This is a genomic window from uncultured Maribacter sp. (genome assembly GCF_963975365.1).
Taxonomy (GTDB): Bacteria; Bacteroidota; Bacteroidia; order Flavobacteriales; family Flavobacteriaceae; genus Maribacter.
The window spans coordinates 57,672-115,342 of the sequence record NZ_CAXBGF010000006.1 but is presented as its reverse complement, the minus strand read 5'-3'; the positions used below and the strand labels follow the sequence as shown (position 1 = coordinate 115,342).

At 32.9% G+C, this 57,671-nt stretch carries 57 protein-coding genes and 1 other RNA gene (2 of these 58 cut by a window edge); 35 read left to right on the top strand and 23 right to left on the bottom strand.

Going from position 1 to position 57,671, the window contains the following annotated elements; all coding sequences use genetic code 11:
- Together AACZ49_RS09195 and AACZ49_RS09190 are read left to right on the top strand one after the other, a co-directional pair.
- Nucleotides 1-27: the end of a hypothetical protein gene (locus AACZ49_RS09195; RefSeq protein ID WP_339653813.1), read on the top strand. The gene continues 144 nt to the left of window position 1, outside the view; the window shows 27 of its 171 coding nt (coding positions 145-171); its start codon lies off the left edge, out of view; it ends in the stop codon at nt 25-27.
- Nucleotides 28-37: 10 nt separating this feature from the next.
- Nucleotides 38-814 (top strand): TIGR03915 family putative DNA repair protein, encoded by a 777-nt coding sequence (locus AACZ49_RS09190; RefSeq protein ID WP_339653810.1) that lies wholly within the window; start codon nt 38-40, stop codon nt 812-814.
- A gap of 335 nt (nt 815-1,149) precedes the next feature.
- On the opposite strand, the gene AACZ49_RS09185 is transcribed toward AACZ49_RS09190, so the two are convergent.
- Nucleotides 1,150-1,779 (bottom strand): helix-hairpin-helix domain-containing protein, encoded by a 630-nt coding sequence (locus tag AACZ49_RS09185; RefSeq protein WP_339653807.1) that lies wholly within the window; start codon nt 1,777-1,779, stop codon nt 1,150-1,152.
- 199 nt (nt 1,780-1,978) lie between these two features.
- Between AACZ49_RS09185 and AACZ49_RS09180 the strand changes: the two genes are divergently transcribed.
- From AACZ49_RS09180 to AACZ49_RS09170, 3 genes are all read left to right on the top strand, one after another.
- Nucleotides 1,979-2,962, top strand: coding sequence for a phosphotransferase (locus tag AACZ49_RS09180; RefSeq protein ID WP_339653804.1), 984 nt, complete (start codon nt 1,979-1,981; stop codon nt 2,960-2,962).
- 319 nt (nt 2,963-3,281) lie between these two features.
- On the top strand, nt 3,282-3,608 hold the full coding sequence (locus AACZ49_RS09175; protein ID WP_339653803.1) for a hypothetical protein: 327 nt from the start codon (nt 3,282-3,284) through the stop codon (nt 3,606-3,608).
- Complete coding sequence (locus AACZ49_RS09170; RefSeq protein ID WP_339653800.1) at nt 3,609-4,148, top strand: hypothetical protein; 540 nt, start codon at nt 3,609-3,611, stop codon at nt 4,146-4,148.
- A gap of 93 nt (nt 4,149-4,241) precedes the next feature.
- Here AACZ49_RS09170 and AACZ49_RS09165 read toward each other — a convergent pair whose 3' ends face one another.
- On the bottom strand, nt 4,242-4,766 hold the full coding sequence (locus tag AACZ49_RS09165) for a hypothetical protein (protein ID WP_339653798.1): 525 nt from the start codon (nt 4,764-4,766) through the stop codon (nt 4,242-4,244).
- A gap of 175 nt (nt 4,767-4,941) precedes the next feature.
- On the opposite strand from AACZ49_RS09165, the gene AACZ49_RS09160 reads away from it, so the two are divergent.
- Nucleotides 4,942-5,979, top strand: a complete 1,038-nt coding sequence (locus tag AACZ49_RS09160; protein ID WP_339653795.1) for a ThuA domain-containing protein — start codon at nt 4,942-4,944, stop codon at nt 5,977-5,979.
- 13 nt (nt 5,980-5,992) lie between these two features.
- Here AACZ49_RS09160 and AACZ49_RS09155 read toward each other — a convergent pair whose 3' ends face one another.
- On the bottom strand, nt 5,993-6,460 hold the full coding sequence (locus AACZ49_RS09155; protein ID WP_339653792.1) for a nuclear transport factor 2 family protein: 468 nt from the start codon (nt 6,458-6,460) through the stop codon (nt 5,993-5,995).
- A gap of 130 nt (nt 6,461-6,590) precedes the next feature.
- On the opposite strand from AACZ49_RS09155, the gene panB reads away from it, so the two are divergent.
- From panB to AACZ49_RS09135, 4 genes are all read left to right on the top strand, one after another.
- The gene (gene panB, locus AACZ49_RS09150; RefSeq protein WP_339653790.1) at nt 6,591-7,409 is read left to right on the top strand and encodes a 3-methyl-2-oxobutanoate hydroxymethyltransferase; all 819 of its coding nucleotides are present in this window, start codon (nt 6,591-6,593) and stop codon (nt 7,407-7,409) included.
- Nucleotides 7,410-7,420: 11 nt separating this feature from the next.
- Nucleotides 7,421-7,918, top strand: coding sequence for a signal peptidase II (gene lspA, locus AACZ49_RS09145; protein ID WP_339653787.1), 498 nt, complete (start codon nt 7,421-7,423; stop codon nt 7,916-7,918).
- A 42-nt stretch (nt 7,919-7,960) separates the two neighbouring features.
- Nucleotides 7,961-8,659 (top strand): RNA pseudouridine synthase, encoded by a 699-nt coding sequence (locus AACZ49_RS09140; protein WP_339653785.1) that lies wholly within the window; start codon nt 7,961-7,963, stop codon nt 8,657-8,659.
- Between the two features lie 285 nt (nt 8,660-8,944).
- Nucleotides 8,945-9,214 (top strand): DUF4252 domain-containing protein, encoded by a 270-nt coding sequence (locus AACZ49_RS09135; protein ID WP_339653782.1) that lies wholly within the window; start codon nt 8,945-8,947, stop codon nt 9,212-9,214.
- On the opposite strand, the gene AACZ49_RS09130 is transcribed toward AACZ49_RS09135, so the two are convergent.
- Both AACZ49_RS09130 and AACZ49_RS09125 read right to left on the bottom strand, forming a co-directional pair.
- Nucleotides 9,211-10,080, bottom strand: a complete 870-nt coding sequence (locus AACZ49_RS09130; RefSeq protein WP_339653779.1) for a DMT family transporter — start codon at nt 10,078-10,080, stop codon at nt 9,211-9,213. The two genes, AACZ49_RS09135 and AACZ49_RS09130, sit on opposite strands and share 4 nt — an antisense overlap.
- Nucleotides 10,081-10,096: 16 nt before the next feature.
- Nucleotides 10,097-11,641 carry a hypothetical protein gene (locus tag AACZ49_RS09125; RefSeq protein WP_339653776.1) on the bottom strand — a complete coding sequence of 515 codons (1,545 nt, stop codon included), beginning with the start codon at nt 11,639-11,641 and terminating at the stop codon, nt 10,097-10,099.
- 145 nt (nt 11,642-11,786) lie between these two features.
- On the opposite strand from AACZ49_RS09125, the gene AACZ49_RS09120 reads away from it, so the two are divergent.
- Nucleotides 11,787-12,959: a 2-isopropylmalate synthase gene (locus tag AACZ49_RS09120; protein ID WP_339653773.1), complete on the top strand. Its 1,173-nt coding sequence runs from the start codon at nt 11,787-11,789 to the stop codon at nt 12,957-12,959.
- 7 nt (nt 12,960-12,966) lie between these two features.
- Nucleotides 12,967-14,085, top strand: coding sequence for a 3-isopropylmalate dehydrogenase (leuB, locus tag AACZ49_RS09115; protein ID WP_339653771.1), 1,119 nt, complete (start codon nt 12,967-12,969; stop codon nt 14,083-14,085).
- Nucleotides 14,086-14,093: 8 nt separating this feature from the next.
- On the opposite strand, the gene AACZ49_RS09110 is transcribed toward leuB, so the two are convergent.
- Nucleotides 14,094-15,320, bottom strand: a complete 1,227-nt coding sequence (locus tag AACZ49_RS09110) for a TlpA disulfide reductase family protein (RefSeq protein ID WP_339653769.1) — start codon at nt 15,318-15,320, stop codon at nt 14,094-14,096.
- Between the two features lie 126 nt (nt 15,321-15,446).
- Between AACZ49_RS09110 and pheT the strand changes: the two genes are divergently transcribed.
- Nucleotides 15,447-17,876: a phenylalanine--tRNA ligase subunit beta gene (pheT, locus tag AACZ49_RS09105; RefSeq protein ID WP_339653766.1), complete on the top strand. Its 2,430-nt coding sequence runs from the start codon at nt 15,447-15,449 to the stop codon at nt 17,874-17,876.
- On the opposite strand, the gene AACZ49_RS09100 is transcribed toward pheT, so the two are convergent.
- A complete protein-coding gene (locus AACZ49_RS09100) occupies nt 17,877-18,449 on the bottom strand; it encodes a fasciclin domain-containing protein (RefSeq protein ID WP_339653763.1) in 573 nt (190 codons plus the stop codon). It abuts the gene before it with no gap.
- 205 nt (nt 18,450-18,654) lie between these two features.
- Between AACZ49_RS09100 and AACZ49_RS09095 the strand changes: the two genes are divergently transcribed.
- Entirely contained in the window at nt 18,655-19,377 is a 723-nt protein-coding gene (locus AACZ49_RS09095) for a hypothetical protein (RefSeq protein WP_339653760.1), read from the top strand.
- A 126-nt stretch (nt 19,378-19,503) separates the two neighbouring features.
- On the opposite strand, the gene AACZ49_RS09090 is transcribed toward AACZ49_RS09095, so the two are convergent.
- Together AACZ49_RS09090 and AACZ49_RS09085 are read right to left on the bottom strand one after the other, a co-directional pair.
- Nucleotides 19,504-19,866, bottom strand: coding sequence for a hypothetical protein (locus AACZ49_RS09090; RefSeq protein WP_339653757.1), 363 nt, complete (start codon nt 19,864-19,866; stop codon nt 19,504-19,506).
- Between the two features lie 674 nt (nt 19,867-20,540).
- Nucleotides 20,541-22,163 carry an ATP-binding cassette domain-containing protein gene (locus AACZ49_RS09085; protein WP_339653754.1) on the bottom strand — a complete coding sequence of 541 codons (1,623 nt, stop codon included), beginning with the start codon at nt 22,161-22,163 and terminating at the stop codon, nt 20,541-20,543.
- Nucleotides 22,164-22,342: 179 nt separating this feature from the next.
- On the opposite strand from AACZ49_RS09085, the gene AACZ49_RS09080 reads away from it, so the two are divergent.
- Nucleotides 22,343-23,725 (top strand): transaldolase, encoded by a 1,383-nt coding sequence (locus AACZ49_RS09080; RefSeq protein ID WP_339653752.1) that lies wholly within the window; start codon nt 22,343-22,345, stop codon nt 23,723-23,725.
- 36 nt (nt 23,726-23,761) lie between these two features.
- Here the strand turns inward: AACZ49_RS09080 and AACZ49_RS09075 are convergent, their stop codons facing one another.
- A complete protein-coding gene (locus AACZ49_RS09075) occupies nt 23,762-24,568 on the bottom strand; it encodes an SDR family oxidoreductase (protein WP_339653749.1) in 807 nt (268 codons plus the stop codon).
- Between the two features lie 90 nt (nt 24,569-24,658).
- Nucleotides 24,659-24,757: signal recognition particle sRNA small type (ffs, locus tag AACZ49_RS09070), an RNA gene on the bottom strand.
- 133 nt (nt 24,758-24,890) lie between these two features.
- On the opposite strand from ffs, the gene AACZ49_RS09065 reads away from it, so the two are divergent.
- The 8 genes from AACZ49_RS09065 to AACZ49_RS09030 all read left to right on the top strand — a co-directional run bounded on the left by AACZ49_RS09065 (nt 24,891) and on the right by AACZ49_RS09030 (nt 32,767).
- The gene (locus AACZ49_RS09065; protein ID WP_339653746.1) at nt 24,891-25,946 is read left to right on the top strand and encodes a glutaminyl-peptide cyclotransferase; all 1,056 of its coding nucleotides are present in this window, start codon (nt 24,891-24,893) and stop codon (nt 25,944-25,946) included.
- Nucleotide 25,947: 1 nt separating this feature from the next.
- Nucleotides 25,948-26,337, top strand: a complete 390-nt coding sequence (locus tag AACZ49_RS09060) for a thioesterase family protein (RefSeq protein ID WP_339653743.1) — start codon at nt 25,948-25,950, stop codon at nt 26,335-26,337.
- 25 nt (nt 26,338-26,362) lie between these two features.
- Nucleotides 26,363-27,895 (top strand): hypothetical protein, encoded by a 1,533-nt coding sequence (locus AACZ49_RS09055; RefSeq protein WP_339653740.1) that lies wholly within the window; start codon nt 26,363-26,365, stop codon nt 27,893-27,895.
- Between the two features lie 147 nt (nt 27,896-28,042).
- Nucleotides 28,043-28,774: a LytTR family DNA-binding domain-containing protein gene (locus AACZ49_RS09050; RefSeq protein WP_339653737.1), complete on the top strand. Its 732-nt coding sequence runs from the start codon at nt 28,043-28,045 to the stop codon at nt 28,772-28,774.
- Nucleotides 28,775-28,911: 137 nt separating this feature from the next.
- Nucleotides 28,912-29,085, top strand: a complete 174-nt coding sequence (locus AACZ49_RS09045) for a hypothetical protein (protein ID WP_339653734.1) — start codon at nt 28,912-28,914, stop codon at nt 29,083-29,085.
- A gap of 89 nt (nt 29,086-29,174) precedes the next feature.
- Nucleotides 29,175-31,271: an ATP-binding protein gene (locus AACZ49_RS09040; RefSeq protein WP_339653731.1), complete on the top strand. Its 2,097-nt coding sequence runs from the start codon at nt 29,175-29,177 to the stop codon at nt 31,269-31,271.
- Between the two features lie 25 nt (nt 31,272-31,296).
- On the top strand, nt 31,297-31,965 hold the full coding sequence (locus AACZ49_RS09035; RefSeq protein ID WP_339653729.1) for a histidine kinase: 669 nt from the start codon (nt 31,297-31,299) through the stop codon (nt 31,963-31,965).
- A gap of 157 nt (nt 31,966-32,122) precedes the next feature.
- Nucleotides 32,123-32,767, top strand: coding sequence for a hypothetical protein (locus AACZ49_RS09030; RefSeq protein WP_339653726.1), 645 nt, complete (start codon nt 32,123-32,125; stop codon nt 32,765-32,767).
- A 16-nt stretch (nt 32,768-32,783) separates the two neighbouring features.
- Here the strand turns inward: AACZ49_RS09030 and glyA are convergent, their stop codons facing one another.
- Nucleotides 32,784-34,058: a serine hydroxymethyltransferase gene (gene glyA, locus AACZ49_RS09025; RefSeq protein ID WP_339653723.1), complete on the bottom strand. Its 1,275-nt coding sequence runs from the start codon at nt 34,056-34,058 to the stop codon at nt 32,784-32,786.
- A gap of 248 nt (nt 34,059-34,306) precedes the next feature.
- Between glyA and AACZ49_RS09020 the strand changes: the two genes are divergently transcribed.
- On the top strand, nt 34,307-35,491 hold the full coding sequence (locus tag AACZ49_RS09020; RefSeq protein WP_339653720.1) for a hypothetical protein: 1,185 nt from the start codon (nt 34,307-34,309) through the stop codon (nt 35,489-35,491).
- 30 nt (nt 35,492-35,521) lie between these two features.
- Here AACZ49_RS09020 and ytxJ read toward each other — a convergent pair whose 3' ends face one another.
- Complete coding sequence (ytxJ, locus tag AACZ49_RS09015) at nt 35,522-35,917, bottom strand: bacillithiol system redox-active protein YtxJ (RefSeq protein WP_339653717.1); 396 nt, start codon at nt 35,915-35,917, stop codon at nt 35,522-35,524.
- Between the two features lie 158 nt (nt 35,918-36,075).
- Here ytxJ and clpB point away from each other — a divergent pair, with 158 nt between their 5' ends.
- Together clpB and AACZ49_RS09005 are read left to right on the top strand one after the other, a co-directional pair.
- On the top strand, nt 36,076-38,676 hold the full coding sequence (clpB, locus tag AACZ49_RS09010; RefSeq protein WP_339653715.1) for an ATP-dependent chaperone ClpB: 2,601 nt from the start codon (nt 36,076-36,078) through the stop codon (nt 38,674-38,676).
- 110 nt (nt 38,677-38,786) lie between these two features.
- Entirely contained in the window at nt 38,787-39,380 is a 594-nt protein-coding gene (locus AACZ49_RS09005; protein ID WP_339653713.1) for a TetR/AcrR family transcriptional regulator, read from the top strand.
- A gap of 56 nt (nt 39,381-39,436) precedes the next feature.
- On the opposite strand, the gene AACZ49_RS09000 is transcribed toward AACZ49_RS09005, so the two are convergent.
- Nucleotides 39,437-41,113, bottom strand: coding sequence for a PorP/SprF family type IX secretion system membrane protein (locus AACZ49_RS09000; RefSeq protein WP_339653712.1), 1,677 nt, complete (start codon nt 41,111-41,113; stop codon nt 39,437-39,439).
- 84 nt (nt 41,114-41,197) lie between these two features.
- On the opposite strand from AACZ49_RS09000, the gene AACZ49_RS08995 reads away from it, so the two are divergent.
- Together AACZ49_RS08995 and smpB are read left to right on the top strand one after the other, a co-directional pair.
- Nucleotides 41,198-41,740, top strand: a complete 543-nt coding sequence (locus AACZ49_RS08995; protein WP_339653709.1) for a phosphoglycerate mutase family protein — start codon at nt 41,198-41,200, stop codon at nt 41,738-41,740.
- A 90-nt stretch (nt 41,741-41,830) separates the two neighbouring features.
- Entirely contained in the window at nt 41,831-42,292 is a 462-nt protein-coding gene (smpB, locus tag AACZ49_RS08990) for an SsrA-binding protein SmpB (protein ID WP_339653707.1), read from the top strand.
- Here the strand turns inward: smpB and AACZ49_RS08985 are convergent, their stop codons facing one another.
- Nucleotides 42,293-42,934: a protein-L-isoaspartate(D-aspartate) O-methyltransferase gene (locus AACZ49_RS08985; RefSeq protein ID WP_339653704.1), complete on the bottom strand. Its 642-nt coding sequence runs from the start codon at nt 42,932-42,934 to the stop codon at nt 42,293-42,295.
- Between the two features lie 147 nt (nt 42,935-43,081).
- Here AACZ49_RS08985 and AACZ49_RS08980 point away from each other — a divergent pair, with 147 nt between their 5' ends.
- The 7 genes from AACZ49_RS08980 to AACZ49_RS08950 are packed head-to-tail and all read left to right on the top strand — an operon-like array spanning nt 43,082 to nt 49,287.
- Nucleotides 43,082-44,056 carry a Gfo/Idh/MocA family oxidoreductase gene (locus AACZ49_RS08980; RefSeq protein ID WP_339654016.1) on the top strand — a complete coding sequence of 325 codons (975 nt, stop codon included), beginning with the start codon at nt 43,082-43,084 and terminating at the stop codon, nt 44,054-44,056.
- Nucleotides 44,053-44,943: a 3-hydroxyacyl-CoA dehydrogenase NAD-binding domain-containing protein gene (locus tag AACZ49_RS08975; protein WP_339653702.1), complete on the top strand. Its 891-nt coding sequence runs from the start codon at nt 44,053-44,055 to the stop codon at nt 44,941-44,943. The genes AACZ49_RS08980 and AACZ49_RS08975 overlap by 4 nt, the downstream gene beginning before the upstream one ends.
- A gap of 24 nt (nt 44,944-44,967) precedes the next feature.
- Complete coding sequence (locus tag AACZ49_RS08970; RefSeq protein WP_339653699.1) at nt 44,968-45,621, top strand: YggS family pyridoxal phosphate-dependent enzyme; 654 nt, start codon at nt 44,968-44,970, stop codon at nt 45,619-45,621.
- Nucleotides 45,622-45,663: 42 nt separating this feature from the next.
- A complete protein-coding gene (locus tag AACZ49_RS08965) occupies nt 45,664-47,034 on the top strand; it encodes an exonuclease domain-containing protein (RefSeq protein WP_339653696.1) in 1,371 nt (456 codons plus the stop codon).
- 1 nt (nt 47,035) lies between these two features.
- The gene (locus tag AACZ49_RS08960) at nt 47,036-47,893 is read left to right on the top strand and encodes an ion transporter (RefSeq protein WP_339653693.1); all 858 of its coding nucleotides are present in this window, start codon (nt 47,036-47,038) and stop codon (nt 47,891-47,893) included.
- A complete protein-coding gene (gene miaA, locus AACZ49_RS08955; RefSeq protein WP_339653690.1) occupies nt 47,886-48,806 on the top strand; it encodes a tRNA (adenosine(37)-N6)-dimethylallyltransferase MiaA in 921 nt (306 codons plus the stop codon). Before AACZ49_RS08960 ends, miaA begins: the two co-directional genes overlap by 8 nt.
- On the top strand, nt 48,799-49,287 hold the full coding sequence (locus tag AACZ49_RS08950) for a gluconokinase (RefSeq protein WP_339653687.1): 489 nt from the start codon (nt 48,799-48,801) through the stop codon (nt 49,285-49,287). The genes miaA and AACZ49_RS08950 overlap by 8 nt, the downstream gene beginning before the upstream one ends.
- A 53-nt stretch (nt 49,288-49,340) precedes the next feature.
- Here AACZ49_RS08950 and AACZ49_RS08945 read toward each other — a convergent pair whose 3' ends face one another.
- From AACZ49_RS08945 to AACZ49_RS08910, 8 genes are all read right to left on the bottom strand, one after another.
- Complete coding sequence (locus AACZ49_RS08945) at nt 49,341-50,054, bottom strand: response regulator transcription factor (protein ID WP_339653685.1); 714 nt, start codon at nt 50,052-50,054, stop codon at nt 49,341-49,343.
- Between the two features lie 5 nt (nt 50,055-50,059).
- Nucleotides 50,060-51,640: a HAMP domain-containing sensor histidine kinase gene (locus AACZ49_RS08940; protein ID WP_339653683.1), complete on the bottom strand. Its 1,581-nt coding sequence runs from the start codon at nt 51,638-51,640 to the stop codon at nt 50,060-50,062.
- An 83-nt stretch (nt 51,641-51,723) separates the two neighbouring features.
- A complete protein-coding gene (gene coaE, locus AACZ49_RS08935; protein WP_339653680.1) occupies nt 51,724-52,308 on the bottom strand; it encodes a dephospho-CoA kinase in 585 nt (194 codons plus the stop codon).
- A complete protein-coding gene (locus tag AACZ49_RS08930) occupies nt 52,305-53,270 on the bottom strand; it encodes a CdaR family protein (protein ID WP_339653678.1) in 966 nt (321 codons plus the stop codon). Before AACZ49_RS08930 ends, coaE begins: the two co-directional genes overlap by 4 nt.
- Nucleotides 53,270-54,277 (bottom strand): glycosyltransferase, encoded by a 1,008-nt coding sequence (locus tag AACZ49_RS08925; protein WP_339653675.1) that lies wholly within the window; start codon nt 54,275-54,277, stop codon nt 53,270-53,272. The genes AACZ49_RS08930 and AACZ49_RS08925 overlap by 1 nt, the downstream gene beginning before the upstream one ends.
- 55 nt (nt 54,278-54,332) lie before the next feature.
- Nucleotides 54,333-55,139, bottom strand: a complete 807-nt coding sequence (locus tag AACZ49_RS08920; protein WP_339653672.1) for an SDR family oxidoreductase — start codon at nt 55,137-55,139, stop codon at nt 54,333-54,335.
- A 175-nt stretch (nt 55,140-55,314) separates the two neighbouring features.
- Nucleotides 55,315-56,970: a DNA repair protein RecN gene (recN, locus tag AACZ49_RS08915; protein ID WP_339653669.1), complete on the bottom strand. Its 1,656-nt coding sequence runs from the start codon at nt 56,968-56,970 to the stop codon at nt 55,315-55,317.
- 54 nt (nt 56,971-57,024) lie between these two features.
- On the bottom strand, nt 57,025-57,671 hold the 3' portion of the coding sequence (locus AACZ49_RS08910) for a DUF4835 family protein (protein WP_339653666.1). Its footprint extends 247 nt past the window's final position; the window shows 647 of its 894 coding nt (coding positions 248-894); its start codon lies off the right edge, out of view — the gene reads right to left on this strand; its stop codon occupies nt 57,025-57,027.

Here is a 57,671-nt window from a genome sequence, read left to right as displayed (position 1 = left end):
ATCAACGCCTTTTTATTCAACTTCTAAATTTGCTCTAATGAATACTACAAAAACCTTAATTTATGATGGTAGTTTTAATGGTTTTCTAACTGCCGTTTTTATCGGATTCGAACAAAAAATACCTCATGCCGACATTCAACGACAAGGACAAATACAAAGTGGTCTATTTGCCGAAACAGAAATCATCTTCACTAACGTTGAAAAAGCACAACGGGTTTGGAATGGTATACGTAATAAAAGTAATAGCGCTATAAAAAATATTTACTTCGCATTCTTAAGCGAACAAAATAATATAGAAGCCCTCCTCTACCATTATATACAAAAATTAATGGGTAGTAAATATAAAAGCACTAACGATTATAGCGATGATTGTATTTTAAAAATTAATCAACTAGCACATAAAGTAGGAAGAGAAAAACACCGTATGGAGGCTTTTGTACGTTTTCAATTAACCAAAGACGATGTGTACCTCGCCAACATAGAACCTGATTTTGACGTTCTTCCTTTAATATCTAAACATTTTAGAAACCGTTACACAGACCAACAATGGATTATTTATGACGTAAAGCGTACATATGGTTTATTTTATGATTTGCAAAGAGTCGAAATAATATCTCTAGATCTTTCTGATATTCACACTAACCAAATTGGAAAAAGCGCTGTTTTTACTGATACGGAATATGATTACCAAAATCTTTGGAACAATTACTTTCAAAGTACAACCATCAGATCTCGTATTAATACTAAACTACATGTACAACATGTACCAAAAAGATACTGGAAATATCTTTCAGAGAAAAAGGAGGCCGTTTAAAAAGCTATTTTTCAAAATAGTCCTATATCACATTAGCAATTCTAAAATAATGTAAATAGATAATGGGTATACTCTAAGCATTCTATATGGTATTTTACATAATTTTCATGTACTAGTTTCTATTTGGTAAAAAGCTCTCTTCAATAATAATAATGAATGTAGAAAATAGAATCATTAAAAATTTAAACCTGATTTTCACCAGTAAAAACCTACAATAATTCAAATATATTTCCACCAAAAAGCACAAAAAAAACAATTCATTAGGCGGTTAGTCTTTTGAATATTTTAAAATACTTGTTCTTACCCTTTTAGGTAATTATTTACCACCATCTAATTTATCTTGTAGTTTTTTTTAGTTCGTCCCATTTGTCTGCACTCGCCAATTTTGCCTGTTTTGGCCAAGAGTTCGGTTTATGCATTGCATAGCGAGAACCCGCTTCTTTAAGAATACCCTCTAATACTTTAACAGATGCTTTACTTAGTTTTTCAAAAGTTTCTAATCCGTTTTCAGTTAAGATAGTCGCGATTTTAGGTCCAATGCCCTCAATTTTTTTTAAATCATCCTTTTTAGACTTTTTAACCGTTTTTGCTATCGGTTTTGCTGAGGCTTTCTTAATTGTTTTTTTTAACGGCTTCTCTTTTAGAGGTATTTTACTCAAATCAACAACACTGTTTTGAATACCAGTATAAGGTGAAGGTACATAATCATCGGCTGCATGATCATTGAACCAACCTTTGTCATCACTTAAATATCGAAACTCATAACGCTTACCATTTTCAAGCCTTATACTTTTTACATACGTGTTGCCTTTCTTTTCCATTTGAAAAGTACTGTCATTACTTTGCCAATTATTAAAATCACCCAACAACAAAACATTTGATGAGCTAGGAGCCTCGTTTTCACCAATTGAAAAGGTTACTAAAGTATTTGCCCCTTTATCTTTTATTTGTTTTTTCAGTGCCATGTTTATTGATTTTATATAGGTTATAAATGTAAATTAGAATTTACTCATTTTCAATGAGTTTACCTTAAAAAATTAGTTAATTATACACTATTAAGTAATCTCGGACAATCCATTAACCTCTTTAGATTTAGGGTTATTTTTACATTTACCTTTTTAGGTTTCTTTTGACAACAATAATTGATTAAAATTCAAGTCTACTATGAAAGCATTTCCTGTCATAGCTTCTATCCTATCAGCAAAAGAATTGGGTGAGTTTGTAAAAGAAAAATACGGCCTACATGAAAATTACCAGTGTAGCTTAATTAGGACTGGAATGAATCATACCTACTTTCTTTCTAACCATGAAGCAAAATTTGTCTTAAGGGTATACAGCCACAATTGGAGGTCGAAAAATGAAATCAATGAAGAATTAGGACTTCTAAAATTTCTCAAAGAAAATGCATTGAGTGTTTCGGTACCAATTCATGATTGCGAAGAAAATTATATTCAAGAAATAACTGCTCCTGAAGGTATACGTTATGTTGTTCTTTTCTCTTTTTCTAAAGGTGATAAAATAAGATTCATGAATCATGAGACACTATTCAATATTGGCAGCAATATGGGTAAAATGCACCAACTAACTTTTAACAAAAAGATTGAACGTCTTAATTATGCCAAACAATCACTTATAGAACTCCCCTATCAACAATTAACACATTTCTTCTCAGAATCATTACCTGAAATGAAATACTTAAAAGAATTGGGTGAATCTTTTAATGATGAAGACTTTTTCGACAAAAACAATGGTGTTGTTCATATGGATATATGGTATGATAATATGTCTGTTTTAAATGACAATGAAATCACTTTATTCGATTTTGATTTTTGCGGAAACGGTTCACAAATTTTAGATATTGCCTATTTCTGCAAACAATTATTCTTCATTGAAACCGACAAAGAGCAATACCAACTTAAAGTTAAGAGTTTCTTAAACGGATATCAAAAAACTAGAGTATTAACCAACCAAGAAATCAACGTATTACCAATCGCTGGTGCCGCAACTTTTATGTTTTATTTAGGTGTACAAGCAAAAAGATTTGATTGGTCTAATGTATTTTTAACAGAGAACTATCTTAAAATGTTTGTTGGGAGAATTAAGCTTTGGATGGAATATCATAAAAACAAAGAAAAGCTTTACCAATGAAATTCAATGTGGCTTCCAAATTTATTGCTTAAATAACAAGCTATCTATCTTAAATCAATTCCTATTTACATTGTTATGCTTCTGGGTAGTTTGAAGTTTACCAATTATATATTAAGTTATGTAAACAAAGCTTAGCTAGCCCTCTGAATTGAAATAGATAAATATCTATGTAACTCATTCATTCATCGAATTAATTAATAGAATCTATTATAGGCGCATGAAAGTTAACTCTCTTTTTTTATATTTTTTATTTTGATCATGTTTACCTTATTTGGCCAAAGCAATATTTTAAAAGAACATTTTTTGCCTATCGGTGATATTGAACAATGAATTACAATTAAGGTATATTACCAACCCTGTTATTCTTTTTATTCATGGTGGGCCAGACAATACTATGAGTCAGTATAAAGATGATATTTATGACAGTTGGTCTAAAGAGTTTATATGGGACCAAAAGGGAGCTGAAAAAACCTTTGGTAACAACATTCCAAAAGAAATAAATAAAGATTTCTATATGAATAACCCTTTAACTATTGAACAAATGACGAATGATGGTATTGAACTAACCCAATACCTGCTTAAATATCTAAATAAAAGAAAAGTTATTCTTGTTGGCACATCTTGGGGGTCAATTTTGGCAACTTAAATGGTTTTATACCAACCAGATTTATTCCATACTTATATAGGCCATGAACAGTTTGTGAATTTTTCGAACAGTATAAAGAATGCTTATATTGAAGTTTACAAAATGGCAAGTAATGCAAAAAATACAATAGCCATAGAAAACATAGAAACTTTAGGGCCACCACTATATACTAAAGCTAAAAATCATGGACAACTATTACGTATTGTGAAGCAATTTGAGAATGAGAATTCAACTTACGCACCTTCTTCCTGGTGGAAAATAGCCCCGTCTTGTGATAATATTAAAGATAATAATGACAGATATAATGGTGATGATTATTCATTTTTAAATTTGGTAGGCGATAAAAATATCGGAGTTACTTCAATGGTACAGGATATTGACTTTGAGAAAACCGGTATGGTTTTTCATTTGCCAATATTTTTAATACAAGGTTCGAACGACATCTTAGCTTCAAAGAACTTGAACAAGTTTTATTTTGAAAGAATAAAGGCTCCTAGAAAAGGATATTTTTTTTGGTTTCAGATGCTGCTCATAGTTTAAATCAATCCGTTATCAATAAAAAATACGAGGTTATAAAATCACTTCATGTTCAAAAATAACATGACAAGTAGTAGCTTTTTGACTCATTTATCACTAACTCTTCTCCCCCACAAAATGGTCGCTTTTATTCTTAAAAAGCACATTGAATGTTGTTAAACTTCCATAGATTCGAGTTATATATTGTTGTAAATCAACCTTTTCTTGGTCATCTAAATTCTTACTAGAGTTTATTTTCTGTTCCATAACTCGAATACGGTCTCTCACCATCACTATTTTATGAAAAAAGGTGTTAATAGGAATTTCCTTGTTACTTATACCAGCTTCGCCTGGTTCTAAAACAAGATTACCACCTTTCCACTTATCGGCAATTGCAACCCGCTGAGTTACATCGCTCCATTTTTGAAGAATTTCGACCAGGGAACTTTCTACATCAAAAAAACTAACCGTATCAACTTCATTGCTTATCGCTTCTATAACTTCAAAATCGGCATCGATTTCAATCGTTTCCAATCCCTTATCCATGAATGTCACCCAATATTGGTTTGAAGACACATTGGTAACCACCCCTTTACCGAAATCTGCATGTAAAATCCTTGACCCTATTCCTAGTATTTTCATTGTATTCATTTTTAATTAAGTTGCTAATGTATATCCAACTTTAATCATCCACAAAAAGTTTACGATTATTCATTAGAAAAACTGTCGAACGATATTGGTTTTGTTATCTTATATACTTCATGTACATTTAAAGTCAAATAATTATTTTATCCTTTTCAACTATAATATCACTCTCATGAAAAAACTGATGGCACTTTTAATATTTTGTTTAGTACTAATTTCTTGTGGAGAGAAAAAAAAAGAAGTTATAGAACAACCTCCAACAAAGCTTAAAGCATTAATTATCGATGGTCAAAACAATCACTATGTTTGGCCTAAGACCACTATGATGATGAAAGATTATTTAGAAGAGACAAATCTCTTCACAGTTGATATTCATCGAATGGATTCAGTATGGCTGGGTATTAAATATAATCAAACAAGACCAGAAGGGTATAGTTCTTTTATTGAATCACACCCATTAACAGATAAAACCTATAACATATCTGACAGCCCAATAAAAACATCTAATTTCACTCTTAATTTTAATGATTACAATGTTATTATTTCAAATTTGGGAGCAGAATCTCCTCTATGGCCAGAAAACACCAGAAAAGATTTTGAATCTTATATGGCAAATGGCGGTGGTTTTGTTGTTATTCATGCTGCTAATAATGCATGGGGAGAATGGGAAGAATTCAATAAAATGATTGGCTTAGGTGCTTGGGGAGGTCGCGACGAAAAATCAGGCCCTTACGTTTATTATAACGATGCTGGTGAAATTGTAAAAGATTCTACCGAGGGAGTATGTGGTTCTCATGGGCCTGAATATGAATTTCAATTAACTACCAGAGCATTAGAACATCCAATAATGAATGGTTTACCTAGCAATTGGTTACATACGCCAGATGAATTGTACGAACGTATGAGAGGACCTTTTGAGAATGCCATAATTTTAGCAACTGCCTTTGCCGATGTAGAGAAAAATGCACCACCATGGGATCCAACAGTAAAAGGTCTAGGTCAAAATGTTCCACAACTAATGGCCATCAACTATGGTAAAGGCCGTGTATTTCATTCTACTTTAGGTCATTTCGATTATTCAATGGAATGTGTAGGGTTTATAACCACATTGCAACGTGGCACTGAATGGGCAGCCACAGGTACAGTAACCCAAGAAATACCTAAAGATTTTCCAACTGCCGATAGTACCACATCAAGAGCGTGGAAATAATATAAATGAAATTCTATTCTGATAAAACTGAACAATCACTTTTTCTACGGGTATCTATTAAGTAAATTATTTTCCAAGTATTTTCTTCCCTAAAAAGTTGAAAAGAGTTTACTCCGCAATGATGGAATTCACTGTTAATCCAAAATTGGTAGGGTGTCCAGGCATTTGCCATATTTCCATCAATTTGAATAGAATAACTCATTATTCGTTCTTGAAAGTTTGTAGAATCTGGTATACTAGTGATTGATTTCACTAAATCGTCAAAATTTTCAGTTTTCAAAATAGGTTTCCCTTCTTTATCAACTCCAATTGTTTGTAATAGTATTGTTGGGTAAACCGTTTGCTTTATAGCAATTGAATCTTGGGCATGAAATGCATCGAAAAATTCAACGATGGTTTTCTTCACTTGTAATTCCTCTTCAGTCTGAGCAAACACAATCAAATTCATCAAACCAAAAATAAAAATTAAAGGTATTTTCATAGAAATAGTTTTTAATACTTACGTAATTTAATACAATTTGACCATAAACTAGCTTAAACCGTTATGGGTATTTCATCTATATTCTCATTAAAACTCCTTACTTTTATGGCGCTTAAACGAAAAAACAACTATGTCTACTGCTAAAAAAGAATATAAAAGAGTTACAGTGAAATCATTGGTAGATATGAAGAAGAACGGAGAAAAAATCTCTATGCTTACTTCATACGACTACTCTATGGCCAAAATTGTAGATGCCGCCAAAGTAGATGTCATCTTAGTAGGTGATTCTGCAAGTAATGTAATGGCAGGTCATGAAACTACATTGCCAATTACATTAGACCAAATGATATACCATGCCTCCTCTGTCATAAGAGCGGTCGAACGCGCATTGGTCGTGGTTGACTTACCATTTGGGAGCTATCAAAGTGACCCTAAAGAGGCCTTACGCTCTGCAATTCGAATTATGAAAGAAAGTGGTGCACATGCAGTAAAATTAGAAGGTGGCGCAGAAATAAAAGAATCGGTTAAAAGAATTTTAGCTGCTGGTATTCCAGTGATGGGTCATTTAGGATTAACCCCACAGTCTATTTATAAATTTGGAACTTATACAGTAAGGGCAAAAGAAGATGAAGAAGCCAGACAATTGATGGAAGATGCCCTATTACTTGAAAAATTAGGCTGTTTTGGTATCGTATTAGAAAAAATACCGGCAGAATTGACCAAAAAAGTTTCTGAAAGTCTCACTATACCTACAATTGGTATCGGTGGAGGAAAATATGCAGACGGACAAGTACTGGTAGTTCACGACCTTTTAGGAATGACTCACGAATTTAACCCACGTTTTTTACGAAGATATATGAATTTATATGAAGAAATGGGAAATGCCATTTCGAATTACGTAAGTGATGTAAAGAGTCAAGATTTTCCTAATGATGAAGAGCAGTACTAATTTCTATATTTATGAAAAGCACTAAAAACTTTTCTAAATTTTGGGTCCTAATAATTGTTTTGCTGATCGTTGGTTGTGACCAAGTATCGAAAGAATTAACCCGAAAAAAAGTGGAGCCTAGAGCATATATTTCGGTTATTGGAGAACATTTTATTCTAACCAATGTTGAAAATACCGGTGCAATGTTAGGCTTTGGACAGCACTTCCCTCCTATTGTAAAACGATTATTTTTACAAGGATTACCATTGCTAGTACTGCTAATACTACTATATAGAATCTTGAGTAAACCAAATTTAAACTTATTATTACTGATAGCCTTCGCATTGGTTATTGGTGGTGGTATAGGAAATCTAATAGACCGAATAGCACATGGTTCTGTTACCGATTTTTTTCAGATTAGATTAGGTTTCTTTCGAACAGGAATTTTTAATATTGCAGATGTAGCAGTAACAACTGGAGTTTTTATTCTTCTTTTTCTAATAGTAAGAGGAAAAAAGTTAACATTCTAGAAATATTCAATTCATTCAGCAATCAAATAACTCGAAAATATATTGTCAAATAAAGAACATTCTACAATAGATAATTTACAAGTACTTTTTGAGGATAATCATTTGATAATCATCAATAAACGACCTGGTGATATTGTGCAGGGAGACAAAACCGGCGATAAACCACTTAGCGATACCGTTAAGGCTTATTTAAAGAAGAAATACAACAAACCCGGCAATGTTTATTTAGGGGTTGTACACCGTTTAGACCGCCCAACATCGGGTATTGTGGTGTTTGCAAAAACTTCTAAAGCATTGCCTAGATTAAATAAAATGTTTGCAGAAAAAGAAGCTAAAAAAACGTACTGGGCCATCGTAAAAAATAGACCCGATGAACCAGAGAAAAGGCTGGTACATTGGATGAAGCGAAATACCAAACAAAATAAGTCTTATGCAAACAGTAAAGAAGTAAACGATAGTAAGAAAGCGATTTTAACCTACAGATCAATTAAGAAACTTGATAACTATTTCCTTTTAGAAATAGATCTTGAGACCGGAAGACACCATCAAATACGATCACAGTTAACCGCAATAGGTTGCCCTATAAAAGGTGATCTTAAATACGGATTCGATAGAAGTAACGAAAATGGCAGTATTCATTTACATGCCCGTAAATTAAAATTGATGCATCCGGTAAAAAAAGAATTGGTTGAAATTATTGCTCCTTTACCAAATGACCCTATATGGAATGCATGTCTTTAATTTCAATTTTAAACACCAAGCACATTGAAAATAATACGAAATTTTATTACCCTAAGCCTTTTACTTGTACTAAGTTCTTGTGGCAGCTACAATTCTATTGATACATTTTATAACGCACATTAGAATGATAATCAAGTTACTGCCGTTAGGGTACCTCAATTTATGCTCAGCATGATTAGTGAAATTTCACCTGAAATGCAGGCTCTAGTCGGCACAACTAAGGATTTGAGATACATGCAGTTTCCAAGTGTAACAGCAAGTAGAACTCAATTTCTGAACCAATAAATGAATGGTATTACCGAAAATTCATTTATTGACGTTTTTAGAAAAAATGACGAATTAAAACGCAATGTTGTTTCAATTCGTGAGAAAAAGAATTCAGTAAGAGAAATACTGATTTACAACAATGATAACCAAACTGGTTCATTTTTATATTTCAATGGTGATTTTGACCCCGTAAAGGTTCGTGAAATGGCTAAAGATGAGCAATTCACTGAATTTGGCAATAACATTATATTACATTTTGGAGCAAGTACACCAGGGATTAATAACTAAGATATTTTAGGTTGCTTATTAGAACGAACACTTTCTATAACTACGGAACTCAAAATTAGAATCCCACCTAAAATCGTGGTTCCTTTTGGTATTTCTGAAAGAAAAATAACTCCTATCAGAATTCCATAAACAGGTTGTATACCGCTGATTATACTTACGGTTGTTATTGTAAAATGTTTAAAAGTCATTAAGAATAAGGTATGCCCTATCGCTGTTGTTAATACTGCCAATGCCAACAATACTTGCCACTGACTTAAAATAACTTCAAAAGAAGTAGTAAAAAGAAAGGGTAAAAGTAAAATACCTGCGATTGCTGTTTGATATACCATGAGCATAGTTCCATTATATTTGGATACCTTTTTCTTTAAAATAATATTTCTAATAGCATAGGCCAACGCAGAAAGAAGTCCGAATGCTATCGCAATTGTATGTGAATTTTGAAAATCTAAATTCGGACTCAAAAAATACATACCTGTAAGTACTAAAAAAGCCAACAGCAAATGAATACGTTGAAATTTTGTCCCCAACATCAATGGCTCTAAAAATGCAGTAATTACGGGGTACGTGAACAAAGACAACATACCTATAGCTACACTAGAAAGTTTTAATGCATAAAAATAAGCGACCCAATGAACACACATTAAAAATCCGCTCAACAAGATTACTGGTATATCTATTCTCTTAATTTTAAAGGATATGTTTCTCCACCAGCAAAATAAAATCAAAACTAAAAAAGCCAATATAGCCCGCGCTCCAATAGTTATGGTAACAGGTAGTTGTACATATCTTCCCAAAGCACCCGAAGTAGCTATGAAGAAAACAGCTAAATTAATTTCTAATAAATGTTGAATGTGATTACTTTTCATTAATTAAGAACTTTCCTTAGCGTGATTTTGCCAAAGCCTTTTCCCTCATAATCTGAGAAACTGGCTTATTTTGCAAATGACTTTCTAACCAAGAAATAATATCTAAATATAAAAATGCCCTTTTCTCATAAGGATGATTTTCATATTTCTTCAATTCAACATATAACTTTTGAAACTCGGCCTTTAGTTGATTTGGATATATTCCACCAAGACTTCTTAAAAACTTGATCATTTCTTTTTGAACCGCATGCATATCGTCCATTTTCAAAAGAAACTTATACGTGCTTTTTAATTGAATCTCTAAATGATAGTCCATACCTGCTTCGTAATGGGCAACAAGACTTAAAACTCGCGCAAAACACATAAGGTCTTCGCGCATTTTCAGATTCTTATTCTCTATAATTTTCTTAAGATATTGAATACATGTTTTGTTATCGCCTACTCCAAAATAAAGACAAGCAATTTTGTAGTACAACACCATAATGTGATGTATATCAATTCTATCGCGATGTTTGTTAATACCATATTCTATGATTTTCACTAAATATAAACCCTTCTCAAATGTACCCTCCAGAAAATGCAAATTCAGTTTATTTGCATTGATATACATAAAGACTAAAGAATTAATATTGTCGTTATCAGGAAACTCTTTCTCCTTAATGGTATTCTCTAATCGCTCTAATACTTCCTTAAATTGAGAGCTATATTGAACAAAAAATAAAGACTCTAATAAATAGTGATTTCCCTTTAAAAAGAATACCGGGTTAAGGTATATCATTTCTTTATGCTCATAAAAAAGATCAACCCATTTACTCGCATATTTAAAACAAGACAAAAAATCTTGGGTTAAAAAACTATACCATAAGTATGCCTTATACAACCATAATTTCTCACGGAAGCCTAAATCTTCTATATTATAAAGTGGTAAATGGTCATTAAAGTAGGTTTTTACTTTTTGATAGTCTTCATCGCTACGTACGTAACCAACCTTCAACATCATTCCATATAACTGTAAAGAAAGGTTAGAAAGTTTGCTTGTCATTACATTATGGCCCGAAAGTTCTTTCGCTTGTAACGCAAGTTCATTTGCCCTATCAGGAATACTCCTTGTAATGTATTGTGTTTCAATTATTTTCTCTAACTCAACAATCTCATAAGCGATATTCTTTTCTTCATTTTCAATAGCCGTGGTTTTTACTTTATCTAGAATTTTTAAACTTTGTTTATATAATCCTTTTTGATAAAGAATTGTTGCAAAATCTAATTGCTCCCTTATTTGAACACGAATATTCTGGTTTACAGGGTTAAGACGTAAACTCACCAAAATCTGTTTGTAGAGGTGTGCTTTAAGGTTTGATAGTTGCGCTTTCTTAACTATCCCACTTTCTAGTATTATTTTCTCATCATAATGCTTAATTTTATCCAATAAATTAAATAGGGCTAAAAATTTAGCATCGGTATTCACTCCTAATCTGCCAACATAAAGCTTAAATTGACGTTTCTCAGATTTCGATAGTGATTTAACCAAAACGAATAAAGAATCTTTATGCGCATTTGTCATCGTAAAAAAAAGAGTTTAAATAATTCTAATTCAGTGTTTTATATACCTAAAAAAGTGTATTAACGTTGTAAATGACATAACGAAAATTATAGTTTTTGTGAATTAGGCAATATATTCGTTCTACGAGTAAAACTACGTAAATATAATGAGTAAAGATATAGTTCAAATATTTGACACGACCTTAAGAGATGGAGAGCAAGTTCCTGGCTGTAAATTAGACATGGAGCAAAAATTAGTTATTGCTGAACGTTTAGATCTACTGGGTGTAAATATCATTGAAGCTGGCTTTCCTGTTTCTAGTCCTGGTGACTTCAAATCTGTCGAAGCCATTGCTAAACTCGTTAAAAATGCTACAGTTTGTGGATTAACCCGTGCAGTGCGAAAAGATATTGAAGTAGCTGCTGAAGCATTGAAGTATGCTAAAATGCCAAGAATACACACAGGTATTGGTACTTCTGATTCTCATATAAAGTATAAATTCAATTCTAACAGAGATGCAATCGTTGAACGTGCTATTGCCGCAGTAAGTTATGCCAAAACCTTTGTAGAGGATGTTGAATTTTATGCTGAGGATGCAGGCCGTACAGATAATGAGTTTTTGGCTCGAGTATGCGAGGCTGTCATTAAAGCTGGTGCTACCGTCTTAAATATTCCTGACACAACTGGTTACTGCCTGCCAGATGAGTATGGAGCTAAAATGAAATATTTACGTGAAAATGTAAAAGGTATCGATAAAGCGATACTTTCCTGTCATTGTCATAATGATTTAGGATTAGCTACCGCAAATTCTATCGCAGGTGTTTTAAATGGTGCCAGACAAATAGAATGTACTATAAATGGAATCGGTGAACGAGCAGGAAATACTGCTTTAGAAGAAGTGGTCATGATTTTACGCCAACACCCAGACCTAAACTTAGATACTACTATTAATAGTAAACTACTTTATGATACAAGTCTAATGGTATCTCATAAAATGGGCATGATGGTACAGCCTAACAAAGCTATTGTTGGCGCAAATGCCTTCGCCCATAGTTCTGGTATTCATCAAGATGGTGTAATAAAAAATAGAGAAACTTACGAAATCATAGATCCGGCTGATGTTGGTGTAACCGAATCATCGATCGTATTGACAGCACGTAGTGGAAGAGCTGCTTTAGCATATCGCGCCAAAATTGTTGGTTATGAACTTACCAAAACACAATTAGATTTAGTTTACGAAGAGTTTTTACAGTATGCAGATTCTAGAAAAGAAGTGAAAGACAATGATATTCATCAAATTATTGAAGCATCGAATATTGATATACAAAGTATTAGCTAATTAAATTATGCATTTAAATATTGCTGTTTTAGAAGGAGACGGAATTGGACCAGAAGTTGTTGCACAATCTATTAAGTGCCTTCGTTCTGTAGAAGAAACCTTTGGTCATAGCTTTACCTTCAAAAAAGGCTTAATTGGTGCTTCAGCAATTAAAAAAACTGGAAATCCTCTTCCAAAAGAAACGTTAGATCTTTGCAAAAAAGCGGATGCAATACTTTTTGGAGCTTTAGGATTACCCGAATTTGATGATAACCCTAAGTCTAAAGTTTGGCCTGAACAAGGATTATTAAGATTACGAAAAGAGCTAGGCCTTTTTGCTAATATTAGACCGGTAAAAGTCTTTCCATCATTAGTAAAACAATCTCCATTACCTAAAGCTAGTGTTCAAAACACAGATTTGGTTATTTTCAGAGAATTGTCTGGTGGCATATATTACGGTGATAAATCTATTAGTGAGGACCAAAGCTCCGCTACCGATACATGTACATATACTGAAGCGGAAATAAGTAGAATTACTCACTTAGCTTTTAAATCGGCCAGATCTAGAAAAAAGAAAGTTACGCTAGTTGACAAAGCTAATGTTCTTGAAACATCGCGTCTTTGGAGACGTGTTGTACGTTCCATTTCAGAAAGCTATCCAGATGTTGTGTTAGATTGTCTTTTTATAGATAATGCTGCCGTACAAATGATTTTAAACCCCTCTCAATTCGATGTTATCTTAACAGACAATATGTTCGGTGATATTCTATCTGATCAAGGCAGTGTAATAGCAGGCTCTATTGGGTTACTCCCATCTGCTTCGATAGGATCAGAACATGCAATGTTCGAACCAATACATGGTTCTTACCCAGATGCAAAAGGTAAAAATATTGCAAATCCGGTAGCTTCTATATTAAGTATGGCTATGCTATTGCAACATTTTAAGTTGAATGAAGAATCTGATGCCGTTGTAGCTGCAGTTTTAAAATCATTCTCCAAAAAAATTGTTACTCCAGATATTTTAGGAAGTTCTAAGTATGGAACTAATTATGTCGGTGATTTCATCGCAGATAATATCATGGAATTAGATGGTACCTTTACTATGAATGATGAGAATATTGGTTTAGGAAAGTCTACAATAATTTAAAATCAATACTACTTCTCATTTAATAAATCAGTGACCAACTGGTTAAAATTCTTCTTAAACTCAATAAATTTATCACCTGTAGCCGGACCATTAAATCCTGTATGAATTTTTCGAACCTTCCCCTTTTTGTCAATAAATATAGTAGTAGGGAATGATAAAACATGATTCAACATTGGTAATTTTTGCTGTGCTTCCACTTTATCTACCGAACCAAATTGGGCTAATAAGATTGGATATGTAAGTCCAATTCTGTCCTTTAAACGCTCAATACCTTTAAATGCCTTTTCCTTTGTTTTTGCCGATTCGAATGCTAAGCCAATAACTTTAAGGTTTTCATTTTCATTAAGATAGTTCACTAAAAATTTACTTTCATCTAAACAATTAGGGCACCAAGTACCCATTAACTGCACAATGACTACTTTATTTTGATATTCATCATCATTTAACGAAACCATATTTCCATTGGACTCTGGAAATGTAAAAGCTAGCCTATCGTAACCCTCATTTATAAATGTTAAAGAATCGGGATCAGGTAACTCGTAACCATCATTTCTAATCGACACAAATGGTTCTTTAAAATGATTGCCCGAATAAAAAATTCCGGTCATACTTGAATCTGTAACTTTTGCCGTGAATAAAAAAGCATGAGCTCCATCGAATGCAGATAATTTTAATGAATCACCATCCATAATACCGTCTAAATAACGGTAGTCGCCTGTAGTTGTTCTAAACGTACCAGTTACACGATTTTTATTTTGCAAAAAAATTCCTTTACCTATGTATTCTTCGTTCGAATGTGGACTAAAATAAGTCTCCCATATACCTGATACATCTTTGTTGTTCTTTTTAGTTTCGGAATCAAATCTATCCTCTATTCCATATATTGCTTTAAAAGGAACAATCCTATCCAAACTTTCCTTAATGAACTGCCCTTTTATTTCTTTGTCGGTAAACGTTCCTGCTAAATATCCTTCAAATACAGGTGTTTTTATAATAATCGAATCACCATTAGTAACTATTTCATCAATTTCTATAACTTCTTCTGCATTTATTATTTGCATGGTATATGAACTATTTTTCTTTTTATTAACCCGAAGGTTAAAAGGTAGCACTTGAAAGTCCATCACATCAAGTTCAACGCGCCATACACCTTCTTTTAAAATGGGATTTCGATTTTTTTCTTCACAAGAAACTAAAAGCATAAAAATAATAAGTAAAGCAAAACTTAATCTCATATTCGTAAATGATTTAATTTTCAATAAACGATTTAAATATTACAATTAAAAATTTAAATAAACACTTCGTAGCTTATTGAATGTATACGGGCATTGTTTTATATTTGCGCCCTATAAAATATTTTAATGAAAATATCATATAACTGGTTAAAACAGTTCATACAAATAGATTGGGATTCCCAAAAAACGGGTGAACTATTAACTGATTTAGGATTAGAAGTAGAAGGTGTTGAAAAATTCGAATCTGTAAAAGGCGGATTGAAAGGAATTGTTGTTGGTCATGTTATAAGTTGTGAAAAACACGCCAACGCTGATAAATTGAATGTCACTACTGTAGATATAGGTTCTGGCACTCCACTTCAGATTGTTTGTGGAGCTAAAAACGTAGCAGCAGGACAAAAAGTTCCTGTAGCCACAATAGGCACTACACTTTATACGGCTGATGGCGAAGCTTGGAAGATTAAGAAAGGTAAAATTCGAGGTGAAGAAAGCCATGGAATGATTTGCGCAGAAGATGAAATTGGACTTGGAACCAGTCATGATGGCATTATGGTTTTAGACAACGATTTAATTGTAGGTACTCCTTGCGCAGAGATTTTTGATATTGAAGAGGATGAAGTATTTGAAATAGGACTTACCCCTAACAGAGCAGATGCAATGAGCCATTTTGGTGTGGCAAGAGATTTAAAAGCTGGACTAAAACAAAAAGAAATCTTAAAGGAGTTGATAACTCCTTCAACCAGTCATTTTAATATAAATGACCGTTCATTGAAAATAGATGTAGATGTAAAAAATTCTACGTTGGCACCTCGATATTGTGGTGTTACGCTTAGTAATTTAATTGTACAACCCTCCCCTGCTTGGCTTAAAAATAGACTTAAGGCAATAGGTATAACTCCAAAGAACAATGTTGTTGACGCTACTAATTATGTATTACATGAATTAGGACAACCTTTACATGCATTTGATGCCGCAAAAATAAAAGGAAATAAAATCGTTATTCAAACATTACCAAAAGGCACCAAATTTGTAACGCTAGATGGGATTGAACGAATTTTAAGTGAAGATGATTTAATGATATGTGATGCCGAAAAACCCATGTGTTTAGCAGGAGTATTTGGCGGACTTGGTTCGGGAGTGACAGAGGAGACTACTTCGATATTTTTAGAAAGTGCTTATTTTAATCCGGTTTCGATAAGAAAATCAGCTAAAAGACATGCATTAAATACCGATGCCTCTTTTAGATTTGAACGTGGCATTGATATTGAAAATGTTGAGTATAGCCTAAAACGTGCTGCCTTGTTGATTAAGGAGATTGCTGGTGGTGAAATTACTTCCGATATTATAGACCTTTATCCAAATAAAACATCAAACTTTGAAGTGTTTTTAGGTTTTGAGAAGATTAATAAGCTAATCGGACAGGAAATTCCTCAAGATACTATTAAATCGATATTGGCTTCGCTAGATATTAAAGTAAAAAATGTAACGGAAGCCGGTATGGGTCTTGAAGTGCCTTCTTATCGTGTTGATGTGCAAAGACAAGTCGATGTTATTGAGGAAATTTTACGAATTTATGGGTATAACAATATAGCATTTAGTGAAAAATTAAATGCTTCAGTATCTACGACCTCACCTATTGAAGACCATAAAATCCAAACAACTATTGGGAATGTTTTGGCAGCGAAAGGTTATTTTGAAATATTAACCAATAGCCTTACGAATCCTGATTATGGTAAACTTTTAGGGCCTGAAGAAGACGAGAACAAATCGATTGAAATTATAAATCCATTAAGTGGAGATTTGTCTGTATTACGCAAAGCTTCATTATTTTCTGCTTTAGAAACAGCCAGTTATAATATAAATAGAAAAAGAGGCAATCTTAAATTATTTGAATTTGGAAAAACATATCATACTAAAGATGGTAAAAGAATTGAACCAAAATACTTAAGCATTTTACTATCAGGTTATTCTATTCAAGATAGTTGGACGAACAAAGCAGTAGCAACTAATTTTTTTGAATTGAAAGCGATTGTAAAAACTATTTTAATTCGATTAGGTTTAGACAACTTAAAAAGCGAACCAACTTCTACTACCCTTTTTTCTGAAGGTTTGAGCTTTACTTATCAAAAAAATAACTTGGTTTCTTTCGGGTTGATAAAAAAATCAATCCTGAAAAAATTCGATATTAAACAAGATATTTTATTTGCCGATTTCAAATGGGATGTAATTTTGAATCAACTTTCTAACACTCCAATTCTTTTCAAAGAAATTCCGAAATACCCTGAAGTAAAAAGGGATTTTGCATTATTATTAGACGAAAAATCTACCTATAGAGAACTATATGATTTAGCCTATAGTGCAGAACGTAAGTTTTTGAAGGATATGACTCTTTTTGATGTGTATGAAGGTAAAAATTTGCCTGAAGGTAAAAAATCATATGCTGTTAGTTTTACTTTACAAGATGATAAAAGCACGTTGACAGAAAAGCAAATAGAAAAGATAATGTCTAAGTTACAAGCTACGTACGAAACTCAGCTCAATGCTACCCTGCGGTAATTAAAACATTTTATAAGGCATAAAAACGGTATCAATTTCATGGATAATACCATTGGATTGGTTTGAATCTGCAGTAACAATAACAGCTTGGTTGCCTGATTTATCGGTTAATACGATATCGATACCGTTCATTGTAGCTGTTATCTTATCCCCTTGCATAGTAGTAAACTTTGCGGTACCATTACCTCGGCACATCGCTTTTAAAATGGTTGAAGCAGAAAGTTTTTCTGCAATTATGTGATATGAAAGTATATCTCTTAATGCTTTATTATTCTTTGGGTCGTTTAAATTATCGATTGTAATTTTAGAAAGTTTCTCGAACGCAAGGTTAGATGGTGCAAAAACGGTAAACCTACCTTTATAGCCTAGAACCTTATCTAAATTTGCAGCTTTCAATACCCTCATTAGAGTGGAATGATTTTCAAATGATGAGGTTCTTTCTATTATCGATTTTTCTGAAGTAGAAAATTTTGATTCTGCAGGCTTTACCTGTGTTACTTTATTATCCTGTGCATAAGATAAAAATCCATAAAACAGGACACACAAGTACACGAGGGATGTCCATTTTTTCATATAATCAGTTCTAAAAGGGCAAATTTTTCAAAAATCGACAAATTGAACGATTTCATCGTCAAAATACAATATCAAATAATATACACCTATGCTAAATTAGCTGATATCTAATTTTTAACATTTTATTAACTTTTAATTGGATTAAACAAGATTTAATCAAATTCTTTAAATAGCTAACTTTGAATGTATTGTTTAAAAAAAAGACATGTTACTACCTAAAACTAACATAGAAAAAAAACTTACTAAAACGAAATTATCTCGAGATATATCAGAAAAAGATAGACTTAAAGAGGTATACCTCTTATTTTCCAACTTAGATAATGAGTTGGAACGTATCGAGGAAAATATCACCACTAGCATTGGTACGCCGAACAATAACTTTAATATTAATTTATTAGATAACTCTAGAATATACCATATAAACGACATTAAGAAAATTTGCATCGATTACCGATTACGTTTTTTAGATGCTAAATATTTTAAAGGAGAAATTCCAGCCGAAGCATTATCAAAAATAAAAAACTTAGAAAAGGAGCACGATTTAAAACTAAAAGGGTTTAAAATTATAGCACCTTCTAAACTTTTTAAGTTAGAAGATAAAGATGACCCTTTACTTTTTGCCCCAATCGGGAATGGCTATCATTATCTAATTCACCAGTGGGGAAATGATTTACATCCTCTAAGAAAAATGTTAATGTGGCCATTTAAGGGCATGGTAAACTTAGCTATCTTAGTCTTAATTCTTAGTTTCCTGGCTACACTTTTAATACCTGATGGACTCTTTTCCAAATCTAATTCTACAACAGAGTTCTTGATTATTAATTTCTTTATGTTCAAGTGCATTGCTTCAGTGGTAATATTTTATGGCTTTGCATTAGGTAAGAACTTTAATCCTGCAATTTGGAACAGCAAGTATTTTAATAGTTGAGCAATCGCTTTTTTAATTCACAAAAATATTCTGTGGAATGCCTTCTAAATCAAAATTGTCAATTATATTAAAATTTGGTGCAGGTGTTATTCTTAAGATTCCTGCTTTGTTCAATTCCCCTTTCTTTTAATAACCAATAAGCATATAATTATTTAGCCCATCATAACCAATAGAAGTTGTAGAAGCAATTTTATATTTAACATTCAATTCAGAATGGGATAAGAAATTTTCAAACAAATAAACAACCTTATTATTAGTTTGAAAATCATAAATAGCCGGTACCATATCTATCCTTGAGTTTGGCATTGCCTTTTGAAAATACATTTTACCACTAGAATCCACTAATGAATCGTCAGTGGTTAAAAAATTAGGCGCAGTATTATCACCATACCAAGTATATGTTTTATCTAAAGAAACAGCGTCTATAATAGTATGCAATTCTGGGTAGCTAATTATTACTTGTTCAGAACTGTTCTTAAAAAGCTTCATAGGATTGTATCCTAAATCTATCTCAATAATTTGTTGATTCGTAATATATCGAACACCAAAAAATGATACTCATCTGTAATATATTCATTTAAAGTTAAAACAAATAATCTGTCTAATGAGGTGATTAAGTCAAACGGTTTTTTATCTAATAAGATTTCTATATAATTATCTATGTTGCTACTTAAGGAGATAATCCTCACTACGTTTTGCTTATCTTTTCCCGGAAGCTCTCGTTCGTAGGCTATAAAAATTAACTCGGCTGTATGCGTAATTGCAGCAACTTCTATTGGGCAAGGGTCTAAATCTTTAAAACTTTATTTGAAATGGCGGTATTACTCACAGCATCATATAACTGTACACTGGCCTCACAATTGTTTTTATAATAAAACTGATTTTATCCGAATCACGAAATTTCACATAATTGGAAGAAATATCGATGAAAGAAGCAACTGAATTTTTCACAAAATTCATCATCCGAAGTTCCAAGAACAACAGCATTCAATTTACTGCTACTACTCAAAAACACAGTCTAATTTGCAGGCACTTCATTAGCTATTTTTTCAGAATTTTCTTCTAAAAATTTTTCGCATGCAATGAAACATAAGGCCATTATAAATTACCCACTATATTGTAGGTTTTCATAAAACATCGATTTGGGTTAATCTATTCTATGTTTATTCAGCGTACATTTTGTTACGCTGCTCTTTTAATGCCTTGTCAGACATATACTCATCGAACGTTGAATATCTATCAATGTTGCCTTTAGGAGTTAATTCTATGATTCTATTTGCCACTGTTTGTGCAAACTCATGATCATGGGTTGTTAACAATACAGTTCCTTTAAAATTCTTAAGAGAATTGTTGAATGCAGTAATACTTTCCAAGTCTAAATGGTTTGTTGGCTCGTCTAACATTAAAACGTTAGCACGCATTAACATCATTCTACTTAACATACAGCGTACTTTTTCACCTCCTGATAGTACGGTACATTTTTTAAGAGCCTCTTCTCCACTAAATAGCATTTTACCTAAAAAACCTCTAATATATACTTCTTCACGCTCTTCTTCTGTCTTTGCATATTGTCGTAACCAATCTACCAAGTTGATATTATCGGTAAAAAAATCAGCGTTATCTGCGGGTAAATAAGATTGTGTTGTGGTTACACCCCACTGAAAAGTACCTTTATCAGCTTTTCTATTTCCATTAATAATTTCATAAAATGCCGAAGTAGCCCTAGAATCTCTAGAAATCATAGCGATTTTATCTCCTTTCGCTAAATTGATATTAACATTATCAAAAAGAACTTCTCCATCTTCAGTCGAAGCAGATAATCCCTCTACATTTAATATCTGATCGCCTGCTTCACGCTCTCTATCGAAGATAATTGCAGGATATCTACGACTAGAAGGTTTAATATCATCAACCTTTAATTTAGAAAGCATTTTTTTACGAGATGTTGCTTGCTTACTTTTTGCAACGTTAGCGCTAAAACGTGCAATAAATTCTTGTAATTCCTTAGCCTTTTCTTCTGACTTTTTATTTTGCTGTGCTCTTTGACGAGCAGCTAACTGGCTACTTTCATACCAAAATGAATAATTACCGGAATATAAGTTCAATTTCCCAAAATCAATATCGCCTATATCGGTACAAACAGTATCTAAAAAGTGCCGGTCATGACTTACAACAATTACTGTATTCTCGTAATCTGCTAAAAAATTCTCTAACCAACTAATTGTTTCATAATCCAAATCGTTGGTAGGTTCATCCATAATCAAAACATCAGGATTACCAAATAATGCTTGCGCAAGTAGTACACGTACTTTCAATTTAGAATCAATCTCAGACATAAGCGTAAAATGCAAGTCTGCACTAATACCAAGATTTGAAAGTAAGGCTGCAGCACTACTATCTGCATTCCAACCATTCATTTCCTCAAATTTTACTTGCAACTCCCCTATTCTATCGGCATTCTTATCATCATAATCTGCATAAAGGGCATCAATTTCCTTTTTAATCTCATAAAGAGGCTTATTCCCCATTACAACTGTTTCAAGTACAGTATAAGCATCTGCCGAATTATGATTTTGCTCTAATATGGACATCCTTTTACCAGGCTCCAAATGAACATGACCAGAAGTTGGGTCTATTTGACCAGCAAGTATTTTCAAGAAGGTAGATTTACCAGCACCATTGGCACCAATAATACCATAACAATTGCCTTGGGTGAAAGCAACATTCACTTCATCGAATAAAACTCTTTTTCCAAATTGAACAGATAGATTAGATACAGATAACATAGCAACAAAATTTTAAAAATCCGTGCAAAAATACTGAATTTATTACCTTCTAGTATCTTGTTTTCCATCAATTTCGCACAAAGATTTTTAATAATGTTCCCAAAAACATTTAACTAGCTATTAACAACAACTGGAGAGCAGGTTTGTTATTTTTGGATGGTATCAGTGTATAATACTATATGACAAGAATTCTACTCTCAACATTCATAGTACTCATAATAGGTTGTTCTACAACGAAAAAAGATTCCGATACGGTGCTATTTGCCGGGGAAATTGTAAATCCTACGAGCACCCAAGTTATTTTAATGAAAGGCAGACAAAAAATTGATTCTGCACAGCTAGACCAAAATAATCGATTCAAATTTAATTTACCTTCTATAGAAAACGGGCTTTACCATTTTAATTTATCACCAGAATATCAATATGTTTATTTAGAAAAAGGAGATAGCTTAATGGTAAGACTTAATACTAGTTATTTTGATGAATCGTTAGTATTTTCTGGAAGTAACGAAGAAATAAATAATTTTCTACTAGAATTATTTCTTGCAGCCGAAGAGGAAGACTCAGCAATGTATGCTGAAAATTATGAATTAGAGCCTGATGATTTTTTAAATAAAATCAAATCTCTTAGAAATAACAAGCTTAATCGTCTAAATGAATTAAAGCTAGAAACCACCATGTCTGATGCCGGTTATCAATTACTTAAAGGAAGTATTGACTATACTTATAATCGATATAAAGAGATATATCCTTTTCAGCACAAAAGAAAAACTACGGAAGAAAATTTACATAACTTACCAAAGGATTTTTATTCCTACAGAAAAAATCTTGATTTTGATAATCAAAATTTTACTTATTTAAGGCCTTATTATGATTTCATGAAGGCCCATTTTGGGAATTTATCTTATATGTCTTGTCTGAATGACTGCAAAGATGGAAACTTAGGAGATGGTAAGCAACTACATTTTAATAAGCATAAATTACACTTAATTGATAGTTTAGTTGTCGAAAAGGAATTGAGAGACAATTTATTTAGAAATGTTGCCTTCGATTATCTACTTAAAAGAAAAGACGCATCAGAAAACACAGAAATATTCTTAACAGAATTTAAGAATGTATCTAAAAATAATATGCATATTGAAGAAATTGAGAACCTTTACCAAGGCATTGTAAATCTTCAACCTTCTAAAATGTTACCGAATTTAATGGTGGCATCATTTGACAATGAAAATAAAACCTTAAACGAGATTGCGAAAGGCAAAAAAGTGATGTTCTACTTTTGGTCGGGATCTAACAAAAAACAATATCAAGAGATTTTTAAAAGGGTAGCAGAATTAAAGGAGAAAAAACCGGATTATGAACTAATCGGCGTTAATATTAAGACCGATTACAATGATTGGAAAGTAATCCTAAAAACTCTTCAGGTCGAGACTTCTCTGCAATATCAAAGTATAAATTTTAAAGAACTGACAGAGAAACTTGTTTTATATCCAATGAATAAAGCGATAATTACCGATAATGCTATTATAGTAGATGGCTTTTCTAATATCTATTATAATTAGTAAGACCAGCTCAAATCTTCTTTAAAGGCTGGTTTATCAAGAATTGTGATTTTCCAACATTTTCTCGAACCAGAGACCTGGCAGTAAACTCTTAAGTGTTAACGAAAATTTTTGAATAAAAGAACCAACTTGATAGTGAGGTTTTGGGTTTTTAGTTTCAATAATCTTAGCTACTTTTTTACCCACTTCTATAGGGTCTCCTCCACTGTCAACATCTGAATCGATAGCATCTAGCGTATTTTTGTACATTTCTTTGTAAGGGGAGTTCTCATAAACAGGAGTATGGTATCTACCCGAAGCAATATTGGTCGCAAAATCACCTGGTGCCAACGTAGTGAACTTCACTCCAAAAGATTTGGTTTCCATTCTATAACTTTCTGTTACTAATTCAAGGGCAGCTTTCGAGGCTGAATAAATTCCTCTATAAGGGAGTCCCATATAACCGGCTATAGAAGTTATATTAATTATTAACCCGTTTTTTTGCTTTCGCATAATTGGCAGCACTTCGTTTATTACACTTAAAGGTCCATTAAAATTGGTTGCGAATGCCTTAAGCACCTCTTCATGCGGCGTTTCTTCCAAAGGCCCAGTAATGCCAATACCAGCATTGTTCACAATAACATCTATTCGAGATTCTTTTTCAAGCAATGTGGCAACACAAGATTTTATAGTCTCTGTTTTACGAACATCCATTTCTAAGAGAGGGAAATCTTTAAATGAAGAATATTTTAACGCACTACGAGTAGTACCGTATACCGTATACCCTTTTTCTTTAAGATGTAAGCCTATTGCTTTTCCAATACCTGAAGACCCACCTGTAATTAGAACTACCTTTGTTTTCATTTTATAGAAAAATAAGCGATGCTAACCTATACATTGAATTGGTTATGAATATGTTACCTTAATTTAGATAATTTCAATTTAAGGCACAAAAAAAGGCAAGCTACCTACATCGCACCGCTACGACCGTATACCCTTGCTGCGTTCCCGCCCTGGGGGATTCTACAGGAGCTGGTCGTGTAGGACTTGCCAGGTGCAAATATACAATCTTTTAAATCTTTCCCAATCCTTTTACTTTCTAATTTTTATGAATTAAATTGCCTGTCAAGAACCACGAATACTTCTTGTTCATAAGCACTATATAATCTTAAATACCTTTTCCTTAATGAGAATAGTTAAATTAATTTGTAATGTTCTAATTTTCAGTATTTTCATTGCTTGCGGTAGCGGAAATCAAAAAGCTTCTTCCCTCTTTGAAATCAATTTAGCTGAAAATGCAAAACAGGTAAATCAAAATAGTGAAGTTGGTATTAATATCAATAACAAAAAACAAAAAGAGATTGAAAGTGTAATTTATAGCATTGATGGTGTAGAAATTCCGTTAAACAATAATAAATTACTCATTAACGTATCAACATTAGGCAATAAAGTTTTAACTGCTAAAATTACATTTAATGGTGAAACGGTTGAAATCAACAAAAACTTAAAGGTTTTATCAGAAAAAACTCCTGAAATATATACCTACACGATTATTAATGAGTACCCACATGATACCGCTGCCTATACCCAAGGTTTAGAATTTCATAATGATACCTTATATGAAAGTACGGGGAAAAATGGACAATCCTTTTTAAGAAAATTAAATTATAAAACCGGAGAGGTATACAAACAGATAGACTTAGACAAAAGCTATTTTGGCGAAGGTATTACCATTCTCAACAATAAAATCTACCAGCTTACTTGGAAAAGCGGATTGGGCTTTATTTATGACTTAGATACCTTTAAAAAGTTAGACAATTTTCAATATGGTAAAAGCCGTGAAGGTTGGGGATTAACCAATGACGGTAAAAAAATATTTAAAAGTGATGGTACTGAAAAAATATGGTTTTTAAATCCGGATACAATGACAGAAGAAGGCTATATAGAAATCGTCACCAACTCTTCAGTTTTTAATTCGGCAAATGAACTTGAATACGTGGATGGAAAAATATATGCCAATGTGTACCAAAAGCCTAGTGTAATGATAATTGATAGTGAAACTGGGTCAATTGAAGGTGTTATTAATTTTAGTGGATTAAGTGATCTAATTACTAAAACAGAAAATTGGGATAAGTTAAATTACGTTTTAAACGGAATTGCTTATCATAAAGAGCGTCGGACATTTTTTGTGACAGGAAAATTTTGGGATAAAATTTTTGAAGTGCAAATCCAGAAAAAATAGAATGAACGGATTTAAAAAAGAAGTTATAGTTTCTGAAGACGACCTTGATGATTTAAACCATGTTAACAATGTTCGTTACGTACAATGGATTCAAGATATTTCTAAAGAGCACTGGCAAGCGAAAGCTTCTTCAAAAATGCAAAAGGAAGTTATATGGGTTGTTCTTAGTCATCATATAGAATATAAAAATGCTGCAGTTCTAAATGACCCAATCATGATTAGCACTTTTATTGAGTCAAGCTCTGGAGCAAAATCAATTAGAATAGTTGAAATGCATCATGGTATTACAAAAAAATTATTGGTGCGGTCAAGTACCGAATGGTGCCTTCTAAACCGTAAAAGCTTTAGACCTGTTCGAATACCAGAAGAAATCAAAGAAATATTTCTTTAATCGATTTTATTAAAATATTCTATACGTGCGAAATCGAATACTAATCGCCTTTTCTATTCTCCTCTGTATCTTATGGAGTGCTTCCTGCAGAAAAAATTTTGAATACACACCTAGTGATGGAAATTTGTCTTTTTCAAAAGATACGGTTTATTTAGATACGGTCTTCTCATCAATAGGTAGTAGCACCTATACACTTAAAGTATTCAATGACACCAAAGATGATATCATAATTCCAAATATATCCCTTAAAAATGGTCCTGAAAGCTTTTATAGACTAAATGTTGATGGTGTTGCTGGTAAAGAATTTAATGATATTCCAATTTATGCTCAAGACAGCTTATTTATTCTAATAGAAACAACCATTAATATAAGTGATGATTCTTTAAAAGAACTACTTTATACCGATGCAATTGAATTTGATAAGGAACCTTTTCAGCAATCGGTAGCGTTGGTTACGCTGGCTAAAGATGCTATTTTTCTTTACCCAAAAGAGATTTCTGAAATTGAAACCTATGCCATTAATCTCTATACAGATGATGCAGGAAACCCTATCCGTATATCAGGTTTCGAACTTTTGGATGAAGAATTAAACTTCACCAATAGTAAACCTTATGTTATATATGGTTATGCAATTATACCTAGTGCGAAAGAATTGAAAATTGACGCAGGAGCACGAATTCATTTTCATGAAAATTCAGGTTTAGTAGTTCAAGATGGCGGTAAATTAAAAGTAAATGGCACGCTAAGTGATGATAATTTAGCATTAGAAGGAGAAATTATTTTTGAAGGAGACCGGCTTGAACCTGAATTTTCGGAAACCCCTGGGCAGTGGGGAACTATATGGATTAGCGCTGGAAGCAAAAACAACTCAATAAACCATTTAACCATTAAAAATGCAGAAATAGGTTTATTTGTTGAAGGATTATCAAACGATATTGAAACTACTTTAATTCTTGCAAATAGCCATATTTATAATAATACCAGATATAATTTATGGACAAAAAATGCCAAATTAGAGGCCGAAAATCTAGTATTGGGCAATTCTGGTAGCTCTTCCCTTTTGATAGAAAATGGAGGTAATTATACATTTATTCACTCTACGATAGCAAACTATTGGAATAAGGGATTTAGGTATAATAGTGCATTAGAAATAAAAAATAATAGCCAAGAAATTGGTTTTGAACTTGTTAAAGCTGACTTTAAAAATTGTATTATTGATGGTAACCACCAAAATGAAGTAAGTTTACTATCAAATGATCAGAATAGCTTCAATTTTAATTTTCTAAACTGTTTTATTAGGTACACTCAAAACGATCCATATTCACCACTGAACAATCTATATGATTTTACAGATTCAGAATTTTATTCTGACATTATTTTGAATGGCGAAGTAGATTATTTTCTAACCACAAAGAATGATTTTAGAATTGGTTTAGACTCAGATGTTATTAATAAGGGAAATTTGGATGCAGCCAATATTAGCCCTCTAGATATCTTAGGAACACTAAGGATACCTGCACCAGATTTAGGTGCTTATCAAGCTGTAGAAAAAGAATAATGTCAATATAACGCTTATAATTGACAGAATTTTCGCTCACAAGCCCTATAAACAGGCATTTTATAAAAATGTCCTCTGTTTTTATAAGGACATTCTTGGCGAAAATTGATTAGTCTATTTCTAAATTCGTTGTAGACATTAAATCTTTTGAATTATACGTACACCATAATTGATTCTGATGCAGTTTCAAATTTGCAGTTGCATGCTTTTTTGGATGAGTATGATGACTTTGATTGCATTAACACAACGACCAATCCTTCCGATGGCTTAAACGATATTCTTAAATACACTCCTGATATTGTTTTTATAAATCTTAATAATGACTATTCAGCGATTTTTCTAATGGTGATGGAAATTCATCAATACACAAATCAACTTCCTATATTAATTGGCATAGCTAAAACCAAAGATTACGCTTACGACGCTATCAAAAATGGATTTTTTGACTACTGGCTGCAACCTTATAATGAATTTGATATCCGCAAGTCATTATTAAAGCTTAGAAAAAGAGTTCCAAAAGAAAAAGCACCGGTTACACTTTGCTTAAAATCTTATAACGACTATCAATATCTGAATACGAATGACATTCTATACTTAAAAGCTGACAATAATACCACCGAATTTTTTATGAAAGATGGCACCATTACAAATGCTTTTAAAACGCTAAAGACTTTTGAAAATGCACTACCCAATAATTTTATGCGCATACACCAAAGCTATATTGTAAATACTACTTATGTCTCTAGAATAAATTTCGGCAAATCGATATGTGCTTTAAAAATGGTAAATGAACACATTCCATTTTCAAAAACATACCGAGAAAACATGGATAATCTTAAAAAAATTCTCTCACAGAACACGTTTTCTTCACAAAATTAAAGAATTCTCTCACAATCGGTTCATATACTAGCAGAACTAAGTCACTTACTTAAGGTAAAGCGATTTACTTTAACTACTCGCAAAACCATATTACTTTGGCAGTATAATAAATCTAAAACCCCTAAAACACAAAGAATATGAAAAAAGTAACAAGTATTTTAGCAGTAGCAGTAATGGCATTAGGAATGGCAACATACGTAGTAGAAAACACTGCAAGTGAATTTGATTTCATGAATGATATCTCTAAAGCATTATCTTGTTCCGATTGCTCTACTGAAACACCTCCAAGAGGTAAAACAATGATAAGCTAGACTTGTTAATATAATATATAAAAGCCTTCAACCTGTTTGTTAAAGGCTTTTTTTATATCTTGGTTTTTAAGAAATTAAATAACCTGTTTTTGTTTAAAAGATATTTCACTTTATTAATACTTGTACACTTATTCAGCAGTTGTTCAGAATTTGAACCTACAACAATTGTACCTCCTATTGCTATTGAAACCGATAGTGTTGATTTATGGATTGAAGAAAGTAAAAATCCAAAATCTACTCAACTACAAAAAACTATCATATTAAATAAAGCCTATCAATATGCATTGAGTACTACCTCCGACTCTTTAAAATCAAAATATTTTTCCACGCTTTCTGTAAATTTATATTCAAAGGGAGACAGTACATTGTTTCGAAAAGTCAATAAGCGCTCTATTTCCCTGAACCAAAAACGAAACGATTCCTTATCGATAGGAAATCGATATTGGGATTTAGCATTATTTTTTGATAGATATTCGGTAAAAGATAGTGCCTACTATTCATATTTTGAGGCACAAAAAATTTTTGAAAATACTAAGGAGCTACAACTTTCTGGTAGAATGTATTTTGAAATGGCAAAAATACAATCCGATGTTAAAGATTATGTGGGTAGTGAAACTACTATAATGAGAGCAATCGAAATCTTTAAATCCTTAAATGATTATTTATATTTATATAATAGTTACAATGTTCTAGGTATTTCATTAGGAGGATTGGGAGAAGTGGAAAAATCTCAAGCCTATTACAATGAAGCCCTTTATTATTTAAAATTGTCAGATTTTAATAAAATTCGAGAAGCAAGAATTATAAATAATATTGGAGTCGTATTTAGAAACAACAAGCAATATAAAAAAGCGATTGAGAATTTTAAAACTGTACTAAAGACTGACAGTCTAATAATAAAAGACCCTTCCCTATATGCCTTAGCATTGAGTAATCTAGCCTCAAGTAAATTATATGATAAAGACACTTTAGGTGTAGGTAAGTTATTATTAGAAGCTATTAAGATAAAAAGTACTGAGAATAAGACCAGCAGCTTAGCGGGGTCATATTTTAACTACGCTGAATACAAAGCCTTTGCACATGATACGTTAGCCGCAATTACCAATGCAAAAATTGCCGAGGAGTTATCATTAAAGAGTGATAATAATGAACGATTATTAGAAGTTTGGCCATTTTTAGCAACATTGGAGAAAAAAAACGCGCCTACCTACTTTCAAAAATATATTCAACTAGACGACAGTCTTCAAAAAGAAGAGCGAAAAATACAAAATAAGTTTGCCCGTATACGTTTTGAAACTGATGAATTTATCGCTGAAAATATAGAACTAGAAAGTGAAAAAGAAGTTTTATCAAAGCAGAAACAAATATGGATCGGTATTGCAGCAGGTTTCTTTTTATTAGGACTTTCTATCTATATTATTATTAATCAACGCGCTAAAAATCAAAAGCTTCGTTTTGACCAACAACAGCAAGCTAATAATCAAGAAATTTTCAATTTAATGTTGATGCAAAAACAAAAAGTTGATGAAGTTAAACGTTTAGAACAGAAAAGAATCTCAGAAGAGCTACACGATGGCGTATTAGGTAAAATGCTAGGAGCACGTATGGTTTTAACAGGTCTAAACAAACGCGCAACTGAAGAAGCAATACAAGAAAAGTCAAAGGCTCTTGGTTCTTTACAAGAAATAGAACACGAAATACGCTCTATTTCGCACGAATTAAGTCACAGTGCCTATCAAAAAATAAATAACTTCACAGACTCGATTGAATCGCTACTATCAGGTGGCAATAAAAATGAAAATATTAAAACGATTTTTAATTTTAATGAAGATGAAAGCTGGGATAGCCTTGAAGGAGACATTAAAATTAATGTGTATCGAATTATACAAGAAACATTTCAAAATGCAATAAAACACGCCAATTGCACTATTTTCGAAATAACATTCTATAGAACTGAAGACATCTTTAACGTAATAATGAATGACAATGGTCGTGGATTTAATATAAATAAAGGTAAAAAAGGCATCGGTATTAGAAACATAACTTCTAGGACTAACAAGCTAAATGGAACGTTTCACCTAGATTCAATTGAAGGTACAGGTACTACTATTTCACTTCAAATACCAGTTAATAAGAATTTGATTAATTCTACTGATAATAATACGCAATTTAAAAACGTTTTGTAAATTACAATTGAATCTAAATATAGAAATGGATACTGTACGAATTTTAGCGGTAGATGATCATGAAATGACCACTTTAGGATATAAATATATTCTTGAAGATTCTGAATTTACTGATTTTAACGTAAAAGTTGAAATTGCAAGAAGTTTTGAAAAAGGTAAAAGTAAGATTGAATTATCTAAACGTGCCATACCTTATGATATTATACTTTTAGATATTCAGTTATTTTCTCCAGAATCTAAAGATCCGAGAACAGGTATAGATTTAGGAATCGTTGCTAGAAATGAAGTACCTAACTCAAAGGTTGTTTTCATGTCTTCCTATAGCGACAACTATAGAATTAACAATATTTTCAAAACAGTGAATCCTGATGGTTATATGGTGAAATCTGAGATAGACGAAATGTCTCTAAAAACCATGGTAGAAACCATTATGAGTAAATCACCATACTATACAGCTAGTGCCTTAGCGGCAATTAGACGTAGAATGTCCAGTGATATTGTTATTGATGAACAAGATCAAAAGATTTTGCATCATCTTTCACAAGGTATTCATACTAGAGATATTGCACCATTAATAGGCTCAGCCAACACCACTGTTGAGGCAAGAAAAAGACAGCTAAAAGCACTTTTCGATATTAAAAATGGAAACGATTTAGCCCTAATAAATGAGGCTAAAACCCGTGGATTCTTGTAAAATCAATTTATTTCTTCAACTTAATGATTATCAGATAGTTAAAAATAATTGTGTTTTTTTATAATAATATCCTCCAAATTTATAAGGTTTTCCTAAGGGGAAATAAATAAGTTAAAAATTATCTTTAGCAAAAGAAGAATTTTAATACTAGCCTTACATGTCTTTTAATATCGACGATTTTATAAAAAAGTCATTAAACAATTTAGATTACACTAAAGAGATTTTTGGCATAGATGAATTTCTAAAATCTTTAGAATTTCATTATTTTTCTACTCTAAAATTAAAACGAAAAAGCTGCACTCTAAATTCCGTTCATTTAGTATTAGAAGTGAATTGCAATATAGAATTATTAGAATTATTCACTAATTTTAATACTGGTAGATGGGGCACGAGCATTAAAAATGATTCGCCACTTCAGTATAATTTAGAAATCTTAAATTCAAGAAACAACTGCAATATTGACATTGAAGAACTCACTATATTCTTGAAAGATACAAGCATAGTAATAAAACGTATTTATGATAAAAGCATAGCAACACAGCTTAATGATATATTAAAGCAAATTGCATTTAACTATGTATTCTTAACAAGAGGACTTACTCAAAAACCATATGAAATCTTTGTCCCTATTTTTGAGGATAGTTTAGATAATTTTGATTTTGAAGATGAACAAACGAATATTATTCCGAAATCGTACAGTGAATTTTGGGGTATTTATTTAGACAAAGAAGACGAGGCTTCAATTTTTGATATACAAGCAAATACCTATGTAACAGGCGATTTAGAATTTTTATCCGAATAAAATTTCTAATTAAATACTAGGCGTTAAAAATCGGCCTAGTATTCATCATAGCATTGACTTTACCTTTTACTTCGGAGATAACAGTATCATTTTCTGGGTTAGCTATAACCTGATCAATAAACTCAACTACTTGTTCCATATCACTTTCTACCAAACCTCTAGTAGTAATAGCAGCGGTTCCAAAACGTATACCTGAGGTGACAAAAGGTGATTTATCATCAAAAGGTACCATGTTTTTATTTGCCGTAATATCTGCAAGCACCAATGCTTTCTCAGCATCTTTACCTGAAATATCTTTATTTCTTAAGTCGATAAGCATCATGTGATTATCAGTACCACCAGAAATAATATCATACCCTCTTTTTACAAATGCTTTTGCCATAGCATCAGCATTCTTTTTCACTTGTAATATATATGAGCCATAAGAATCAGATAACGCTTCACCAAAGGCAATTGCTTTTCCTGCTATAACATGCTCTAAAGGACCCCCTTGATTTCCAGGAAAAACAGCTAAATCTAATAACGCTGACATTTTTCTAAGATTTCCATTTTTTAATTTAATACCAAATGGATTTTCAAAATCAGTCCCCATCAATATTAATCCACCTCTTGGGCCTCTCAATGTTTTATGTGTCGTCGTCGTTACAATATGACAATGAGGAATAGGATTGTTCAATAGGCCTTTCGCTATTAAACCTGCTGGATGAGAAATATCAGCAAGTAAAATTGCATTTACACTATCGGCAATTTTACGAAAACGTTCAAAATCTATATCTCGCGAATATGCCGAGGCCCCAGCAATTATCAACTTAGGTTGTTCCTTTGTTGCTATTTCTTGAATTTTATCATAGTCCAATCTACCTGTTTCTTGGTCTACACCATAAAACACAGGATTATATAATCTTCCAGAAAAATTCACCGGAGAACCATGGGTTAAATGTCCTCCATGAGATAAATCGAAACCTAATATTTTATCTCCAGGCTGTAAGCATGCATGATAAACAGCAGCATTTGCTTGCGAACCAGAATGCGGCTGAACATTCGCATATGCAGCCCCAAAAAGTTCCATAGCCCTATCAATAGCCAACTGCTCAACTTTATCTACTACTTCGCAACCTCCATAATAACGCTTACCTGGGTAACCTTCAGCATATTTATTGGTAAGTACAGAACCCTGTGCTTCCATTACCTGCGGACTAGTAAAATTCTCAGAAGCGATTAATTCAATTCCGTTGATCTGACGTTGTCGCTCTTCTTCAATAAGATTAAAAATTATAGTGTCGCGTTGCATTTTGCTATTTATTTTAAATAAGATGCAAAAATACAAATAAGAGTACTTAATGAAATAAAAAAAATGAATAAACCCATAACTTATTTATCAAAATAAGTTAATAACTGTACCCATATTCAAATACATGATTTAGAAATCTATTGTGCAACTTAACGAAAATATACTATTCCTCATCCCCATACGTTATGATAAAAGCATTTTATGGCACGGCTGTTGAAATAGCTTTATTAAATTCTAAAAATATAGGCATGAAAAAAATTCTACTATTTGGTTTTATAGGCCTACTACTATCTTGTAGTGGGGTAAAGAAAACACAGGAGGCTCTAAATTCAGGCAATTACATGGCCGCTATTAACAAAGCTGTTGTAAACATTGCTGAAAATAAGACCAAAAAAAGCAATCAGACGTACATTGTACTTCTTGAAGAAGGATACCGTAAACATACCGAAAGGGAACTTCAGCACATTAAATTTCTTAAAAAAGATGGTAACCCTGCAAATTTCGAGGAAATTTTCAATACATATGACCGACTTAAATCGGTTCAAGAAAGTATAAGGCCTTTATTACCGTTGTATATTCAAGATGAAAATAGAAAAGCACAATTCAACTTTAAAAATTATGACGATGAATTAATTGCTGCCAAACTAAATTTATCTGAATACCTTTATAACAAGGCCACGACCTTATTGGAAAATGCAAATTATAAATCAGATTTTAGAATTGCTTTTAGTGATTTAAAATATTTACAGGAGTTAAACCCTAATTATAATGACGTTGTTTCTAAAATTGATGAAGCGTACCAAAAGGGTTTAGATTATGTTATTGTTGAAATGACCAACAACACCGATAAGGTAATTCCAAGAAGATTAGAAGATGAACTTTTAAATTTGAATACCTACGGATTAAATAATAATTGGACAGAATATCATACGAATAGAATTAAAAATCAAATCTATGATTACCAAATGGAGGTTTCTTTTCAAGACATTAACATTTCTCCCGAACAAATTAGTGAGAAACAGATAAGCAAAGAACGTCAGATTAAGGATGGCTATACTTTTGTTGAAGATAGTAATGGCAATGTAGTTTCCGATAGTTTAGGGAATAGCATAAAAGTTGACAAGTTTAAAACCGTAAAATGTGATTTTTATCAATTCACTCAATTTAAGAGTGCTCAAGTAACAGGAGTTGTTAATTTTATAGATTTAAAAAAACAACAGAAAATAAATCAATATCCATTATCCAGTCAATTTGTATTTGAGCATATTTATGCCAACTATAATGGCGACAAAAGAGCTTTAGATAATGATTTAGTTTCGCTTCTGCAATTGGCGAGGGTTCCATTTCCCAGTAATGAACAGATGGTATATGATGCTGGTGAAGATTTAAAGAATAATCTTAAGAACATTTTAAATAAGCAAAGTTTTAACTAACAAAAAAGCCCCGTTTTAATGGGGCTTTTTTTATAAGTACTGTTCTAATTTTATATCAGATATCGATCCATGAGAATCATGTACTACCACTACCCCATTTTTAATTATTAATAATTGGGGAGATTGATGCATTACTCCAAATACGGAAGCAACTTCGTGGGACACATCTCTATTTGCTAGCAAATCCAAAAAATAAAAATCCATTTGGCCTTCCTCTAACCCATAGCCACTTTTAAACATATTCAGTACCATTCTACTAATACCACAAGAAGTAGAATGTTTAAAAATAATCTGAGGCCTTATTTTAGATTGTTTCTTAATATCCTCTAACTGAATTATCGCATTCAAAGGTTTCCAAGGAATATCAGAAACTTCCTTTCCATTTCCATTCTTAGATCCTCCAAATATTCCACTAAATATTCCCATAGATTTCTTAATTTAATATTACCCATTAGCCATACCACTATCTGACTAATTGTCAGCTAATATACTCGAAATCAAGTCATCTTGTCTTGTCTCGGTTATTGGTAAGATTCTTGAACATTACATTCCAAAAGTATTACAAATAACTAAAACTAAAGAAAATGAATATAAATAATTTTACCATAAAGTCGCAGGAGGCAATTCAACTAGCCCAGCAGATTGCCCAAAATATGGGCCATCAGCAAATAGAAAATGAACATGTTTTCAAAGCACTTACCGAAGTAGAAGAAAATGTTATGCCTTTTTTACTTAAAAAATTAGGCGTCAATTTTAATATGGTCCAACAAATATTGGAAAAGGAACTTTCTAGTTTCCCAAAAGTGGAAGGTGGTGAGTTGCAATTTTCAAGAGAAGCCGGCAAAACTCTAAATGAAGCTAGCATAATTGCCAAGGATATGGGCGATGAGTTTGTTTCTTTAGAGCATTTATTCTTGGCCGTATTAAAATCAAAGAGTAAAATAGCTCAAATATTAAAAGACCAAGGGGTTACGGAAAAACACCTTAAAGCAGCTATAGAAGAATTACGAAAAGGAGAGAAGGTTACTTCACAAAGTGCTGAAGAAACGTATAATTCACTAAAGAAATACGCCAAAAACCTAAATGAACTTGCAGATAGCGGTAAATTAGATCCTGTTATTGGTCGCGATGAAGAAATAAGAAGAATTCTCCAGATATTATCCAGAAGAACCAAAAATAATCCAATTTTAGTAGGTGAACCTGGTGTAGGTAAAACCGCAATTGTTGAAGGTCTTGCCCATAGAATTATACAAGGCGATATTCCTGAAAACCTAAAAGACAAGGTTATCTATTCTTTGGATATGGGTGCATTGATTGCAGGAGCTAAATATAAAGGTGAATTCGAAGAACGTTTAAAATCGGTCATTAAAGAAGTTGTAAGTGCCGACGGAAACATCATACTTTTTATAGATGAAATTCATACGTTAATTGGTGCCGGTGGCGGTCAAGGTGCTATGGATGCTGCTAACATTTTAAAACCAGCATTAGCTAGAGGAGAATTAAGATCAATTGGAGCTACAACTTTAGATGAATACCAAAAGTATTTTGAGAAGGATAAGGCATTGGAAAGAAGATTCCAAAAAGTCATGGTTGATCAACCTGATACTGAAAGTGCTATTTCCATCCTTAGAGGTATTAAAGAGAAATATGAAGCTCATCACAAAGTGCGTATTAAAGACGAAGCTGTTATAGCGGCTGTAGAGTTATCGCAGCGGTATATAACCAATAGGTTTTTACCCGATAAGGCAATTGACCTAATGGATGAGGCTGCATCTAAACTTAGAATGGAAATCAACTCTAAACCTGAGGAATTGGATGTTCTTGATAGAAAGATCATGCAATTGGAAATTGAGATTGAAGCAATTAAAAGGGAAGATGATAAGCAAAAACTTAAAATCTTAAACTTAGATCTAGCTAATGTAAAAGAAGAGCGTAATGAGATTTATGCTCAATGGGAAAGTGAAAAAACGGTTGTTGATAATATTCAACAAACCAAGTTGGATATTGAAAATTTTAAGGCAGAAGCAGAAAGGGCCGAACGTAATGGCGACTATGGCAAGGTAGCTGAAATTAGATATGGAAAAATTAAAGAAGCGCAGGAAAATCTAACAAAATTACAGGATGATTTAGCTGCACAACAACACTCCGGAACCTTAATTAAAGAAGAGGTTACGAGTGAAGACATAGCAGAGGTAGTTGCGAAATGGACCGGTATTCCAGTGACCAAAATGTTACAAAGTGAACGCGAGAAATTATTGAAACTTGAGGAAGTACTGCACAAAAGAGTGGTTGGCCAGGAAGAAGCTATTCAAGCTGTTTCTGATGCTATTCGAAGAAGTCGAGCTGGATTACAGGATGCAAAAAAACCGATAGGATCATTCTTGTTTCTTGGTACTACCGGTGTTGGTAAGACCGAACTAGCAAAAACGCTTGCATCCTATCTGTTTGATGATGAAAATGCCATGACCCGTATAGATATGAGTGAGTATCAAGAGAGGCATGCTGTGAGTAGATTAGTTGGTGCACCTCCAGGATATGTTGGTTACGATGAAGGCGGTCAATTGACTGAAGCAGTAAGAAGAAGACCATATTCAGTAGTTTTACTAGATGAAATAGAAAAGGCACACCCTGATACCTTCAACATTTTGCTGCAGGTTTTGGACGAAGGCAGATTGACAGATAATAAAGGTAGGGTTGCCGACTTCAAAAATACCATCATAATCATGACTAGTAACATGGGAAGCCAAATTATACAAGATACTTTTGAAAATTCAAAAGATATACCTAGTGCAACTGAATCTGCAAGGGAAGAAGTTCTTGGTTTATTGAAGAAAACTGTACGACCAGAGTTTATCAATAGAATAGATGACATTGTTATGTTTACTCCTTTAACTAAAAACAATATCAAGGAAATCGTTAGACTTCAATTGGAATCTCTAAAGAAAATGCTGCTTAAGCAACAGATTACCCTAGAGGCTACTGAAGAAGCTATAGATTATTTGGCTGAAAAAGGATATGACCCTCAATTTGGGGCTAGACCTGTAAAACGAACTATTCAAAAAGAAGTCTTGAACAATATGTCCAAATCACTTTTAAGCGGCCAGATAAAACCTGATAGTGTTGTATTACTAGACGCCTTTGGCAATACTTTGGTTTTCAGAAATCAAGAAGATATAATGGTTTAATATCTTAAAAATGTGAAAAAGCGTTCTTATTTTTAATAAGGACGCTTTTTTTTGTCAACAATATATACCATGCAGTATAGATTTTTTATATTCGCATAAAACAGTCCTACATGTCAACTAAAGCCGAAAGAACTACCGCTTATATTATTGAGACTGTTGCCCCAGTTTTTAACAAGCATGGCTATGTTGGCACAAGCATGAGCGATTTAACAGAAGCGACCAATTTAACTAAAGGTGCGCTTTATGGTAATTTCGAAAACAAAGAAGCTCTTGCTTTAGCTGCATTCGAATATAATCGTAACCTATTACTTAGAGCTATTGACGAACATTTTTCAATAGAAGGAAAAGCTATGGATAAGATTGAAAATCTTATTGAATTTTATAAAAAATACGACATATTTACGATGAACATGGGCGGTTGTCCTATTTTGAATGTAGGCATAGATGCCCAACATAACAATCGCTTGTTGGCAGCAGCGGTTAAAGAAACAATTAAAGAAATTGAAGGTAAAATAGCCTTGGTATTTGAAAGTGGAATTAATAACGGAGAATTTAAACTTCCGGTTACTCCATTACAATTCTCGAAACAATTATTTACAATTCTACAAGGTTCTATTGCCATGGCCACCCTCACTAAAGACCGTAAATACCTTTTAAATACGGTTACCTATTTAGATGTTCTTATTAAAAGAGAACTTAAATAAACGGATAACCAGCTATTTAACTACAGAATACTAATAAAATAATTGTGTGTATTCAATTACTCACCAGTTACTCTAAATATCCAAATCTTCTCTTTGTATTTGCCACCTAGGTTAGAATCTCGGGCTTCTCTTGCCTCTTTTATCGAACTGTATTTAGCCAGATATACATAGTTGTATTTATTCAATTCTCTATAGAAAGATTTTGCGTCAATACCTTTTTTCTTCATATCAACCAAAAAAGCATCTAAGTACTTCTTGGTTCCAAAGACATTGGCAATCAAGTAATACCCCGGTGTTAAAGATCCTTCTTTCGTAACCTCTTCATACTTTTCTCCAGCTTTAGGTTTAACCACCTCGTTTCTTGCAGTAAATTCTGCTTTCTGTTTCTCAGCTTCAGCCAAGAGTACCTTACTCTGAGCAATAGAATCTTGCCTTTGTTTTTGAACAAGTGCAACTGCCTCTGCTTCCTTCTTAATTACTGCTGCTATTGAATCTTGTTGTCTTCGTTGTTGTAAAGCTCTTGAAGCTGCTAAAGCTTGCTCTGCTTTTGCATCAGCAATAGAATCACGCTTTCTTCTAATATCTCTCTTAGATTCTTTAACAGCAAGGTCTGTTTGCCTTGAAGCATCAACTATAGAATCATTTATCCTTTTTGATTCTATCAGCGCTAAACGCTGTTGTTTTTTAGCCTCACGTTTTATAGCTAACTGCTCTTCTTTACTTAATTCTTTCGATACCACACCTTCCTCTACGTCTGGTTTAGCAATTAAGCTTTCTTCCTTTATTTTTTCCTCTTCTGCTATTAATTGTTCTTGGAGCTTTTCTTCAGGAGTCTCTATTGCTCCTAATTTGTATGCGGTTACTAATTCAAAAGATGGATCTTGCCCCTTTAAGTCAGAACTCGTACCCACTTCAATTAATGCTCCTATAGATAATCGCTTAAAGAAACGACCACCTGCTCCGCCTGAAAATCCGTAAAAACTATTATAACCGGCTTGTAACCAATATTTATTAGTAGTTAGCAATGATGTCAATCCTACTTGATTATCCAATCCAGGAATTGTTTTATAATATATTGAAGGTCTTAAAATGGAACTGTAATCTGTACTTAAAATAGATATTGGAAAATCATAGCTAGCCAATGCCAAAAACATACGTTCATCAGGACTAGAATTTCGCTCATTCGTACTGAAATTATAATCAAATAAATTTTCCGAAACCAAACCAATATTAAATCTGTCTACATTCAAATTTATACCAGGTGCCATTTGAACAATAAAATCATTAGGAATAGAAGTTTGTATCGGGTTTGGAACAAAAAAACGTTCGTCAGCAAGCTTTTGTTGAAAAGCAAATAAGTTTAGTCCGACACCTAAAAATACTTTTTCACTTAATTCAATATTATATGCATAGTTTATCGCAGCCCCAGTATTTAAAAAAATACCGGTATTATGCTGAAAAAAACCAGCCCCGGCAGAAGAAACCTCATTTAATCGAGCCGTATAATTTAAAAATAATGAAGTTGGGTCCGCATCGTATGTTTGCCATTGCCATCTTGCCCATAAAGCAACAGATGATGGATTATTGCGATATAAACTATATGCAGGGTTTACGATACTCCCATTATACTCTGTAAGATTTAGTTGCCTGAAATCAGTAGGCAACACAACCTCTTGAGCCTTAAGACCTAGAACTACAAAACCAATAAGAAGTGCCCCACAAAACTTTTTCATATGCAAAAAAACAAAAAATACACTATCTATAGTACTATTTTGAAGTAATTTTAGTTATTAAATTAATACCTCAAACAAATTTTCATGAAAGCCATAAAATATATTCTTTTCACATGCCTATTTATTAGTCTTTCTTGTAAAGATGAGGTTGTTATAGATACATCGCAAAATCAAACATCTGTTTCAACATTTTACTTAATTAGACATGCAGAAAAGGATAGAAGTAATCTTGATGATGCTGACCCTGAACTTAATCAAAAAGGATTAGGTAGAGCAATGCATTGGGCTGAAATTCTTGCTGATGTTGATTTAGATGCCATTTATTCTACCGATTACAATAGAACTTCTATGACTGCAGCACCAACATCGATAAAGAAAAATATTGATTTACAGTATTACGACCCAGGTACTCTAGACATTACACAATTTAAAACAGACAATCTCAATAAAAATGTGTTAATAGTTGGACATAGCAATACGACTCCAGAATTCGTGAATAAACTGATTAATGAAGATCGTTATTCTGATATCGATGATAACGAAAATGGAATTTTATTTATTGTACAAATTGTAAATGAAAAACCTACAGTTAATAAACTTATTTTCAACTGTAATTGCCCAGATTAATATTCTCTAAAGCTTAAACCCATCGACATCATTTGCAAATAGTTTTAAAAGTTTAAGACATTCATTGAATTGTTCTTACTTTTGTCATCAATGCAAAACACGATTAACATAAAGAACAAGAAAGCTCATTTTGAATATGAGTTGATGGATAAATTTACAGCTGGTATAGTTTTAGCCGGTACTGAAATTAAAGCCATACGAGAAGGTCGTGCATCTATTACAGAGAGTTTTTGTGAGTTTAATGATAGAGATGAGCTTTTCGTAATCAATATGCAAATTGACGAATACTCGCATGCATCTCATTTTAACCACAAACCAAAAGCTGAACGAAAATTACTTCTACAAAAAAGAGAACTTAAAAAGTTGAGTAAGGAAGTAAAAACTTCAGGCTTAACGATTGTACCTCTTCGTGTATTTTTAAATGATAGAGGTCTTGCTAAAATGCAAATAGCTTTAGCAAAAGGTAAAAAGCTTTACGATAAAAGAGATTCTATTAAAGATCGTGACAATAAGCGTGACCTTGCTCGTGTAAAAAAGAGTTTCAACAACTAGTTAGTTCTTATTCTCTAATAGAGGAACAAATCGAAACGAGCCATATTCAGACTTAGAAAATTCCTTTTCAGTAGTTCGTACAAACAAAGTCATTATCTGCTCTTCAAAGCCTATAGGAATTACTAACCTACCTCCTACTTTTAACTGTGAAAGTAATGCCTTCGGCACTTCAGGAGCACCTGCAGTTACAATGATACGGTCAAATGGTGCCTGTTCCGGTAACCCCTTGTAACCATCTCCAAAAATAATTTTCTTAGGTCGGTAACCCATTTTCTTAAAAAATATATTGGTCTTCTTAAAAAGCTCAAGCTGTCTTTCTATGGTATAAACCTTGACTTTCAACTTTAAAAGAATGGCAGTTTGGTAACCACTACCTGTACCTATCTCCAATACTTTTTGACCATCTTCTAGTTGTAGCAATTCAGTCTGAAAGGCAACCGTAAATGGATGCGATATAGTTTGATTAGCGGCTATAGGAAATGCTTTGTTTTGATAAGCATGGCCCTCAAAGCTACTATCCATAAACAAATGACGTGGAATTTCACGAACAGCATCGAGTACCTTTTTATCCGCTATCCCCTTTTCTTCTAGTAATTGCGCTAAATGATTGCGCATGCCTCTATGCTTAAAGGTATCTTTCAATGGTAGTTGGTTTGACTTTCAAAGTTAGCAAAGATCTTTCAACGATGGAAGAACCTGTTTAAAACTTAAGTCAATAAATTATAAAATTGAAATAGCCTATAGGATAAAACTATCCAACTATGTGTATTTTTGAAGAAAACAAAACAAATGCTAAAAGTTGGTGTTTTAGGAGCTGGACATCTTGGTAAAATCCACCTCAGACTTCTAAATGAATCTAAAAAATATGAACTCATTGGGTTTTATGATGCAGATAGCTCTAATGGAGAAAAGGTAAGTGCCGATTTTGGCTATACTTATTTTAATAATCTTGATAATCTTATAGACGCAGTAGATGTTATAGACATAGTTACCCCTACACTGTCACATTTTGAATGTGCGAAAAAATCTATTGAAAAAGGAAAGCATATTTTCATTGAAAAACCTATTACCCATACTTTAGAAGAAGCTAATTCACTTTTAGCCTTAGAGGCTAAACACGGTGTAAAAGGTCAGGTTGGTCATGTTGAACGTTTTAATCCTGCATTTACTGCAGTAAAGAATGCTATAAAACAACCTATGTTTATTGAAAGTCATCGTTTAGCGGAGTTTAATCCAAGAGGCACCGATGTGCCTGTGGTATTAGATTTAATGATTCATGATATCGATGCAATTTTAAGTGTAGTCAATTCTGAGATAAAACAAATAAATGCAAGCGGAGTATCTGTAATTAGCCAATCGCCAGATATTGCAAATGCTAGATTAGAATTTGAAAATGGTTGTGTCGCCAATTTAACAGCAAGTAGAATTTCATTGAAAAACATGAGAAAATCTCGTTTCTTTCAAAAAGATGCTTACATCTCTGTTGATTTTTTAGAGAAGAAAGTAGAAGTCGTTAAAATGAAAGATGCACCAAAAGAACCTGGTGATTTTGACATGATTCTGCAGAATGCAGAAGGTATCAAAAAGCAGATATATTTTGAAAATCCGTCGATTGAAACCAATAACGCCATATTAGATGAACTTGAATCATTTGCAGAAGCCATAAATAATAATACCACACCAATTGTAAGCTTAAAACAAGGTACTCAAGCCCTAAAAGTAGCTTTACAAATTATCGCTGCATTTAATCCAAAGAAAATATGAAAAAAATTGCTGTAATAGGTGCTGGCACTATGGGTAATGGTATTGCCCATGTTTTCGCCCAAAACGGATTTCAAGTACACTTAATAGATGTTGCTAAAGATGCTCTTGTTAAGGGACTTGCCAACATAGCCAATAATTTGGATCGAATGTTGGCTAAGGATAAAATTTCAACTTCAGACAGAGATAATACACTCGCAAACATAATGCAGTTTACAGATTTAAAATCAGGAATTTCTGGAACAAATTTAGTTATTGAAGCTGCCACTGAAGATTTAGCCGTTAAACTAAATATTTTTAAAGATTTGGACGCCATATGTGATTCAAATACAATTTTAGCCTCCAATACGTCCTCAATATCTATAACGCAAATTGCAGCAGCTACCAACAGACCAGATAAAGTTATTGGTATGCATTTTATGAATCCTGTTCCCATAATGACCTTGGTTGAAATTATACGTGGTTACAGTACTTCAAACACAACGACCAAAACAATAATGGAGCTTTCCGAAAAATTAGGAAAAACTCCTACCGAGGTCAATGATTATCCAGGTTTTGTTGCTAATAGAATTTTAATGCCTATGATTAATGAGGCGATAGAAACCTTGCATCATGGGGTTGCCGGTGTTATAGAAATAGATACCGTTATGAAATTGGGTATGGCTCACCCTATGGGACCATTACAATTGGCAGATTTCATAGGTCTAGATGTTTGTCTTTCTATTTTAAATGTGATGCATGACGGTTTCAAAAATGCAAAATATGCACCTTCGCCCCTTTTGGTCAATATGGTGATGGCCGGTAAAAAAGGTCTGAAATCTGGAGAAGGTTTTTATGATTATTCCGAAAGTAGAAAAGCAGAAAAAATATCAAGTCAATTCGAAAATTAAAATTTTTCCATAACAGAATATACTATGTCCATAAAGGAAAATCTTTCCTCCATATTAAGTACACTGCCAGAATCTGTAACGCTGGTTGCCGTTTCAAAAACTAAACCGATATCGGACCTTCAACAAGTATATGATGAAGGTCAACGCATTTTTGGCGAAAATAGGGTTCAAGAAATGACAGAAAAATGGCAAAATATGCCAAAAGATATCGAATGGCATATGATTGGTCATCTTCAAAGGAATAAGGTCAAATATATGGCTGAATATGTTTCTTTGATACATGGCGTCGATAGTCCAAAATTATTGGCTGAAATAAATAAGCAAGCTGAAAAATGCAATAGAACCATTTCTTGTCTTTTGCAAGTTCATATAGCTGAGGAAGACACAAAGTTTGGTTTTGATGAAAAGGAGCTACTTGCGTTGCTACATAATGAAGAATTTAAGACCTATGAACACGTAAAGATTGTAGGTTTAATGGGTATGGCTACTTTTACAGATAATATGAATCAGGTTAGAAGGGAATTCAAAAGCCTAAAATCATTATTCACTAAATTAAAAAACAACTATCCAAATTTTACAACATTATCTATGGGTATGAGTGGGGATTATAAAATTGCCATAGAAGAAGGAAGTACTATGGTACGTATTGGAAGTAGTATCTTTGGAACGCGAAATTGAACCAAACGATTTCCACTATTTAAATAAATCAGATTTTACTAGATGTACGCGATTTTAGATATTGAAACCACAGGAGGGAAATTTAATGAGGAAGGTATCACCGAAATTGCTATTCATAAGTTTGATGGTCAAAAAGTAGTTGACAAATTTATCAGTTTGGTGAATCCTGAAAAGGAAATTCAACCTTTTGTAGTGAAACTCACCGGTATCAATAGTAAAATGTTGCAGACTGCACCTAAGTTTTACGAAGTAGCCAAACGAATTATTGAAATTACCGAAGACACCGTTTTAGTTGCTCACAATGCCCAATTCGATTACCGGATATTACGGACAGAATTTAGACGTTTGGGCTATAATTTCGAACGTAAAACCTTATGCACCGTTGACCTTTCAAAACTATTATTACCTGATGCTGAATCATATAGCCTTGGCAAGTTAGTTAGATCATTAGGCATACCTGTAAGTGATCGCCATAGAGCAAATGGAGACGCATTGGCAACAATAAAGTTATTCAAGTTTTTACTGGCAAAAGATTCGGAAAAAATAATTATAAAGGATACTATCAGAAAAGAAACACAAGGCGAGCTCTCTGAAAAACAATTAGATATTGTTAGAGAATTACCTAACAAGACTGGTATCTTTTATATGCATAATAAAGATGGTGATATTATCTACCTTAGTAAAAGCACAGATATCAAGAAAAAGGTAAACCAACTCTTTACCAAAAGTGGTGACAAATCTAGAAAACTAGCTAAGGATACTAAAAAAGTAACTTATGAGCTAACAGGAAATGAGCTGGTAGCAATTCTTAAAGAACACGAAGAATTATTAAAGCTTAGACCTAAATATAGCACCATTCCTAGAAAGAGAATGTTTAGTCATACACTGTGTAAAACCAAAAATAAAAATGGTTACTATGCTTTAGAAATTAAAGCATATCGCGAATGTAAAGAACCTTTAGCCCTATTCAACGGAATATTCAGTGCTAAAAATTACTTATATAAAATTACAAAAGATCTAGAGTTATGTGAGAAAGTGAATGGTATTAGTGAAGCTAGAAATAATTGTTCTGGATATGAAAATGGCACTTGCAAAGGTGCCTGTATCAGTAAGGAAGACCAAAAAGAATATAACGACCGTGTATTAGCTGCAATTTCAAAAAATAGTATTCGTAAGGATGCAAATATCTTATTGATTGACAAAGGGCGTGAGATTGGTGAACAAAGTGCAATTTTAATTAAAAATGGCTCGCTTGTTGGTTTTGGTTTTTACGACCTTAACTATCAAATAAATAATAATCATATCTTGGAAACCTTAATCACCCCATTGAACGGTACACGAGACGCTAATTTTCTAATAGAATCTTATCTTAGAAAAAAAAGAGTTCATAAAATTGTAGAATTAAAGGCTTAAGTTGAAAGAGGAAGACAAATTATCACCGTGGAAAAATAAACTTCATGAAATTATTTATGAAGCAGATACTCCCATGGGTAAATTATTCGATTTAATTTTATTCGTAATCATCATTTTCAGCGTAATTCTAATAATGCTCGAAAGTGTAAAATCAATTGACGCAGAGTACCATGAAATATTATTTGTGCTTGAATGGGTAGTTACCGTTTTCTTTACAGTTGAATATATCGCTCGAATTATTTGTATTAAAAAACCTAGTCACTATATTTTTAGTTTTTATGGAATTATAGACTTCTTATCGACGATACCTCTTTATATATCATACATTTTTGCAGGATCACAAGTATTATTAGCTGTTCGTGCCTTTAGATTGTTACGAGTATTTAGAATATTAAAATTAGCTCGGTTTTTAGGAGAGGCTTCACAATTAAAAAGAGCATTAAAAGCTAGCAGAGCTAAAATCACGGTTTTTCTTTTCGCTGTCCTAATTGCTTCAGTGATGATGGGAACCCTTATGTATTTAATTGAAGGTGATGAAGCTGGCTTTACCAGCATACCTACTAGTATTTACTGGACCATAGTAACTCTTACCACGGTAGGCTACGGAGACATAGCCCCCATTACACCACAAGGACAAGCTATTGCCACCATCATTATGTTATTAGGATACGGAATTATCGCTGTGCCTACAGGAATGGTCACTGCTGAATTTGCCAAGCAAAACAAAGACAAATCGAATGATGGAGAACTGGGTATGTATGTTCATGTAAACACCAAAAGTTGCCCTACATGTAGTAAAGAGGGCCATAGAGATGATGCAACCCATTGTTATAACTGCGGATCACTATTAAATGAATAAAATTCTTATTTCTGTTGTAGGCCCTACCGCTATTGGTAAAACCAAACTGGCAATTTTATTGGCTCAGTATTACCGTACTGAAATAATTTCAGCCGATTCTAGACAGTTTTTCAAAGAAATGAATATTGGTACAGCTGTACCAACAAGCGAAGAATTAAAACTTGCAAAGCATCATTTTATTCAACACAAAAGTATAACCGAGCCCTATTCGGTTGGAGATTTTGAGCGAGATGCTATTAAAAAAATAGCTTCTCTCTTTAAAACAAATGAAGTTGTAATTATGGTTGGTGGTAGCGGACTTTATGTCAATGCTGTTACCGAAGGATTAAATTCCTTTCCAACAATTAAATCGAATGTTAGAGAGGCACTGAATTTTGAACTCAAAGAGCATGGAATTGAATATTTACAAGAAAAATTAGAAAGGTTAGATCCGCTTTATTTCAAACAGGTAGATATTCATAATCCACAACGTGTAATTAGAGCTCTTGAAGTAACTATCGGTAGTGGAAAGCCTTATTCTTCATTTATAGATAAGCCCAAAGCTAAAAGAGATTTCAGAGTCATAACAGTGGGCATAAAAGCAGATAGGACTATAATCTATGACCGCATCAACCAAAGAGTTGATGTAATGATAGCGGCAGGCCTTCTTGAAGAAGCCAAAGAAGTACTACCATATAGAAATTATAATGCATTGCAAACCGTTGGTTATAAAGAACTGTTCAATTTCTTTGATAACGAGTGGACCTTAGAATTCGCAATTTCAGAAATTAAGAAAAATACCAGAAGATTTGCAAAAAGACAACTTACATGGTTTTTTAAAAATGAAGACACCCGTTGGTTTAATTATGACTATGAACAAAAAAATATATTAAACAAAATAAATACTGAAATTTTAAAATTAAAGAATGGTTAAATCACAAATCTTGTTTGTCATGGGAGTTTCCGGTAGTGGAAAATCAACTATTGGAAAACTGCTGGCTGAAAAGTTGAAGATTCCGTTCTTTGATGGAGACAGTTTTCATCCGGAGGCAAATGTCAAGAAAATGAGTGAAGGAAAACCTTTGAATGACGATGATCGCCAAGGTTGGTTAGAGCGGTTAAATGAAGTTGCATTGAATAATATATCAACAGGGGCAGTAATTGTTTGTTCAGCACTTAAAGAAAAGTATAGGACTATTTTGGGGCAAAATTTAGAAGGTAAATATAAAATCATCTATTTAAACGGAAGCTTTGAACTAATTAACAAGCGTTTAAATGAACGTAAGAATCACTACATGCCAAAAGGACTTTTACAGTCTCAATTTGACACCTTAGAAATACCTACCAACGTTCTTACCATTTCCATTGACCAAACACCTAGCGAAATCTTAACCGAGATTACTAAAAAGCTTTAAAACCAAAAAGCATCCTATTAAGGATGCTTTTTGGTTTTAAATGTTACTAAAATTTATTCATCTTCAGTCTTGACTACCAAACGGAAACCTTCTCCGTGAATATTCAATATTTCAACCGTATCATCAACTTTTAAATACTTACGTAATTTGGCGATATATACATCCATACTACGAGAAGTAAAGTAATTATCATCTCTCCATATCTTGGTCAATGCTAATTCACGTGGCATTAAATCATTTTCATGTAATGCCAATAAGCGTAACAATTCATTCTCTTTTGGTGATAACTTGATAGCTTCGTTATCTTTATATTTAAGAAATCTCAATTTAGAATTCAAGTGAAAACCACCAATTTTGAATTCAAATTTTTTGCTATCAGCTAAACCATTAGAAGCTTTTCTTTGAAGAATAGCTTTCAATTTCATCAACAATACTTCAGAATCGAAAGGCTTATTCAAATAATCATCTGCACCAGCTTTATATCCTTTTAGAACATCTTCCTTCATTGTTTTTGCAGTTAGAAAAACAATAGGTACATTCTCGTTCTTTTCTCGAATCTCTTTTGCTAAAGTAAATCCATCTTTATAAGGCATCATTACATCCAAAATACAGATATCAAAATTATCCTTTTTGAACTTTTCAAAACCTTCCATTCCATTTTTGGCTAATGTGACATCGAAGTCATTCATAGACAAATAATCTTTCAATACAATACCAAAATTTGGATCGTCCTCAACTAAAAGTATTTTCTTATTTATTGTTTCCATAATATTTATATTAACGGCAGTTTGATGTAAAACGTACTTCCTTTTCCTTTTTCACTTTCGGCGTATACTTCACCTTGGTGATCTTCAACTATTTTTTTAACGTAGGCCAATCCTAAACCATGCCCCTTAACGTTGTGTATATCTCCTGTGTGTTCTCTATAGAATTTTTCAAAAACTTTCTTGAGAACACCTTTACTCATACCAGTACCTTGATCTTGAACCTTGATGATGATGTAATTCTTTGCTCTTTCTGTATACACATCTATTTTAGGTGCCTGTTCAGAATATTTAATGGCATTATCGAGCATGTTCACTAATACATTGGTAAAATGCATTTCGTTTGCTAATACTTCTGATCGTTCAGCATCTAAATGTGTATGTATATACCCACCTCTATCATCCACAATTAGCTCTACATGTGTAATAGCATCTTCTATTATATCATGTACATTAACCCTATCCTTACTAATATCAAGTTGATTTTTCTCTAACTTGGATATACGCAAGACGTTTTCTACTTGAGCGTGCATTCTTTTGTTTTCATCTCGAATCATCTGCAAGTATCGCAACACCTTCTCTTGATCCCCAATAATTTTAGGATTTTTAATAGCTTCTACCGCTAAGTTTATTGTCGCTATCGGTGTTTTAAATTCATGCGTCATGTTGTTAATGAAATCTGTTTTTATTTCAGAAATCTGTTTCTGACGAATCAATTGATAAATTGCCCCAGAATACGCCACCACAATAATTATGGTAAACAATAACGAAAGTAAAGCCAAACCTAAAATAGATTGAACCAAAAAACGTTTTTTCTTCGGAAAGGATATTAGCAAATCGAAATTTGAAACTCCCTCAAAGTCAACAAACATGGGCGATTTATAAATATTGGTTTCCGCATACTTAAACCTATTCGATTTAATTTTGGTCGGCAAACTATTACTATAAACACCGTATTCAAATGAAATATCTATACCTCTATTTTCTAATTCACGTTGCAACAACAATTCAATTTCCTGCTTAGAAACCCTCTTATGAATGGCTGTTCGTTTTGCGTGCACCATAAACATCTCTTCCATGGCTGCCTTTTCCATTTTATTAAGACCTCCTATTTTTTCAATACGCTGAATAGGATTTAAACGAAAGGCATTACCTTCTAAATCGAAATCCTCTTTAAAGATAGAGGTTGTTCGTTTGCTTGTATAATTTTTAATAATAGTGGTATCTAAACCATCAGTACTATCAAAGAACGTAGACGAAATACCATAATCCTCTTCCAAAATACCGTGTTCATACAGTAGAATTTCATTAGAATTGACATCCCTATCAATGAAGAAAAAATTTGTTAGCTGTGTACCTTTAAGCTCACCAATACTATCTTTTGCATTTAAATATCTATCGAAGTAGTTCTTAGTTTCTCTTTCAGAAATTTTATTGGTGACACTGTTCAATGCTTCAGAAACACTACTCGAGAATTGCTCTTCACTGCTATCAATAGATTTTTTAATCCAGAAGCTTTGAACGAAAATCAGACCAATAAGAGAAAGGCTCATTAAAACCACTAAGAGCACAAATAACTTTTTGTTCATTGAGGGATAAAATTAAAGATTTAACAGTTAGACGATAGTACGTTTAACCTAACCTTAACAAAAATGTTAAAATTACTAAAGGTCTAACAATCAGCTAGAATAGCTTCATGTATTTCAAGAACTTTTAAGGCTGTAGTTTTCAAGTCAATATTGTCTATGACAAAATCGGTTAATTTTAACTTTGTTTCATCATCAAGTTGATTATTCATTCTGGCCACAATCTGCGCTTTCGTTGATTTATCGCGAGATAAAATTCGATCTATTCTCATCGCTATGGGGCTGGTTATTAAAATTACCGAATCATAAAACTCTTGGGCATTATTTTCAAAAAGCAATGCCGTTTCTTGAATTACATATGGGGCATTTTGTTTTTTTGTCCATTTTAGAAAATCTTTCCGAACCATAGGATGCACTATTTGATTAACGTTCTTTAACAAATCAGAATTATTGAAAACCTTTTTTGCGATATATGCTCTATTTAATTTATCTTCTAAGTATGCTTTTTCACCTAAAAGTTCAACTATCTGCTTCCTTATTTTTTTTGAGGTATTCATTAAATACTTAGCCCGCTCATCAGAATCATACACGGGCACACCGAGCTCTCGAAACATTGCTGCTATGGTAGACTTACCACTTCCTATACCACCTGTTAGTCCTACTACAATCATTCCCTTCTTAAAATAAATTCAATTTCATTGGTATCTATCATAACATTGTTCAACGTCTTAGGGTATTTTTTTAATCTAATCGACAAACGATTTCCGGTTGCTGAAGAGATCTTTGAATAATCTGCTACTACCTCAAAATCCTTAACCTCTAATTCTTTTAAGCGTTCCAATGTACCTTGGCATCGCACTTCTATAATTTCAGGAAAAGTTCTCATCTCTACATTTGGCGGTAAATTTATTACCGTAACTGGCACCTCGATAACTAGCTCAGAAAATTTAACCACATTACCGCTAACATTAACAAAATCATTTGAAAAAGTAGTTCCATTCAATTGCTTAGGCAACTTTAATGCAACATCTTTCGAAAATGAATTATCTAAATCATCAATTTTAATCAGTTCTGTTTCTATAATGTCAATGGTATCAATCTGACTTTTAGGACCTGAAATTAGAATAGAATCTGGCTGTAATAATATTTGCCCCTCTAAAATATGATTGGCAGCAAATGTCAATTCCATCATTGCTCTAACAGGAACTTTTTTTGTTTTCAACGAGGTAAAATCGAAATGAATAACATCACTATCGAAATCAGTTAATGTACTGTAATTATTAAGTTGAGCTTCTAATTGTATTCTAATCTGATCTGAGGTTAAATAATAGCTATCGTCTTTGTGCATTACTTTACTAACATCTAATTGAATCTCTTTTGGCTTTAATTGGTAACCTAAAAATTGAAACCCAACCGCCTTCAATCTTACTTGAAGTTCTTTTTTAGGGGTATTTGCCAATAAAAACTCTGAAGGAATATTAACATAAGTAATATTAAAAGTTGTATTGCTCGTATAAGTTTGTGAAAGTTTATTAATTAACCAGGCTAGCGAAGCACATAATAAAAATACAAGAAAGACTTTCACCTTTCTTTTTTTCAATCCTGTACGTATCCATTCCAATAGCCGTTCCATCAATTAACTCTAAAAAATAATTTAGGAAAAATTTCCTCTGGTTTTTTATTGATCAAATTAATATACAAGGTTGATTTTAAAAATCCGTACCCATATCCGAAAAATTGTATCGCAGTTGCCAATAGTGCTAAAAAGGCAACCTTCAAATTTCTAGTTTTATGCAACGCATCTATAAACAAAATTAAAAAATAGGCTGCGTAGAAATATAATGGAATTTTAAAACCAACTATAAACAATAAAATCGAAATCAATAGACCAAGACAGAATAGTGTAGGAAACCAATAGGTTATTTTTTTTGTTTCAGGGTGCCAAAAATTTAAAATAGGCCTTACCATTCCGAACTTATTTACCTGTATATAAAACTTATTCCAATCTATACGTCTTTTATGAAACACAAAGGCTGATGAAATTAATTTGGTTCTATAACCTTTTTCCCAGATACGTATGGCAAGGTCTGGATCTTCCCCTGGGTGAATATTTCCATAACCGCCTACATTTTCAAAAGCCTCTTTCGAAATACCCATGTTGAAGCTTCTAGGCTGAAATTTATCTACTGCTTTTTTACCACCACGAATTCCGCCAGTAGTCAAAAATGAAGTCATGGCATAATTAATTGCCTTTTGTACGACCGTAAAAGATTTATGTGCAGCATCTGGCCCTCCATAACAGTGTACAAAATCTTCTTTTAAACTCTTTTCTACTACTTGTAGATATTCAGGAGGAAGTATACAATCGGAGTCTAGTATTATAAAATAATTACCATTAGCCTTGCCCATTCCGTAATTACGAGAATCTCCTGGACCTGAATTTCGTTTTTTATAATAGGATATGGAAACTGAATCTAGATACTCACCTATAACATCTTCTGATGAGATAGTAGAGCCGTCTTCGACAATGACCACCTCAAAAGTTTTATCATAGGTTTGTAACCGTAGACTATTCAACAGCTCCTTAATTTCATTGGGTCTATTGTATACGGGAATGATAAAAGAAAACGATAAGTCCATTATTACTTTCCTTTAATAAATAGGCTCCTAAAAAAAAGGATGATTGAAGACCTGATTAAAATTTCTCTATAACTTCTTGACTTACCCCTGTATTGGAAAAACCACCGTCATGAAACAAGTTCTGCATGGTAACTTTTCTGGTTAAGTCAGAGAACAAGGTTACCGTGTAATCCGCACAATCTTGAGCAGTTGCATTACCCAGTGGAGACATTTTCTCTGCATAACTAATAAAACCATCAAAACCTTTAACACCTTGCCCAGCTGTAGTTGCTGTCGGAGATTGTGAAATTGTATTCACTCTAACTTTCTTTTCTTTTCCAAAGAAATAACCAAAACTACGTGCAATAGATTCTAAATATGCTTTGTTATCTGCCATATCATTATAATCCGGGAACGTTCGTTGTGCAGCCATATAGGTCAAAGCAACAACACTTCCCCATTCATTCATAGCATCAGCCTTATATAATGATTGTAATACTTTATGAAAAGAAAGAGCCGATACATCCCATCCTTTAGCAGTGAAATCATATTTTTCATCAGTGTAAGCACGTCCTTTACGAACATTTACCGACATACCGATAGAATGCAATACAAAATCAATCTTGCCTCCTAAAATCTCCACTGACTTAGCAACTAAATTATCCAAATCTTCAACGCTTGTAGCATCTGCAGGAATAATCTGAGAACCGGTTTTTTTTGCAAGTTCATCAATCTGACCCATTCTCATTGCAATTGGGGCATTTGTCAAAACAAAAGTACCACCTTCATCATGTACAGTTTGTGCTGTTTTCCATGCAATAGAATTCTCATCTAATGCTCCAAAAATAATTCCCCTTTTCCCTTTTAATAAGTTATATCCCATGATAGTTAATTCAATAGTTAAAGTTATAATTCAAAGATATCTAAAATATGTTAAAACCGAATTGAAGTGTGTAGTAAATACCCATATCAACTACATAAAGTCAGGGGCATTCTATAAGATTAGATTTCACAAAATTACCACTGGCAATCTAAGTGAATCCAAAATAAACTCTTAATCACGTATTCATTAATTGTCTTGCATGAGCCAATGCTGAGTCCGATAGGTCTTTACCTCCCAGCATATGTGCCAATTCGACAACCCTTTCGTCAGTCGTTAATTTTTTCATGTTAGTCATCGTACGTTCAGCTCCTTCAGTTTTAAACACTTTAAAATGATTATTTCCTTTTGATGCGACTTGGGGTAAATGAGTTATTGAAAACACTTGTAAATCAGCACTCATATCTTTCATTATATCCGCCATTCTGTTTGAAATTTCTCCAGATACACCAGTGTCAATTTCATCAAACATTATTGTGGGCAGTTTTTCATATTTAGCAAGAATCGCTTTTATTACTAACATAATTCTGGATAATTCTCCCCCAGATGCTACTTTTTTCAACTCACCATAACTACCACCTCTATTTGCTGTAAAAAGGAAGGAAAGCTCATCCATTCCTGTTGTTGTGTAGGTATCGGTTGCGCTTAATTCAATTTCAAAAGATGCACTAGGCATTCCCAATAACGTTAAATCCGCTTCTAACTTCGATTTCAATTTTGGTATGACCGCAATTCGCTTTTCACGTAATACAAAAGCCTGTTCCTCTAATGCAGATTCTATCTCTTGCAACTCGCGTGTCTTCAATGAAATCTTTTCATCTAAATGAGCCGTCTCAAAAACTTTGTCTGCAAGGTCATTTTTTATGGTAATCAATTCTGAAACCTCACTTACATTATGCTTTTTCAACAAATTATAAAGAAGCTGTAGCTTCCCATTCACCTCTTCCAGCATTTTAGGGTCAGCTTCAACACCTTCTTGCAATCGTTGTAATTCTGAACTTACATCATCTAATTCTATAAATACTGATTGTACACGTTGATGTAACTCTTTAAAATTCGACCCAAAATCGACCAATTTCGATAAGGACTGTCTCATTTCGGTTACTAAAGATAGTACTCCTATTTGCTCGTCATTAAACAATTGGTCACCTTTAGATAATTGCGCCATGATCAATTCAACATTGTTTAATTGCTCGTACTCCTCTTCTAGCGCTTCAACAATACCTATTTTCAAAGGAGCTTTCTCCAGTTCAGTCAACAAAAAAGAATTATAATCTTGTTCTTTGTTAGCCGAGTTTTGCTTTTCAATTAAACCTTGAAGTTCTTTTTGTGTTTTACGGTACGTTTTTAAACCTTTGCCATATGCTAATAATCGTTTCTGATTATCTGCCAATGCATCTATCAATTTTAACTGAAAGTCATTTTCGGTTAATTGCATGGTCTGGTGCTGAGAGTGAATATCAATTAAATTTTCACCAAGTCTAGAAAGCACATCTAAAGTTACTGGAGTATCATTTATAAAAGCCCGTGACTTACCACTTGGTAAAATCTCCCTTCTAATGACTGTACTAACATCATAATCTAAATCGTTCTCTTCAAAGAAATTCTGAAGTCCGTAGGAATCAATTTTGAAAATACCCTCAATAATACATTTTTCATCCTTTACCCGTAAAGAAGATAAATCTGCCCGTTTGCCAAGCACAAGAGATAAACCACCAAGTAGAATTGATTTACCTGCACCTGTCTCACCTGTAATTACGGTAAAACCTTTATCGAAGTCTACTTCAAGACTATCAATTAATGCATAATTTGTTATGGTAAGAGTTGAAAGCACGCTACAGAATTTTAGATCAACAAAGGTAATCTATATTCCGTTTTGAAAAAAGGTTCAATATTTAATATCGTTCCAGGTAGTAGCGTATAATGGAGCAATTTTATTTAAGGTTTCCTTCAATTTAACAATATCTACCTTTGGTCCGTCGGAAAAAATATTTTGTATCTCTTCAGATTTTGCATCAAAGAACGTAGAAATCAAAAACGCATTAGGCCTTCTATTGATCATTGTCTGAAAAAGATTCATGGTACCTGCAATCACTTGTTTTCCAGTACTATTATTATCGGACATAATATCTAACCCTTTTCTATGGTAATTATACATTGCAATTCGGTATTCCCTATACGTGTTTGACAATAGGTTATCTACCAATTCAAACCTACTTCTATTAGAGTCTGCAGATTGACTCCATCCAGCAAAATTACTTCCTTGCGCCATGGTCACAATATTCTGTGCCTTTCTATAAAAATCAGTACCACCTTCTAAAGCAAAGGTGTCTGCATCTAGACCTAAAACTATATACGCATAATACGACAATACACTCACCAAATTAGATTCAAACTGATTATCGTTGAATATTAATGGTTGAAATTCAATATATTGAAAACTAAACTGATTGTCTTTATAATTAAAAACCGGTGTGGAGTATGATGTATTGTATACTGGTCTTGAAGATTGTATTTGTATAGTACCTTTAAATC

Coding starts and splice junctions, on each gene's coding strand:
- AACZ49_RS08980 (WP_339654016.1), top strand. CDS start 43,082: ATGCTAAAAGTTGGTGTTTTAGGAGCTGGACATCTTGGTAAAATCCAC.
- AACZ49_RS09005 (WP_339653713.1), top strand. CDS start 38,787: ATGTCAACTAAAGCCGAAAGAACTACCGCTTATATTATTGAGACTGTT.
- AACZ49_RS08925 (WP_339653675.1), bottom strand. CDS start 54,277: ATGGACTTATCGTTTTCTTTTATCATTCCCGTATACAATAGACCCAAT.
- glyA (WP_339653723.1), bottom strand. CDS start 34,058: ATGCAACGCGACACTATAATTTTTAATCTTATTGAAGAAGAGCGACAA.
- AACZ49_RS09060 (WP_339653743.1), top strand. CDS start 25,948: ATGAACGGATTTAAAAAAGAAGTTATAGTTTCTGAAGACGACCTTGAT.
- panB (WP_339653790.1), top strand. CDS start 6,591: ATGTCTACTGCTAAAAAAGAATATAAAAGAGTTACAGTGAAATCATTG.
- AACZ49_RS09090 (WP_339653757.1), bottom strand. CDS start 19,866: ATGAAGCTTTTTAAGAACAGTTCTGAACAAGTAATAATTAGCTACCCA.
- AACZ49_RS09135 (WP_339653782.1), top strand. CDS start 8,945: ATGAATGGTATTACCGAAAATTCATTTATTGACGTTTTTAGAAAAAAT.
- AACZ49_RS09180 (WP_339653804.1), top strand. CDS start 1,979: ATGAAAGCATTTCCTGTCATAGCTTCTATCCTATCAGCAAAAGAATTG.
- AACZ49_RS09000 (WP_339653712.1), bottom strand. CDS start 41,113: ATGAAAAAGTTTTGTGGGGCACTTCTTATTGGTTTTGTAGTTCTAGGT.
- AACZ49_RS09075 (WP_339653749.1), bottom strand. CDS start 24,568: ATGAAAACAAAGGTAGTTCTAATTACAGGTGGGTCTTCAGGTATTGGA.
- lspA (WP_339653787.1), top strand. CDS start 7,421: ATGAAAAGCACTAAAAACTTTTCTAAATTTTGGGTCCTAATAATTGTT.
- AACZ49_RS09185 (WP_339653807.1), bottom strand. CDS start 1,779: ATGGCACTGAAAAAACAAATAAAAGATAAAGGGGCAAATACTTTAGTA.
- AACZ49_RS08995 (WP_339653709.1), top strand. CDS start 41,198: ATGAAAGCCATAAAATATATTCTTTTCACATGCCTATTTATTAGTCTT.
- ytxJ (WP_339653717.1), bottom strand. CDS start 35,917: ATGGGAATATTTAGTGGAATATTTGGAGGATCTAAGAATGGAAATGGA.
- AACZ49_RS09120 (WP_339653773.1), top strand. CDS start 11,787: ATGAGTAAAGATATAGTTCAAATATTTGACACGACCTTAAGAGATGGA.
- AACZ49_RS09125 (WP_339653776.1), bottom strand. CDS start 11,641: ATGACAAATGCGCATAAAGATTCTTTATTCGTTTTGGTTAAATCACTA.
- AACZ49_RS09085 (WP_339653754.1), bottom strand. CDS start 22,163: ATGTTATCTGTATCTAATCTATCTGTTCAATTTGGAAAAAGAGTTTTA.
- pheT (WP_339653766.1), top strand. CDS start 15,447: ATGAAAATATCATATAACTGGTTAAAACAGTTCATACAAATAGATTGG.
- AACZ49_RS09065 (WP_339653746.1), top strand. CDS start 24,891: ATGAGAATAGTTAAATTAATTTGTAATGTTCTAATTTTCAGTATTTTC.
- AACZ49_RS08950 (WP_339653687.1), top strand. CDS start 48,799: ATGGTTAAATCACAAATCTTGTTTGTCATGGGAGTTTCCGGTAGTGGA.
- AACZ49_RS08920 (WP_339653672.1), bottom strand. CDS start 55,139: ATGGGATATAACTTATTAAAAGGGAAAAGGGGAATTATTTTTGGAGCA.
- AACZ49_RS08930 (WP_339653678.1), bottom strand. CDS start 53,270: ATGGAACGGCTATTGGAATGGATACGTACAGGATTGAAAAAAAGAAAG.
- AACZ49_RS09045 (WP_339653734.1), top strand. CDS start 28,912: ATGAAAAAAGTAACAAGTATTTTAGCAGTAGCAGTAATGGCATTAGGA.
- AACZ49_RS09020 (WP_339653720.1), top strand. CDS start 34,307: ATGAAAAAAATTCTACTATTTGGTTTTATAGGCCTACTACTATCTTGT.
- AACZ49_RS09100 (WP_339653763.1), bottom strand. CDS start 18,449: ATGAAAAAATGGACATCCCTCGTGTACTTGTGTGTCCTGTTTTATGGA.
- AACZ49_RS09095 (WP_339653760.1), top strand. CDS start 18,655: ATGTTACTACCTAAAACTAACATAGAAAAAAAACTTACTAAAACGAAA.
- AACZ49_RS09190 (WP_339653810.1), top strand. CDS start 38: ATGAATACTACAAAAACCTTAATTTATGATGGTAGTTTTAATGGTTTT.
- clpB (WP_339653715.1), top strand. CDS start 36,076: ATGAATATAAATAATTTTACCATAAAGTCGCAGGAGGCAATTCAACTA.
- smpB (WP_339653707.1), top strand. CDS start 41,831: ATGCAAAACACGATTAACATAAAGAACAAGAAAGCTCATTTTGAATAT.
- AACZ49_RS09155 (WP_339653792.1), bottom strand. CDS start 6,460: ATGAAAATACCTTTAATTTTTATTTTTGGTTTGATGAATTTGATTGTG.
- AACZ49_RS08970 (WP_339653699.1), top strand. CDS start 44,968: ATGTCCATAAAGGAAAATCTTTCCTCCATATTAAGTACACTGCCAGAA.
- AACZ49_RS09110 (WP_339653769.1), bottom strand. CDS start 15,320: ATGAGATTAAGTTTTGCTTTACTTATTATTTTTATGCTTTTAGTTTCT.
- AACZ49_RS09160 (WP_339653795.1), top strand. CDS start 4,942: ATGAAAAAACTGATGGCACTTTTAATATTTTGTTTAGTACTAATTTCT.
- AACZ49_RS09165 (WP_339653798.1), bottom strand. CDS start 4,766: ATGAAAATACTAGGAATAGGGTCAAGGATTTTACATGCAGATTTCGGT.
- AACZ49_RS08940 (WP_339653683.1), bottom strand. CDS start 51,640: ATGAACAAAAAGTTATTTGTGCTCTTAGTGGTTTTAATGAGCCTTTCT.
- AACZ49_RS09030 (WP_339653726.1), top strand. CDS start 32,123: ATGTCTTTTAATATCGACGATTTTATAAAAAAGTCATTAAACAATTTA.
- miaA (WP_339653690.1), top strand. CDS start 47,886: ATGAATAAAATTCTTATTTCTGTTGTAGGCCCTACCGCTATTGGTAAA.
- AACZ49_RS09035 (WP_339653729.1), top strand. CDS start 31,297: ATGGATACTGTACGAATTTTAGCGGTAGATGATCATGAAATGACCACT.
- AACZ49_RS08965 (WP_339653696.1), top strand. CDS start 45,664: ATGTACGCGATTTTAGATATTGAAACCACAGGAGGGAAATTTAATGAG.
- AACZ49_RS09170 (WP_339653800.1), top strand. CDS start 3,609: ATGGTTTTATACCAACCAGATTTATTCCATACTTATATAGGCCATGAA.
- AACZ49_RS08945 (WP_339653685.1), bottom strand. CDS start 50,054: ATGGAAACAATAAATAAGAAAATACTTTTAGTTGAGGACGATCCAAAT.
- AACZ49_RS08975 (WP_339653702.1), top strand. CDS start 44,053: ATGAAAAAAATTGCTGTAATAGGTGCTGGCACTATGGGTAATGGTATT.
- coaE (WP_339653680.1), bottom strand. CDS start 52,308: ATGATTGTAGTAGGACTAACAGGTGGTATAGGAAGTGGTAAGTCTACC.
- AACZ49_RS09130 (WP_339653779.1), bottom strand. CDS start 10,080: ATGAAAAGTAATCACATTCAACATTTATTAGAAATTAATTTAGCTGTT.
- leuB (WP_339653771.1), top strand. CDS start 12,967: ATGCATTTAAATATTGCTGTTTTAGAAGGAGACGGAATTGGACCAGAA.
- AACZ49_RS09080 (WP_339653752.1), top strand. CDS start 22,343: ATGACAAGAATTCTACTCTCAACATTCATAGTACTCATAATAGGTTGT.